The organism is Lunatimonas sp. (assembly GCF_020832325.1).
Classification (GTDB): domain Bacteria; phylum Bacteroidota; class Bacteroidia; order Cytophagales; family Cyclobacteriaceae; genus Lunatimonas.
Map to the genome: position 1 here is coordinate 1 of NZ_JAFIEU010000011.1, position 57,671 is coordinate 57,671.

46 protein-coding genes, 3 tRNA genes and 1 pseudogene (1 of these 50 running past the window's edge) are annotated in these 57,671 nt (G+C 47.2%); 21 read left to right on the plus strand and 29 right to left on the minus strand.

Going from position 1 to position 57,671, the window contains the following annotated elements:
- Both JJU34_RS03240 and JJU34_RS03245 read right to left on the minus strand, forming a co-directional pair.
- Nucleotides 1–377 (minus strand): annotated as a pseudogene (locus JJU34_RS03240) (hypothetical protein); the annotation flags it as partial.
- A 614-nt stretch (nt 378–991) separates the two neighbouring features.
- Nucleotides 992–1,076 (minus strand) — tRNA-Ser (locus tag JJU34_RS03245).
- 265 nt (nt 1,077–1,341) lie between these two features.
- Here JJU34_RS03245 and JJU34_RS03250 point away from each other — a divergent pair.
- Entirely contained in the window at nt 1,342–2,874 is a 1,533-nt protein-coding gene (locus JJU34_RS03250) for a DUF4394 domain-containing protein (RefSeq protein WP_228690894.1), read from the plus strand.
- 75 nt (nt 2,875–2,949) lie between these two features.
- On the opposite strand, the gene JJU34_RS03255 is transcribed toward JJU34_RS03250, so the two are convergent.
- The 5 genes from JJU34_RS03255 to mltG form a co-directional block, all read right to left on the minus strand.
- Nucleotides 2,950–4,149, minus strand: a complete 1,200-nt coding sequence (locus JJU34_RS03255) for an acetate kinase (RefSeq protein ID WP_228690895.1) — start codon at nt 4,147–4,149, stop codon at nt 2,950–2,952.
- A 27-nt stretch (nt 4,150–4,176) separates the two neighbouring features.
- Nucleotides 4,177–6,273 (minus strand): phosphate acetyltransferase, encoded by a 2,097-nt coding sequence (gene pta / locus JJU34_RS03260; RefSeq protein WP_228690896.1) that lies wholly within the window; start codon nt 6,271–6,273, stop codon nt 4,177–4,179.
- Between the two features lie 117 nt (nt 6,274–6,390).
- Complete coding sequence (locus tag JJU34_RS03265; RefSeq protein WP_228690897.1) at nt 6,391–7,332, minus strand: YihY/virulence factor BrkB family protein; 942 nt, start codon at nt 7,330–7,332, stop codon at nt 6,391–6,393.
- A 10-nt stretch (nt 7,333–7,342) separates the two neighbouring features.
- The gene (locus JJU34_RS03270) at nt 7,343–7,762 is read right to left on the minus strand and encodes a thioesterase family protein (protein ID WP_228690898.1); all 420 of its coding nucleotides are present in this window, start codon (nt 7,760–7,762) and stop codon (nt 7,343–7,345) included.
- A 7-nt stretch (nt 7,763–7,769) separates the two neighbouring features.
- Entirely contained in the window at nt 7,770–8,816 is a 1,047-nt protein-coding gene (mltG, locus tag JJU34_RS03275) for an endolytic transglycosylase MltG (protein ID WP_228690899.1), read from the minus strand.
- A gap of 338 nt (nt 8,817–9,154) precedes the next feature.
- On the opposite strand from mltG, the gene JJU34_RS03280 reads away from it, so the two are divergent.
- From JJU34_RS03280 to JJU34_RS03295, 4 genes are all read left to right on the plus strand, one after another.
- Nucleotides 9,155–9,784 carry an L-threonylcarbamoyladenylate synthase gene (locus JJU34_RS03280; RefSeq protein ID WP_228690900.1) on the plus strand — a complete coding sequence of 210 codons (630 nt, stop codon included), beginning with the start codon at nt 9,155–9,157 and terminating at the stop codon, nt 9,782–9,784.
- Nucleotides 9,785–9,837: 53 nt separating this feature from the next.
- Nucleotides 9,838–10,473, plus strand: coding sequence for a WbqC family protein (locus tag JJU34_RS03285; protein WP_228690901.1), 636 nt, complete (start codon nt 9,838–9,840; stop codon nt 10,471–10,473).
- A gap of 73 nt (nt 10,474–10,546) precedes the next feature.
- Nucleotides 10,547–13,075 (plus strand): ATP-dependent Clp protease ATP-binding subunit, encoded by a 2,529-nt coding sequence (locus JJU34_RS03290; protein WP_228690902.1) that lies wholly within the window; start codon nt 10,547–10,549, stop codon nt 13,073–13,075.
- Nucleotides 13,076–13,327: 252 nt separating this feature from the next.
- Nucleotides 13,328–14,251, plus strand: coding sequence for a hypothetical protein (locus JJU34_RS03295; RefSeq protein ID WP_228690903.1), 924 nt, complete (start codon nt 13,328–13,330; stop codon nt 14,249–14,251).
- Nucleotides 14,252–14,262: 11 nt separating this feature from the next.
- Here JJU34_RS03295 and JJU34_RS03300 read toward each other — a convergent pair whose 3' ends face one another.
- From JJU34_RS03300 to JJU34_RS03310, 3 genes are all read right to left on the minus strand, one after another.
- On the minus strand, nt 14,263–15,828 hold the full coding sequence (locus tag JJU34_RS03300) for a SulP family inorganic anion transporter (protein WP_228690904.1): 1,566 nt from the start codon (nt 15,826–15,828) through the stop codon (nt 14,263–14,265).
- A 225-nt stretch (nt 15,829–16,053) separates the two neighbouring features.
- Nucleotides 16,054–17,397, minus strand: a complete 1,344-nt coding sequence (purB, locus tag JJU34_RS03305) for an adenylosuccinate lyase (RefSeq protein WP_228690905.1) — start codon at nt 17,395–17,397, stop codon at nt 16,054–16,056.
- A 221-nt stretch (nt 17,398–17,618) separates the two neighbouring features.
- A complete protein-coding gene (locus JJU34_RS03310) occupies nt 17,619–18,341 on the minus strand; it encodes a DUF4397 domain-containing protein (RefSeq protein WP_228690906.1) in 723 nt (240 codons plus the stop codon).
- Between the two features lie 230 nt (nt 18,342–18,571).
- On the opposite strand from JJU34_RS03310, the gene JJU34_RS03315 reads away from it, so the two are divergent.
- Nucleotides 18,572–19,672: a ferredoxin--NADP reductase gene (locus JJU34_RS03315; protein ID WP_228690907.1), complete on the plus strand. Its 1,101-nt coding sequence runs from the start codon at nt 18,572–18,574 to the stop codon at nt 19,670–19,672.
- Nucleotides 19,673–19,681: 9 nt separating this feature from the next.
- On the plus strand, nt 19,682–20,179 hold the full coding sequence (locus JJU34_RS03320; protein WP_228690908.1) for a hypothetical protein: 498 nt from the start codon (nt 19,682–19,684) through the stop codon (nt 20,177–20,179).
- An 18-nt stretch (nt 20,180–20,197) separates the two neighbouring features.
- Here the strand turns inward: JJU34_RS03320 and JJU34_RS03325 are convergent, their stop codons facing one another.
- The 8 genes from JJU34_RS03325 to JJU34_RS03360 form a co-directional block, all read right to left on the minus strand.
- Nucleotides 20,198–21,112: a DUF4097 family beta strand repeat-containing protein gene (locus JJU34_RS03325; protein WP_228690909.1), complete on the minus strand. Its 915-nt coding sequence runs from the start codon at nt 21,110–21,112 to the stop codon at nt 20,198–20,200.
- Nucleotides 21,113–21,181: 69 nt separating this feature from the next.
- Nucleotides 21,182–22,207, minus strand: coding sequence for a PorT family protein (locus JJU34_RS03330; protein WP_228690910.1), 1,026 nt, complete (start codon nt 22,205–22,207; stop codon nt 21,182–21,184).
- A gap of 87 nt (nt 22,208–22,294) precedes the next feature.
- Nucleotides 22,295–23,056, minus strand: a complete 762-nt coding sequence (locus JJU34_RS03335; RefSeq protein ID WP_228690911.1) for a hypothetical protein — start codon at nt 23,054–23,056, stop codon at nt 22,295–22,297.
- Nucleotides 23,028–23,591: an RNA polymerase sigma factor gene (locus JJU34_RS03340; protein WP_228690912.1), complete on the minus strand. Its 564-nt coding sequence runs from the start codon at nt 23,589–23,591 to the stop codon at nt 23,028–23,030. Before JJU34_RS03340 ends, JJU34_RS03335 begins: the two co-directional genes overlap by 29 nt.
- Nucleotides 23,592–23,690: 99 nt before the next feature.
- On the minus strand, nt 23,691–24,158 hold the full coding sequence (locus tag JJU34_RS03345; RefSeq protein ID WP_228690913.1) for a carboxypeptidase regulatory-like domain-containing protein: 468 nt from the start codon (nt 24,156–24,158) through the stop codon (nt 23,691–23,693).
- A gap of 21 nt (nt 24,159–24,179) precedes the next feature.
- Nucleotides 24,180–25,580, minus strand: coding sequence for an MBL fold metallo-hydrolase (locus tag JJU34_RS03350; RefSeq protein WP_228690914.1), 1,401 nt, complete (start codon nt 25,578–25,580; stop codon nt 24,180–24,182).
- Between the two features lie 153 nt (nt 25,581–25,733).
- Entirely contained in the window at nt 25,734–27,629 is a 1,896-nt protein-coding gene (locus tag JJU34_RS03355; protein WP_228690915.1) for a PspC domain-containing protein, read from the minus strand.
- A 27-nt stretch (nt 27,630–27,656) separates the two neighbouring features.
- Nucleotides 27,657–28,013, minus strand: a complete 357-nt coding sequence (locus JJU34_RS03360) for a PadR family transcriptional regulator (protein ID WP_228690916.1) — start codon at nt 28,011–28,013, stop codon at nt 27,657–27,659.
- A 426-nt stretch (nt 28,014–28,439) separates the two neighbouring features.
- On the opposite strand from JJU34_RS03360, the gene JJU34_RS03365 reads away from it, so the two are divergent.
- Together JJU34_RS03365 and JJU34_RS03370 are read left to right on the plus strand one after the other, a co-directional pair.
- Nucleotides 28,440–29,564 carry a PorV/PorQ family protein gene (locus tag JJU34_RS03365; RefSeq protein WP_228690917.1) on the plus strand — a complete coding sequence of 375 codons (1,125 nt, stop codon included), beginning with the start codon at nt 28,440–28,442 and terminating at the stop codon, nt 29,562–29,564.
- Entirely contained in the window at nt 29,561–34,591 is a 5,031-nt protein-coding gene (locus JJU34_RS03370; RefSeq protein ID WP_228690918.1) for a C25 family cysteine peptidase, read from the plus strand. Before JJU34_RS03365 ends, JJU34_RS03370 begins: the two co-directional genes overlap by 4 nt.
- Before the next feature lie 122 nt (nt 34,592–34,713).
- Here JJU34_RS03370 and JJU34_RS03375 read toward each other — a convergent pair whose 3' ends face one another.
- Nucleotides 34,714–35,634, minus strand: coding sequence for a Nif3-like dinuclear metal center hexameric protein (locus JJU34_RS03375; protein WP_228690919.1), 921 nt, complete (start codon nt 35,632–35,634; stop codon nt 34,714–34,716).
- Nucleotides 35,635–35,705: 71 nt separating this feature from the next.
- Nucleotides 35,706–36,233 (minus strand): DinB family protein, encoded by a 528-nt coding sequence (locus tag JJU34_RS03380; RefSeq protein ID WP_228690920.1) that lies wholly within the window; start codon nt 36,231–36,233, stop codon nt 35,706–35,708.
- A 395-nt stretch (nt 36,234–36,628) separates the two neighbouring features.
- Here JJU34_RS03380 and JJU34_RS03385 point away from each other — a divergent pair, with 395 nt between their 5' ends.
- Nucleotides 36,629–37,546: a sugar phosphate isomerase/epimerase gene (locus tag JJU34_RS03385; protein WP_228690921.1), complete on the plus strand. Its 918-nt coding sequence runs from the start codon at nt 36,629–36,631 to the stop codon at nt 37,544–37,546.
- 13 nt (nt 37,547–37,559) lie between these two features.
- Here JJU34_RS03385 and JJU34_RS03390 read toward each other — a convergent pair whose 3' ends face one another.
- From JJU34_RS03390 to JJU34_RS03400, 3 genes are read right to left on the minus strand one after another with little or no spacing between them, the layout of a single operon-like run.
- Entirely contained in the window at nt 37,560–38,477 is a 918-nt protein-coding gene (locus JJU34_RS03390) for a hypothetical protein (protein ID WP_228690922.1), read from the minus strand.
- A 60-nt stretch (nt 38,478–38,537) separates the two neighbouring features.
- Nucleotides 38,538–39,956, minus strand: coding sequence for an SLC13 family permease (locus tag JJU34_RS03395; RefSeq protein ID WP_228690923.1), 1,419 nt, complete (start codon nt 39,954–39,956; stop codon nt 38,538–38,540).
- 5 nt (nt 39,957–39,961) lie between these two features.
- Complete coding sequence (locus JJU34_RS03400; protein ID WP_228690924.1) at nt 39,962–41,629, minus strand: prolyl oligopeptidase family serine peptidase; 1,668 nt, start codon at nt 41,627–41,629, stop codon at nt 39,962–39,964.
- 153 nt (nt 41,630–41,782) lie between these two features.
- Here JJU34_RS03400 and JJU34_RS03405 point away from each other — a divergent pair, with 153 nt between their 5' ends.
- From JJU34_RS03405 to JJU34_RS03425, 5 genes are all read left to right on the plus strand, one after another.
- Nucleotides 41,783–42,154 (plus strand): cyanoglobin, encoded by a 372-nt coding sequence (locus JJU34_RS03405; protein WP_228690925.1) that lies wholly within the window; start codon nt 41,783–41,785, stop codon nt 42,152–42,154.
- A 167-nt stretch (nt 42,155–42,321) separates the two neighbouring features.
- Complete coding sequence (locus tag JJU34_RS21660; RefSeq protein ID WP_301005310.1) at nt 42,322–42,984, plus strand: hypothetical protein; 663 nt, start codon at nt 42,322–42,324, stop codon at nt 42,982–42,984.
- 107 nt (nt 42,985–43,091) lie between these two features.
- Nucleotides 43,092–43,667 carry a TlpA disulfide reductase family protein gene (locus JJU34_RS03415; RefSeq protein ID WP_228690926.1) on the plus strand — a complete coding sequence of 192 codons (576 nt, stop codon included), beginning with the start codon at nt 43,092–43,094 and terminating at the stop codon, nt 43,665–43,667.
- A 355-nt stretch (nt 43,668–44,022) separates the two neighbouring features.
- Nucleotides 44,023–44,796, plus strand: a complete 774-nt coding sequence (locus JJU34_RS03420) for a hypothetical protein (protein WP_228690927.1) — start codon at nt 44,023–44,025, stop codon at nt 44,794–44,796.
- 130 nt (nt 44,797–44,926) lie between these two features.
- Entirely contained in the window at nt 44,927–46,240 is a 1,314-nt protein-coding gene (locus JJU34_RS03425; RefSeq protein WP_228690928.1) for a hypothetical protein, read from the plus strand.
- A gap of 1 nt (nt 46,241) precedes the next feature.
- Here the strand turns inward: JJU34_RS03425 and JJU34_RS03430 are convergent, their stop codons facing one another.
- Nucleotides 46,242–46,490, minus strand: coding sequence for a VF530 family protein (locus JJU34_RS03430; RefSeq protein ID WP_228690929.1), 249 nt, complete (start codon nt 46,488–46,490; stop codon nt 46,242–46,244).
- Nucleotides 46,491–46,637: 147 nt separating this feature from the next.
- Here JJU34_RS03430 and JJU34_RS03435 point away from each other — a divergent pair, with 147 nt between their 5' ends.
- Entirely contained in the window at nt 46,638–47,144 is a 507-nt protein-coding gene (locus JJU34_RS03435) for an N-acetyltransferase (protein ID WP_228690930.1), read from the plus strand.
- On the opposite strand, the gene JJU34_RS03440 is transcribed toward JJU34_RS03435, so the two are convergent.
- Nucleotides 47,141–47,572 carry a response regulator gene (locus JJU34_RS03440; protein ID WP_228690931.1) on the minus strand — a complete coding sequence of 144 codons (432 nt, stop codon included), beginning with the start codon at nt 47,570–47,572 and terminating at the stop codon, nt 47,141–47,143. The genes JJU34_RS03435 and JJU34_RS03440 overlap by 4 nt on opposite strands.
- Before the next feature lie 639 nt (nt 47,573–48,211).
- Between JJU34_RS03440 and JJU34_RS03445 the strand changes: the two genes are divergently transcribed.
- Nucleotides 48,212–49,573: an NTP transferase domain-containing protein gene (locus JJU34_RS03445; RefSeq protein WP_228690932.1), complete on the plus strand. Its 1,362-nt coding sequence runs from the start codon at nt 48,212–48,214 to the stop codon at nt 49,571–49,573.
- On the opposite strand, the gene JJU34_RS03450 is transcribed toward JJU34_RS03445, so the two are convergent.
- Both JJU34_RS03450 and JJU34_RS03455 read right to left on the minus strand, forming a co-directional pair.
- Complete coding sequence (locus tag JJU34_RS03450; RefSeq protein ID WP_228690933.1) at nt 49,479–50,462, minus strand: MATE family efflux transporter; 984 nt, start codon at nt 50,460–50,462, stop codon at nt 49,479–49,481. The genes JJU34_RS03445 and JJU34_RS03450 overlap by 95 nt on opposite strands.
- A gap of 92 nt (nt 50,463–50,554) precedes the next feature.
- The gene (locus tag JJU34_RS03455) at nt 50,555–52,009 is read right to left on the minus strand and encodes a DUF294 nucleotidyltransferase-like domain-containing protein (RefSeq protein WP_228690934.1); all 1,455 of its coding nucleotides are present in this window, start codon (nt 52,007–52,009) and stop codon (nt 50,555–50,557) included.
- 235 nt (nt 52,010–52,244) lie between these two features.
- On the opposite strand from JJU34_RS03455, the gene JJU34_RS03460 reads away from it, so the two are divergent.
- From JJU34_RS03460 to JJU34_RS03475, 4 genes are all read left to right on the plus strand, one after another.
- Nucleotides 52,245–52,321: transfer RNA gene (locus tag JJU34_RS03460), tRNA-Arg, on the plus strand.
- Between the two features lie 77 nt (nt 52,322–52,398).
- Nucleotides 52,399–52,471, plus strand: a tRNA-Lys gene (locus JJU34_RS03465).
- A gap of 512 nt (nt 52,472–52,983) precedes the next feature.
- On the plus strand, nt 52,984–55,122 hold the full coding sequence (locus JJU34_RS03470) for an ATP-binding protein (RefSeq protein WP_228690935.1): 2,139 nt from the start codon (nt 52,984–52,986) through the stop codon (nt 55,120–55,122).
- 274 nt (nt 55,123–55,396) lie between these two features.
- On the plus strand, nt 55,397–56,056 hold the full coding sequence (locus JJU34_RS03475) for an MCP four helix bundle domain-containing protein (RefSeq protein ID WP_228690936.1): 660 nt from the start codon (nt 55,397–55,399) through the stop codon (nt 56,054–56,056).
- Here JJU34_RS03475 and JJU34_RS03480 read toward each other — a convergent pair.
- Nucleotides 56,047–57,546, minus strand: a complete 1,500-nt coding sequence (locus JJU34_RS03480) for a sodium:solute symporter (RefSeq protein ID WP_228690937.1) — start codon at nt 57,544–57,546, stop codon at nt 56,047–56,049. The two genes, JJU34_RS03475 and JJU34_RS03480, sit on opposite strands and share 10 nt — an antisense overlap.
- 27 nt (nt 57,547–57,573) lie before the next feature.
- Nucleotides 57,574–57,671, minus strand: the 3' end of a protein-coding gene (locus tag JJU34_RS03485; RefSeq protein ID WP_228690938.1) for a dihydrodipicolinate synthase family protein. It continues 823 nt past the right edge of the window; 98 of the gene's 921 nt are visible here — the last part of the coding sequence; its start codon lies beyond the right edge, outside the window; it ends in the stop codon at nt 57,574–57,576.

Below are 57,671 nucleotides of genomic sequence, written 5' to 3' on the forward strand. Positions count from 1 at the left end.
GGTATGCCCAATTGCCGGTTCTGACCGTTGTCCTTGGGTATCTCTACCCTGCGAACAGGATTGGGGCGGTACTCGCCCCGCAATATGGTTGTTATTAGTTCATCCTTATGGGAAACAAGATAGTCCTTAAGAGATTCGACTTCCATCTTGTCAACTCCGCCAACCCCTTTATTGCGCTTAACTTGTAAATAAGCTCTGTTAAGGTTCGATGGTGATAGGATGTACTCCAACATACCATATCCTAATTGGTTATAATCCGTGAGCTTGTTTTCAGTTATCCACATGAAAGTCTGCCCTCCCACATTACCTTCGGATGCCGTCCTATTCTTTTGCGGGCAGGTCTTTTCTTCAAAGATATTCTGCTCTCTATCCTTCATGCGGTAACATTCATTCAGTTCTCACTACTTAAAGTTCAGCCCTTCCCAAATATAGTCGGTATCTGGTACTATGGCCTCGGCTGACTTCTCATGGCTAGCTTTACTCCGTGCTTCTTACTCCGTTTCCGCACGTCCATGAGACCTCCCGTGGTAAGACAACTCACTTTCACTCCATGTCCCCGCCTCATTTACACTCCAAGGTCCGTGTAATCTTTGGACTTCGACTTGTTTAGCAGTCTCATCCCATTGGATATGCCTGATGTGGTTCGTGTTCCTCGGGGCAGAGTTTTGCCGCCTGCTTCCTTCAGATTCCACCTCACGATGGACACCCTTGCTATTGGCTAGTGGTTGGCGATTACAAACCCCCACAGTGGACTTTCACCACCTAGTTAGTTACCATGCACGGCACACTAAAAATAGCCAGGCAACTTGCCCGGCTATTTCTGTGCAGAGGAGGAGGGATTGACTACATCGATCCCGTTTTGGGGGAGTTGCAAAAGAAAAGCCTACTTACTCCGTTCGTTTGGACTTTTTTGCTTTTTACGAAGCTCAAGCGAGCTTGGCTTCATAAAAAGCAAAAAGCCCTTCCGCTATGCGGAAAGGCTTTTCTTTTGCAGAGGAGGAGGGATTCGAACCCCCGGAACCTCTCGGTTCAACGGTTTTCAAGACCGCCGCGATCGACCACTCTGCCACTCCTCTATTATTCCAGTCGAATTTCCCCAAAAGCTTTTTACTCCTTTTGGGAATGCAAAGGTAATCCCATTCTTTGATTTTTCAAATGAAGGCCACTGTATTTTTTTTGATCTCAACTGGTTTTCATCCACTACAATCCAGCTCTTTGATTTTCAGAGATAAAGAAAACCTGTTACTGACTCCAACAAAAAAAATCTGAGTTTTCTGCCACTACCGAAATCCAAACGTGCAACACAGATCGTACATGCCCCAAACCAAACAAATTTCTATCATGATTACAAACCACTTTTCAAAAAACCTCTTGGGCGTACTTGCCCTAGCTGCGAGCCTAAGCCTAGCGGCCTGCAACGACGAGATGATGCCAACTGTAGAAAACCCCGATGGGGAAATGGGGATCGCACCTGACCGTATGTTTACTGCTCTTACCAACGACAACCGCATCGTTCAGTACCATGCCCGAAACCTGACCGATCCCATGGATATCCGTAGCATTACCGGACTGCCCAACGGCGAGATGATCATCAGCATAGACTACCGACCCGCCACCGGCCAGCTCTATGCACTCGGCAGCAGCAGCCGACTCTACCTAATCAACGAAAATTCCGGCATGGCCACACCACTCGGGGAAGGCCCCTTCTCCCCAACCATTATGGGCGAAAACGCCTCCATCGACTTTAACCCCACCGTGGACCGCATCCGATTGGTTACCGCCTCGGGTCAAAATCTGCGCCTTCATCCCGAACTGGGAACTGTCGTGGCCACCGACGGTAACATCAGCGGTGGCAACAACCCCCAAATCGGTGCCGTGGCCTATACCAATAGCATGGCAGGTGCTTCCTCCACCCTACTCTACGATATTGACTTCGCCACTGACAAGCTCTACATCCAGAATCCCCCAAATGACGGTGGCTTGGAAGAAGTAGGTGATCTAGGGATTGACTTTATGGGCATGGGCAATTTTGACATCAGCCCGGACAATGCTGCGGCGCTGGCCGTCACCCAGCATGAAGATGAATCCAGACTCTACACCATCAACCTCTCCTCCGGAAAGGCCGAATGGGTGGGGAAATTCGCCCTCCCGGTGGTAGGCATCGCTTTCAAGACCAACCCAGTGGCCTACGCAACCACCGCAGACAACAAACTACACCGTTTTGATCCCACCTCCCCATCCATAAATACAGTGGACATTACCGGATTAATGGACGGCGAGTGGATTGCGGGACTTGATTTTAGACCAGCTAACGGAGCGCTATACGCCATCAGTAGTGAAAGTAGGTTGCTGACGGTAAATACCGCCAATGGTTCTGTAATGGAAATTGGAAGCGGACTCTATCCAAGTCTGATGGGAGACAGCTTTGGTTTTGATTTCAACCCCACCGTGGACCGCATCCGACTGGTTAGCAACACCGGCCAAAACCTAAGACTTCACCCGGATCTCGGTACAGTAGTGGCTACAGACGGAGACCTTAACCCTGGTACCCCAAGGGTAAACGGCGCCGCCTACACCAACAACTTTGCAGGAGCCTCCAGCACCCTACTCTATGTGATCGACTCGGAAACCAACATGCTGTATACGCAGGACCCGCCAAACGACGGAGTACTGGTACCTGTAGGTGCATTGGGATTGGATATAAACGAAGACAATGGATTTGACATTGGAGGAGATTCTAACACTGGCTTTGCCCTGCTAAAAGTAGGCAATGCAACAGCCGTGTACACGATTAACCTCTCTACCGGCATGGCCACCAAGGTCGCTGACTTCGCTATCGAGCCTACAGCGATGGCTATAGGGTTAGGGTTTTAACAACCGCTAAACCAGTAAGAATCCGCATGGCCCATGGACACCGCATTGGAGCCATGCGGATTGTTTAGAAGGTCCCTATCCTTCCTGTACCAACGCATGGGTTTGAAGTCCAATTTCCAACTCCTCGTTTGTGGGAACCACCAGCACCTTTACCGGGGAAGAACCTTCCTGGATCTCTCTTAATCCACTACCCTGCCGGTTTTTTGACTGGTCTAGGCGAATACCCAAGTAATCCATGTCTGCACAGACGGCCTCCCGCATGTCGGGATCGTTTTCGCCTACCCCGGCCGTAAAAATCAACGCGTCTAGTCCATTGAGCGCTGCACAGTAAGCCCCCACGTATTTCTTAATGCGATAGGCATACAGTTCGTACGCGAGGCGGGCATCCTCTTCTCCTGCTGCTATGGCTTTTTTCACATCCCGCATATCGCTATAGCCACACAGACCCAAAAGCCCACTTTTCTTGTTGAACACCTCGTTCACCTCCTTGACGGAAAAACCCCTTTCCCGGATTAAATGAAAAATAACGGAGGGATCAATATCTCCGCACCGGGTACCCATCACCAAGCCCCCCATAGGACCTAGCCCCATGCTATGATCCATAGAAATGCCGCCGGCAATTGCGGTAATGCTGCATCCATTGCCCAAGTGGACAGTTATGAGCTTAGCATCGGGTTTACCCAACACAGCCTGTGCCCTTTTGGCTACGTACTGATGGGAGGTACCGTGAAAGCCATATGCACGAATTCCCTGATCGGAATAGAGATCCTGAGGAATCGCATAACGATAGGCTCTGGGCGGCATCGATTGATGAAAGGCCGTATCAAAAACTGCTACTTGTTTTGCCTCTGGAAATAATTCCTCTGCCACCTCTATTCCCAAAAGGTTTGGTGGGTTATGCAGGGGCGCTAGGGAAATCAGTTCCTGTATTTTGGACTTTACCGCTTCGGTGACCAGGGTGGTAGCAGCAAATTCCTCTCCCCCGTGTACTACCCGATGGCCAATGGCGGAAACCTCTTCCAAGCCTGCTACCACCCCGGCATCCCTATCGATCAGCATACCCGTGACCTTCAGCAAGGCAGATTTATGGTCCGGAATGGGTACCTCTACCCGAAATACCAATTCCTGACCATCCCGATGCACGGTATGGGTAAGCGAAGAATTCGCCAACCCTATTCGATCTACCAACCCCACGCAGAGGGGGTATTCGGAAGGCATATCAAAAAGTTGGTATTTGAGCGAGGAGCTCCCTGAATTAATTACAAGTATCTTCATCCTGTTTGTTCTTTATACCGAAAAGCCCTATTCCTGTGCTTGAATGGCAGTAATAACCACCGTATTGAACACATCGTCTACCGTACAGCCTCGGCTTAGGTCGTTTACCGGTTTGTTCAATCCCTGCAAAATCGGGCCTATCGCCATGGCTCCGGACTCCCGCTGTACAGCTTTGTAGGTGTTGTTGCCTGTATTTAGGTCTGGAAAAATGAGCACCGACGCATTGCCCGCCACCTCGGAGTCCGGCATCTTTTGCTTTCCAGTTGCTGGATCCACTGCGGCGTCGTACTGAATGGGCCCTTCAATCTGAATCTCAGGATGCGAAGCTTTCACAATTGCCGTAGCCCTCCGTACCGTCTCCACGTCGTCCCCTGTTCCGGAAGCCCCAGAAGAATAGGAAAGCATGGCCACCCGGGGCTCTATGCCAAACTTCTTGCTGGTATCCACCGAAGAAATGGCGATTTCTGATAGCTCCTCGGCAGAGGGGTTGATATTGATCGCACAATCTCCAAAAACGGTGACCCGGTCGGGTAAACACATAAAAAAGACCGAAGAAACCAGTGAAATGCCTGGCTTGGTTTTGATAATTTGCAGGGCAGGACGGATCGTGTGGGCGGTGGTATGAATCGCACCGGATACCATTCCGTCAGCGTGCCCTTTGTACACCATCATGGTCCCGTAATAGGCCACATCACTCATGAGATCCCTGGCCACGCTGAGTGTCATGTTTTTTGCTTTTCGGAGCTCATACAGGGTATTCACATAATCCTCAAAGTACACCGCCTCCACCGGATTGATGATCTGGCAGTTATGCCTGTCCAAGCCCAACCCGAGTCGATTGATAGTCCCTAGGACTTCCTCGGGATCACCCAACAGCGTGATATTGACCACACCCTGTCGCACCAACCGGTCTGCGGCTTTTAGAATGCGCTCGTCCTTGCCCTCGGGCAAGACTATGTGCCGCTTACGCTGCTTCGCCCGGTTCACTAACTGGTATTGAAACATTCGGGGAGTAACCCCTGTCGGCTTAAAGGTGGCTATCTCCCGCTCTAGGCGCTCTACATCTATGTATTTCCGGAAGGTACTGACTGCATGGTGGATTTTTTCTACATCATCGGGCAGGATGCGGGAGTGTATACCTGCTACTTTGGTGGCTGCATAAAATGACGGTTCCTTCACGGCCAAAATGGGCAGGGTATGCTCGGAACCCTCAATTAACCGCATTACAGATTCAGGAAGCTCAAACCCACCTGTCAGAACCACTCCGCCTATTTTGGGGTAATTTTTCGACAAATCTGCCTGCATGGTTGCCAAAACAATATCGGATCGGTCCCCGGGCGTTACGACGAGCACGTTACGTTTGATGTGCTGTAAGAAATTTGGCACTTGCATGGCTCCGAAGATGAAGTGATCGGCTCGGTTCGCCAAGTGGCGCTCGCCAAAAAGCACGTTGGCACCTAGGTAATTTTTCACTTCTTGCATGGTAGGGCTCTTAAGCTCTTGGATCTTGGGGATTACGGCCAGCAGTATCGAAGGATCTAGCTGGGCCTGAAGCGTGGTCTGGATTTCGTCCAGTGCCAGTTCATCTACTTTATTGACCACGATTGCGACCACCTTTACCTTTCGGTCGATAAAATTCCGCAGTGTGACCATGGCGGCACTTGATATCTGAGAAACGGATTTTTCATCCCCGGAAAGTACAATGACAACAGGGGTTCCCAGATTCTTTGCAATGGTGACGTTGGCATCAAACTCAAACGCTGTCCCTTCTCCTAGGAAGTCGCTCCCTTCAATCACGGTGAAATCATACTTGGCTTCTATGGCCTTTTGGCGACTGATAATCGTATCGATGATCTCATCCTGATGACCGGATTCGATCAAGAGGTCGGCTTCGTTTTTGGTATAAGCGTAAGAACTATCGTAATCTATCGGAAGTTTAAAATGTTGGATCAACGTGTCGATATGAGGGTCCCTTTTTAAATCTGGGTGATGATTCACGATGGGCTTAAAATACCCCACCCGTTGCGCTTTGGCGAGAAGCATATCTACCAAGCCCAATGCAATCACAGACTTCCCGCTGAATGGCTGGGTGGTGGCAATAAAAATACTTTTGTTAGGCTGCATGAATTACGTCGGTTTTAAAATCAAAGTTATTTTTTACACATCCCCTCCCGACCAACTACACATTCAAATTTACTGTATTTTGGCCAATCCCCCACAGTCAATCTTTGGATGAACGGACTAAATCCGGGGTATTCGTCGCTTTCGCCGGTTGGCCGCCTTATCCAAACTGACATTGATCTCAAATCCCACTAAGATGATGATGGAAGTTATCCAAAGCCAAAGCATCAGCGCGATCATCGTGCCTATAGAGCCATACAGCTTGTTGTAGCTAGCAAAATTGTTCAAGTAAAAGGTGAAGGCGTAAAAGCTCAGGTTAATTAGCAATGCTGCCACGATGGATCCGGTTGAAAAAAACCTCCACTTATCGTGTACAACCGGGGCAAATCGAAAGATGTAGGCCGTGGCAATCAAAAACAGTAACAACAACACCAAAAACTTCAAGGTGGACAGCGAGTAATAATACAGGGTATTATTGACAAACTCGTAGGTGGAAAGTCGATACAACATGCCACTGCCAATAATCATCACCAAGACGGCCACGCATATGCTCAGTACCAACACCATGATGATACTGACCGCAATGGCCCGGGTGTAAAAAAAACCACGGCTTTCCTTGGTCTTGTAGACGGCATTAAAGGCATTCATCAGCGAAATCACCCCGTTGGTGGCAAGATACAGTGCCAAAAAAAAGCCCAGTGACAAGAGGCTTTGCCTGGGTTTGCTCACGATATCCATGATAGTGGCCTCAGCCTCCTGGTAGAGGGAAATCGGCATAAACTCTTGGATAAAAAGCAGGATATTCTCGGTGGTAACCGCCGCTACGAAGAATTGCACGTACGGGATGACGTTTAGCAAAAATAGAATCAGAGGAAACAACGCAATGGTAAAGTTAAAAGCCATCGCACTCGCCCGCTCAAAAATCTCATCCTTCTGTAGCTGCCGAAGAAAAATCTTTCCTACATCGTATACGTTTTGGTCCGGATTACCAAAATGGACCGTGCGCAACTTGATAGCTTGCTGATGGAGTTTGACGGCGATATCGTGGAGTGGCTTTCTCAAGGTGGCTGATTCACGAGGATTCCTTTTCGAAATACGGACGCAGTAGATCCAATAGATCCTTGGGCGGCCTACAGGGCTTATGGTCGGCAGTTCGCAAAAAGGTAAGCAGGGTCTCCCCTTGGTTGATCAAACGCCCCGCCTCGTTGTACACGTCGTAATGAAAACGGATACGCATGCCCGGCATTTCCTTGATGTGGGTTTGTATGGTGAGCATCTCATCGTATCTCCCCGGCCAGAGGAATCGGGTGTGGTTTTCCAGCACAGGCATCATAATGCCTTCCTCCTCCATTTGGCTATAAGAGAAACCTATGTTTCGCATGGCCTCCACGCGGCCCACTTCGTAGTACATGGCGTAGTTTCCATAATACACATACCCCATTTGGTCTGTTTCTGCATACCGTACTCTCAGGCTTGTCTCTGATGAAAACATGGCTTTTTTACTTATATATCTTAGACCTGTTCAATGCATTTTGATACCTCCGCGCATTATTCATGTGGTCCCTTAGGTTGGTTGCAAAGGCATGATACCCAGAGAAATCATCTTTGGCACAGAAATACAGATACCCATGGCTTTCGGGATTAAGCACCGCATCAAGCGCCGAAATCTCGGGTAAGTTAATAGGGCCGGGAGGAAGACCTACATGTTTGTAGGTATTGTAGGGACTGTCTATCTCCTTGTGCACATTCAATACCCGCTTGATCTCAAAATCTCCCAACGCAAACACCAAGGTAGGGTCCGCCTGTAGAGCCATGTTTATCCGCAACCGGTTAATATATACCCCCGCAACCCTAGGCCTTTCATCGGCTTTTGCGGTTTCCGCTTGCACGATAGAAGCCAGTGTGGATACTTCCTTTTGACTCATCCCCAGGGTGGCGGCTTTTGCCTTTCTTTCGTCGGTCCAAAACCGCTCGTACTCCTTGTACATTCTATCAAACAACCCCTCCGGACTCACATTCCAAAAAACCTGATAGGTATTGGGAATAAAAATGGAAAGAATGGTTTCCTTTTCAAATCCATAACGCGAGATCAACACCGTATCCCGCAACAGGTCCAGAAAGTCCTCCTCCTCCATTTCCAGATTTCGGGTGATCTTTTCGGCCAGATCGGTATCCACTCGCACATTATTAAATGTAACGTTTACTGCGGTCTGCCTACCGGAACGTAGCAAGGTCACCAGCTCCCGGTTAGAGAGGCGTGGGGGGATTCGGTAATGCCCGGGCAGCACGCGTTCTTGGTACTTCATGACTTTGGCCACAAAACTGAAGGTTAGCAGATCCTGCACTATTCCCTGATTGACCAGTTCGTCCCGTACGGTCTCAAAATCCGATCCCGTGCGGATGTAAAAACTGACCGGGGTGTCAGCCTCCACCAGCGTGTTGGGAGAAAAAAAAGCCTGATAAAAATAAAAGGAAAGGGAGGCAAACAGCACAGAGAATGCCACAATCCCTACCATAATGTATTTACTTCTTTTTTCTGACACCATATGCTAATAGCCCGATATATTATGGATTTCCCTGTCGGTTATCGCTCCGCACAACTCTTGGGATACCCCGTGGATAGGGCACAAATATAACACGAAAAACCAACATTGAGCCCGGTGGCACAGGGGATGTGGTGGACGGGCCGCCAATTCGCCCTGCTGAACCTCCCAGATAAATGCTCCGCAAATCCGAACACAATCAGACAATTAGGCATAGAAATTGTATTTTCATAAGCGATCAAGGGTAGATGCTTTTATTTGACAAATAAAAATTCTACTTTTCGCTAATTATATAGTCCTTTTGCATTACCTGCGGAGAGACTGACAAACCGAGCCGATACATGCCTGCTGAATATATCAAACTTTATCCGGAGAACCCTGACCCCAGGCGGGTGAGAAAAATCGTCGAAACACTCGAAGCCGGTGGGGTAATCATCTACCCAACGGATACGGTATATGGCTTGGGTTGTGCCATTTTCAATCAAAAAGCTATACAGCGTGTAGCACAAATCAAGGGGGTAAAACCCGAAAAGCACGACTTCTCTTTTATCTGCTATGACTTGAGTGACATCTCCGAATATACTCGGGCCCTTGGAAACAAGGTATTTAAACTGATGAAAAAATCTCTACCAGGTCCCTTTACGTTTATTCTGGAGGCGAGCAACAAAGTCCCCAAGCTGCTGAACAACAAAAAGAAAACCGTGGGTATCCGTGTACCGGACCATGCCATCCCCCGCCTTTTGGTCAAAGAGCTCGGACAGCCCATTCTGACCACGTCCATCCGGGATGAAGACGACGTGATCGAATACAGCACGGATCCCGAATTGATTTATGAAAAATACAAAGACCTGGTAGATATCATCATCGACGGTGGGTATGGCAACAATGTAGCCTCTACCGTGGTGGATTGCACCAACGATGAAATAACCATCATCCGACAAGGATTGGGTGAAATAGACGAGTACCTTTAACTTGCCGTTTGGAGCTAGCGAACCGGAGGAAAGATCGCAAACAAAATAAAAGCATGAACATTGTCCACACCGATCTTTTTTACTTGCCAAATCTGGAATATTTTTGTTTAGTAAAAGATTTCGGAGAAATTCGTATCCACCTGGAAGACAGATACGTAAAACAAACATATCGAAACCGTTGTGAAATTCTTCTCGCAAATAAAGTTGAAAAATTAAGCGTCCCGGTGAAGGAAGGAAAAAAAAACAAGCCTTTCCGGACCATGGAGATCGATTACGCCCAAAAATGGCTGCATGTACATCTGCGGGGAATACAAAGTGCCTATGGAAAGGCGCCTTACTTTGAGTACCTTTACCCCGAGCTTGAGGCTGTTTTTAAAAAATATCACCGGTTCCTTTGGGAACTTAACTTGGATTTACTGACAATTTGTCTTAGATTTCTAAACGCTCGCGCCAAATTGGTAATGCACGATGTCTCACTGCCAGAAAACGGCGAAGTAGACCTTAGAGGGGCCTTGGACGCGAAAACGGAGGAGTTGGAGCGTGAATTTTACTGCATAGCACCTTATACGCAGGTCTTTGGCGTAGACTTTGTTCCTAACCTGAGCGTTATCGACTTGTTGTTTTGTCAAGGTCCCGAAGCGAAATACATACTGGACCGATCGATAAAAAAGAAATTGAACAATACATAAAAGTATTGTGTTTTTAAAACAAATTCGATAGTATTAAACAAAGAATTGAAAAGCTGATAAGATAAGGACATAAATGGAAGCAAAATTTTCAAACAGAGTCAAAGAGGTAATCTCCCTCAGTAGAGAGGAAGCATTGCGTCTAGGTCACGATTACATTGGCACGGAACACCTCCTGCTGGGTATGATTCGTGAAGGAGAAGGTGTAGCTGTTTCCATTCTTAAAAAACTGGGCGTAAACCTGGATGAGTTAAGAAACGCCGTGGAAAGAGCCGTGAAAGGCACTGCAAACAATACGGTTAAAAATCTAGCCAACATACCGTTGACACGGCAGTCTGAGAAAGTATTGAAGATTACCTACCTGGAAGCTAAGATTTTCAAAAGTCAGCTTATTGGAACGGAACATTTATTGCTTTCTATCCTTCGGGATGAAGACAATATAGCCACCCAAATACTTCAAAAATTTGATGCCAACTACGATTCAGTAAAAGAGATGTTGGAATTTCAAACCGATCAGTCTCCACGTTCTGGCACCGAAGCCGATGACTCAGATGACGAAGGATCCAAGTTATTCGGATCTTCCGGGGGATCTTCTTCTGGAGCAAAATCCGGAACAGCAGAAAAATCTCGGACACCAGTTCTCGACAATTTTGGCCGAGACCTAACCCGCATGGCGGAGGAGGACAAACTCGACCCCATCATTGGCCGTGAAAAGGAAATCGAGCGGGTAGCTCAGATACTTTCCAGAAGAAAGAAAAACAACCCCATTCTAATCGGTGAACCAGGTGTGGGTAAAACAGCCATTGCAGAAGGACTTGCCTTACGAATCATTCAAAAGAAAGTTTCCCGCGTGCTGTTTAACAAACGGGTAGTTACGTTGGATTTGGCGTCACTCGTGGCAGGTACCAAGTATCGGGGTCAATTTGAGGAGCGCATGAAGGCCGTGATGAACGAATTGGAAAAATCCCCCAACGTAATCCTATTTATCGACGAACTGCATACCATCGTAGGCGCAGGCGGGGCGAGTGGTTCCCTCGATGCGTCCAATATGTTCAAACCGGCATTGGCCCGGGGTGAAATTCAATGCATTGGAGCCACCACGCTAGACGAATACCGACAGTATATTGAAAAAGATGGTGCATTGGCGCGTCGTTTCCAAATGGTGATGGTAGATGCTACCTCGCCAGAGGAAACCGTCCAAATACTCCAAAACATCAAAGATAAGTACGAAGATCACCACAACGTGATCTATACCCCAGAAGCCATTCAGGCATGTGTGAATCTGTCAGACAGGTATATCTCGGACAGATTTCTTCCTGACAAAGCCATTGACATCTTGGACGAAGCCGGTGCACGGGTACACATCAATAACATCCACGTACCGGAAAATATCCTGAGCCTAGAGGAGGAAGTGGAAAAAATCAAGGTGGAGAAAAACCGCGTGGTAAAATCGCAGAAATACGAGGAAGCCGCCCAACTCCGGGACCGTGAGAAAAAGCTGCTAGAGCAACTGGAAAATGCCAAGGCAAAATGGGAAGAGGAGAGCAAAACCAAACGTTACGTCGTCGAAGAAGACAATGTGGCAGAGGTAATCGCCATGATGACTGGGATTCCTGCGAAAAGGATCGCCCAAAATGAGGGTGTAAAGCTCCTTAATATGGGCACCGAGCTCAAAAATAAAGTGGTAGGCCAGGAAAATGCAATCATAAAGCTTACCAAGGCTATTCAGCGAACGCGGGTCGGCCTAAAGGATCCCAAGAAGCCTATAGGATCCTTTATATTCCTAGGTCCAACCGGTGTAGGAAAGACCGAGTTAGCCAAAATGCTGGCCACCTACCTGTTTGCAAAAGACGATGCACTGATACGCATTGACATGTCTGAATACATGGAAAAATTCAGTGTGTCCCGTCTAGTAGGAGCACCTCCCGGCTATGTGGGTTATGAAGAAGGTGGACAACTCACCGAGAAAGTCCGTAGAAAGCCTTACTCTGTGGTGCTGCTCGACGAGATCGAAAAAGCCCACCCTGACGTGTTCAATATCCTTTTGCAGGTGTTGGATGACGGTATCCTAACCGACGGACTGGGGCGCAGGGTAGACTTCCGAAACACCATCATCATCATGACCTCTAATATAGGGGTAAGGGATCTGAAAGATTTCGGAGCAGGCATTGGATTTTCATCCAAGGCCAAAGAGGAAAACTTGGATGACGTCATGAAATCGACGATTCAGAGTGCGCTGAAAAAAGCCTTTAGTCCTGAATTTTTGAACAGACTGGATGACGTAGTTATCTTTAACAGTCTGAGCAAAGATCATATCCATCAGATTATTGACATTAACCTGGCCAAGCTATTTAAGCGCATTACAGACCTCGGATATGCCATTAAGCTGACGGACAAGGCAAAAGATTTCCTTTCAGAAAAAGGGTATGACAAGCAGTACGGAGCACGGCCGCTGAACCGCGCCATACAGAAATACCTAGAAGATGCGATCGCCGAAGAAATCTTAAAAGGTGAACTTTCGGAGGGAGATATCATCATGGCTGATTATTCCGGTGAAGGAGACGAATTGTCTATCAGCGTAGAACGAAAAGAAAAAGCCGACTAAAAAATCTGGCTAACACCATGGAAAGCGGAACTTAATGGTTCCGCTTTTTTTTTACAAACTAAATCGAGCCTGCTTACCGGACAGGCAGGCACCTAGCCGCACATAGAGCGATGCGCCGATGGCTATCGGGGAAAACAATTATAGACACATGAAATCGAGCATGACGTAACCGTCACACACTGGGATGCCCCGATAGCTATCGGGGCAAACATGCGAGATTCCATCTGACCATTAAAAATCAATTATAGACAGATGAAATTCTACATCGAGCTAATTTGGAAGCTGTTTTTTGCCTTGTCGATTTTTCCCTTTCTGCTTGCCGAAAAATTGCAAGAGAAGTACGAAGTACGTATCGACCCTCAGGTCGTTGATACGCTTTTTTCACAACCTATCGCCGTAGGAAAACTCGAAAACAAAGACATCGACGAAGCAAGCGGCCTCGCCGCCTCCTGGCAACACCCAAACCTATTATACACCCACAACGACAGTGGTGGCGAACCTCATCTTTATTTGATGGACTATCAGGGAAAAAACCGAGGCAAAATAAAACTCCAGGGAGTAAAAAACAGGGATTGGGAAGATATAGCCATCGGTCCAGGCCCAACAGCAAATAAATCCTACGTCTATGTGGGGGAAATCGGCGACAACCAAGGAAAATACCCACACATTAGCCTATTTCGGTTTCCAGAACCCACGGATATACAGAGCGAAATGGAGGTAACACCGGAAACCTTTCACCTGACTTACCCCGACGGCCCCAAGGATGCCGAAACCCTTATGATAGATCCGATCAGCGGGGATATCTTTATCTTGTCCAAACGAGATTCGAGCAATACGCTATATACCTTACCTGCCGACAAACTGCGGCATGATGGACAGCCACTGGAATTGGAAAAAATACGCAAACTCCCCATCACCATGTCAGTAGCCGGGGACATATCCAAAGACGGCCGCCACATCGCGATAAAAAATTACTGGGTGATCTACTACTGGCCGAGGTTGGAAAACGAAAGCATCGCGCAAGCCCTCGCCAAAGATCCCGTATTACTTCCCTATAAACCGGAACCGCAAGGGGAAGCCATTGCATTCCTACCTGACGGTTCCGGCTATTTTACACTGAGTGAAAAACGGATGAAAATTGATCCGGTACTCTACCGTTACAACCGACTACCCTAGTACCAAAACGTTTAGTGAAGTGATTTGGTGACTACCGATTGGATATCGATGGTTTCTACCTCAATACTTCGCTCCAACGCATTGGTTCTAAAGTTTTCGATCACCTCTAACACATCGTAGTCGATCACTTTGGAATTTGATCCATCAATGATGACCTTGGAATCGTTAGGGATTTTATTTAGAGCAGAAATCAATGCTCCTTTATTCAGGAAGCTTACTTCTTCAGAAAGGACGATGTGGTACACCTCCGAATCCAAATCCTTGGTTTCCTTATAGAAGTAGGCATTTTTGTAATTTCTCATTAGGATATACACTACCCCAATCGCCATGCCAATACCGATACCTTTTAGCAGGTCAAACAGGATGATGCCGAGTATAGTAGCAAAAAATGGTAAAAACTGATCCCAGCCGAGCTTATACATCGTCTTGAAGAGAGATATCTTTGCCAGTTTGTAGCCTACCAACAAAAGAATCGCAGCAAGACTCGCCAATGGAATCAGATTTAACAAATTGGGAATAATCAACACACTCAACAGCAATAGCAGTCCGTGAAAAACCGCCGACATCTTGGATTTGGCTCCGGAACTGACATTGGCAGAACTGCGCACAATTACGGCAGTTACCGGTAGCCCGCCGATCATCCCGTTCACCATGTTACCTACCCCCTGCGCAAACAACTCCCTATTAGGCGGCGAAATCCGCTTGTAAGGATCGATTTTATCCGCAGCCTCCAAGCTTAATAACGTCTCCAAACTGGCGATAATGCCTATTGTAATGGCCACCATCCACACCTCTGCATTCAGGAAACCACTGGGATTCAAAAACATCAACTGATCCACCAAACTACTGAATCCGGAGATTTCCGGTAATTTGACTTTGTCTTCCGTCGTGATGTAAAGCCCTTCTACGAAAAACTTAAAGAACTTATTCAGGCCGATACTGGCCAATACGGCTACCAATGCCCCGGGCAATAGCTTTAACACCTTGTTTTGTTGAATCATCGGCTTCTCCCAAAGCAACAGGATTCCTAAGGACATCAAAGCGACAATCAGAGATCCATATTCAATCACATTGGTCAATAGCAACTTCAGGGACAAAACTGCATCTAAGTCGTTAACGAAAGGTGCATACTCCAAGAGTGTGCTGGTATCCGCAACCCCAAAAGCATAGGGTATCTGCTTAATAATCAAAATAATCCCTATACCTGCAAGCATACCCTTAATCACCGAAGTGGGGAAGTAATAGCCTATCACACCCGCCTTGGCCACTCCTAACCCTACCTGTATAGCGCCGGCGAGGAACACCGCGGTCAAAAACAAATCAAAGGCGCCCAAGTCGGTAATTGCATTCAAAACAATCACGGTTAGGCCCGCTGCCGGACCGGATACGGAGGTGTGTGATCCAGACAAAAAGCCAACCACAATCCCCCCGACTATCCCGGCAATTACCCCGGAAAACAATGGAGCACCCGAAGACAGCGCGATTCCCAAACATAAAGGAAGCGCAACCAAAAACACTACCAAACCGGCTGGCAAATCCGAACCAAGATTGGCAAATAAACCCTTTCTATTAGGCATTATAATTTGAGTTAATCGTTGAATAGAATGATTAAGATATTAGTGACTATCCTTTCACACGCAAAAAGGATAATTTTATCCCAAAATTAAGTGGTTTTAACGCAATATACCTAACCAGCCAAATAAAAATAGCATGTTAGCGCATATCCCAAAATGACATTCGTAATTTGAAATAAACTAAAGCTAACGGTAATTCTACTGGCAACGTTGCGCCTTTCGTGTAATTTATTTTCCGGTGTAATTGAAAGGGCTGATTTTCAAAAGTTCAGCCTTCACCTCAGGCCCTATGGAAAGGGATTGAATAAACGCCTTAATGCGCTCCTCAGTGATGGGTGTATTGGTTCTCGTAAGGTCTTTCAGTGCCTCGTATGGCTTGGGGTACCCCTCCCTTCTCAACACCGTCTGTATTGCTTCTGCCACTACTGCCCAGTTATCTTCCAAGTCTGCATCCAAGGCTGATTGATTAAGCTCTAACTTGTCCAAACCCTTGATCAGCGATTGAAAGGATATGCTCATGTGTGCAAGCGGAACCCCAATCACGCGTAACACTGTGCTGTCCGTCAAATCCCGCTGCAGCCTGCTTATCGGCAACTTTGCCGAAAGGTGTTCAAGCAGCGCATTGGCAATGCCAAGATTTCCTTCTGCATTCTCAAAATCTATGGGGTTTACCTTATGTGGCATGGCGGAGGATCCTACTTCTCCTTCCTTGATCTTTTGCTTAAAATAATTCATGGCCACATATTGCCATACATCCTTCGAAAGGTCTAACAAAATGGTATTGATCCGCTTGAGGCCATCAAAAAATGCTGCCAGATGGTCGTAATGCTCGATCTGAGTGGTAGGATAACTGCGGTGCAAGCCTAGGTACGATGCAACAAAACTATCGGCAAATCCATGCCAGTCGTATTCCGGGTACGCTACGAAATGCGCGTTCATATTTCCCGTGGCACCACCAAATTTACCTGAAAACGGAACCTGAGAAATCAGCTCAAGCTGCTGCTCCAGCCGGCTTACAAACACGGTAATTTCCTTGCCCAACCGCGTGGGAGAGGCTGGCTGACCATGGGTCTTGGCCAACATGGGAATAGCCGACCACTCTGCCGCCCTTGCTTGAAGCGCCTCCAACACCGAATTCAACTCCACCAGGATCGTATCTCTCCACCCATCCCGCAGCATCATAGGGATCGCCGTATTATTGATATCTTGGGAGGTTAGCCCAAAATGAATAAATTCCAGATAGTTCCCCAACCCAAGACCTTCAAATTTCGACTTCAAAAAGTACTCAACAGCCTTCACATCGTGATTGGTCGTCTTTTCAATATCCTTGATATAATTTGCGTCGGTTTCGGAAAAATCAGCTGCCAACTTTCTCAACTGAGGGAACACAGCGTGATTCACCCCCTGTAATTGGGGTAGTGGCATTTCGCAGAGGGCAATAAAATATTCGATTTCAACCTTAACCCTGTACTTGATCAGGGCAAACTCCGAAAAATACCCTCTCAATGAGACGGTTTTGCTCCCATACCTTCCGTCGATAGACGAAATTGCAGTCAAATGATTTAGTTCCATGATTCAGCCGTTGCTTCCCGTAAGTTAACAGAACGCAAAAATACGCTTTTATTCCGAATTTACCGGCCAAATGTCGGGATTACACCTCCTGACTCCCTCTCATTCGGCTAGTAACGGCTGCCTGTCTGCAAAAAAAAGCAACCCTTGAAGGATTCTTTGCCATCCATCCAAAGGTTGCTTTGAAGCGGCAGTCTGCAAAAACCCCACTTGTCACCTAGTTACTAGTAATTCGGGTAATTTCTGAGCAGCTGAAGGCTAAGTCTGTTCTCCGTACCAGAGGTGTTTTCTTTGTAGCCTCGAAGCACCAGTGTATAAATTCTTCCAGCAAGGATCGAAATATCATTGGCCGAGACCAGTTCCTCTTCTCCGGATTCCGCGTCCAGAATTTTAAGTGCAAAACGCCCCGCATCTATGGCCTTGTACGCGCTAACTTCTCCAAACGCCTGGTCTTTCAGCACAGGTTCCACTGCCGTACCCACCCTAAGGTGTACCTCCGGTGAATCAGGGGATAGATGAGCCAGTCGAAGCAGCGCCTTACCCTGACCGGGATTCTCAAGCTGATCTTTGACAATTATCGGCTCAAACAAATCCTCGTGTTCCGCAATAAAAAAAGAATAAGCCTCACTGGCCTTCAGGGTGACGACCGTATCCAGCAAGCTGCTGGAAGCTCCAGGATTCCGAAAGGAAAAACTCCTTTGTCCCGTGTAAAAATTACCGTATTCGAAGTAATTGCCGTACCCAAAAGGGTTGGAATTGTACACTCGGTTATCGACGGTAATCGTAATGGGGTCGGTCTGCGGCGAACCGTGGTAAAAGGAAACAAACGCAATGGGAGTCGCCTCGGGCACAGACTGCTCGTCTAGACAAGAACTCGCACCAAAGGCCAAAAGTAGCCACGCTAATACCTTCAACCCATTTATTTTCAGGGTTTTCGAGCTATTCATAGATTCAATCATCGTTGGATTTAATTAGTTTTCAGCGCCAATACGTACAAACTCACGAAAACGCTACAACAAAAGCAGAAAAATATAAATTTTTACTAGAACCTTTGAATGTCTACCGTGGTTTACATGATGAAAAACTATTAATGAATGCCTGCGGAAATTCCTAATCCTGTAAATAACCCGTAGGTTTGTGTAAAAATTAGCGTTGATCACCCTAACATACAGAAGGAATGCTTTTCAATTTATTTTCTAAAAACCCCAAAAACAATACTGACTCCTCTCCCTACCTTACCCTGAAAGTAAGGGAAATCATAAAAGAAACCCCGGATGCTACCACCATCTATTTCGAGCAGCCGGAACCCCACCTAGATTACAAGCCGGGACAGTTCCTCACCGTGATCGTGGATATCAACGGAAAAGAAGAACGTAGGTCCTATAGCCTCAGCACGTCACCGTTCGTCGATCCCTTCCCGGGAATTACGGTAAAACGGCTAGCCGGAGGCCTGGTATCCAATTACCTAAATGACCAAATAAGGCCCGGAAAGAAAATCACTGTGATGAAGCCTCTGGGTAACTTTACTTGTGACTACCATTCCAAGCACCAAAGAACATACGGAATGATCGTAGCAGGAAGCGGAATCACGCCGGTGATGGGATTAGCCAAATCTATCCTGGTCAATGAACCCGAATCGAAAGTAAGTCTCCTGTACGGTAGTAGGTCCGAAGAACAAATTATCTTCAGGGACCGGTTAACAGCGCTCAGTCACCAATTTCCTGGGCGCTTGGAAATTATACACCAACTTAGCCGACCTGCGGACTCCTGGACCGGTAGAAAGGGAAGAATTGCTGGAGAGACAGTACGTACGTTTGCAGAAAGTCTACTGCGTGATCGCCCATCGGATGCACGTTTTTTTCTGTGCGGACCCAATGAGTTGATGGAAACTGCAACCAACGTACTACTGGCCTTGGGGGTAGATAAAGAATCCATCGTTTCGGAAAACTTCTACAAAGAACCTGAGGTTATAGAAGAATTGCACGCACAGGAAGCCGCCCCAATTCACAAGCAGGTCACCATTGTATTGGAAGGAGAAACTCATACCTACGAAGTAGCTCCTGGAAAAACGATCTTGGAAGCCGGTCTGGATGAGAACATTGACATGCCCTATTCTTGCCAAAGCGGGCTGTGTACTGCATGCAGAGGGCGTCTACTATCTGGAGAAGTCAGCATGACAGAAGACGCTGGCTTGAGCGAAAATGAAATCGCTCAGGGCTATATCTTATGCTGTTCATCCAAACCGAAGGCCGGTGACATAAAAATTAACATCGAATAAACATCGCTCATGAATTCCCCCAATCCATTGAAAAAAGAATTTAGGGTGCTGGAGCGAAACGTTCTGATACTGACGGCGGTACCACTCCCGCCGTTTGCCTTTGCCTATTTGTACACAACAGGTGGATCCATGAGTCTCGATCTACCGGAATTACCTACCTACTTAAGTTCTGGTATGTTGGGCGCCGCCATTGGATTGTTGGTGTGGCAAGTCCTTGCCTTTAACCAACAAGTACGTAGGATACGCATGCAAGAAACATCGATCCTCACTAGGTTACGGGCATATTCGACTGCCTCCATCCATCGGTTTTGGATGTTATTTGCTGTAGGCTTTCTCTCAGCCGTTGGGCTGCTGTTTTCGGAAAGGCCGGGCTTCACGATTACCTATGCCGTTTGTCTGCTCTTTGTATCGCTGGGAAAACCAACCCCCGACCGCATCGCAAAGGGACTTAGGCTGAAGGGAGAGGATAAAGAGCAGGTGTATGACATCAATCGCAGGGATCCGTAATCATACACCCCCCAGGACTTAATGGTTGATTCGAAGGGAACCTGAGCGCATAGCTCCCCGAATGGTGGTGGCTGATCCGTTATCTATCTGCAGGGATTTTGCGTTTGACACATTGCCAACTCGCAGCGAACCACTACTTGCACTGAGGTCAAAATTGAAGGCCTGCAAATCCGACACCGTCCCGACTTCAATATTTCCGGAGGAGCCTTGAAATTGTGTCTCCGATCCTAGACCTACCTTGCTGATCTTTACATTACCGGAAGATACTGTTACATTGCCCAGTTCACCGACCTGATCCAACCGGACATTGCCCGAAGAAATTTTCACGTGCACCAAGCCGGTAAGTGCCTTGCCTTTCAAGGATCCACTATTCGCACTGAGGCTGACATCCCCGGACACATCCGAGAGATCTGCCTCTCCAGACGTCAGGGTACAGGTCACGCCACCGTTTACTTGTTGTACCTCAATTTTGCCTGAATTCGCTTTTACAATTAGGCCACCCGAAATCTGCTGCGCTCGAATTATGCCGGAATTTACGGATAATTTAGTCTCTGCTGAGCGAACATTCCTGATAGACAGCAAGCCGGAGGAGTTTTTACCGTTAATGCGGATATCTTCCGGGCCTTCGATGTGAATAAAACGCTTCTCTTGAGAAGGATTCGGTTTTGCAGGGCTTTTATAAGAGATTTTAAGCGTGTTGCCCAAGGTTACCATAAAGAAATTCCGCGCACCGTCTTCGGCTTTGCCAAACAAAGCACTCAGACTAACATCCTCTTTACCTGGCACACCGGTGTACACAAGGTCCACTCCCCCGATATCCATCTCCATAACTTCAATCCCAGTAAAGGTTTTTTCGATCAATTCCTGCCCGAAAACCGGCACACCCAAGGCAAAAATCGCCCCCATAACAAACATTACAACTATCTTATTCATGTGTCTATAACTGTTTTTTAGCGGTCACCTACCTTGCTTATCTTTTGGACAAATACTTGTAACCTGAAGTTAAAACGTGATACCAAATGCCATAGGTCTAACCTCTGGACCCAGGCCTGGGTGAAACAATTGGCTAAAATCGTAGGTAGTAAAAAATGTTACACTACGAAAACCTACTTCACCGCGAATTCCCGCCCGGAAATTGTTCAGGTACGGCCCTGCTCCTTCTTTTATCTTTCTTCGGCCAGAGCCCTCCAGTTCCCGATAGACAAACTTACTCCTTCCGCCAAGCCGATAACCGGCATAGGGACCAATACCTACCCGAAGGCCCTCCCTACCCTTATCATACTTCTTGCCAAAATCGTATTTCAGCAGTGTCATGGCCGTTAGGTAAGACGCAGAGATTTTATTCTTAAATCCGTTCACATCGGGCCTCGGTAGAAAATCCACGCCAAATTCTGTAGCTCGCGGCTGAAATTGGGTATTGTTGAACTTAAAATTGTACCAGTGTACCCCAAGTCCAAAATCCAAATAAGCTCCTTGAGCGATTTTCTGACTAGCCATCCAATTTAGATTCACATTCCAGCTTCCCCAGCCCTTTACAGAATAAGGCGCTGAGGGCGATGGAATCGATCCTTCCTCAAAATACGTATTGATACCTAGGTCCGTGGTGAAATAGGTCCGAAATGCAGGATCTTTGCGAACTTTGGGATCAGACTCAAACTTCACCTTGGTTTTTGAACCCGATTCATCTACAATCAGCCGGTAACGCCCTACCGTCACCTCCGTTTCACCGGGTCCTTCATACACCCTGACAATTTCCTTTTTGCCGTCTCGGTACTTAATTTCTACCACCGTCTGATCACCCTCGGTCTCGGGCGGCGTGAGCTCCAACTCCCGGATGATCTGATTCACATCCATCTGTTGTAGCCGCTCAAAGTCTTTTGGGTTATCGATGACAAACACCAGCTTACCAGACCGGCCAAACTGAACAATGATACTATCACTCATCACTTTGTCCGTAGCCTCTCCCTGGAAAGCGAACAACTGCTGGTACAATACCATCAAAATAATCGCGATTAGATACTTTTTCATCTGTTTATAATTGTTTTTAATCGATTCTATTGTGTCCCTTACCAATGGTCAGGATGTCGGCCTTTGGAGGACTCGATTTCATGGAATTCATTTATCAGGTTTTTCTTTTCGATCCCTTTTTTGCGAAATCACCGATGCGAAAAAGTTATTTTTCACGTCTTGGAAGTCCGAAAAACCTTTATCCACCTTGGCCATAAGCCCGCCAAGTTTATCAAGCCCACCTTCTATCCCCTCGATGAGGTCCGGCTTATCCGTTACAAACGCGTGGCCATTGGAGACAATCCTAACTGTTATTTCGTTATTTTCCATTACTATCTCACTACGCTGATCCATCACCGACCCAAATTGCTCGGGCCATTCGGCTTGTACCTCGGCCAAAAGATCTATGGTTTGTGCAAGCTCAAAGGGTTCCACCAACTCAATACTTGAGACATCGGAACGGACATTCGTTTCTTTAGGCAATTCCGCTACCTGATTGGTAGCTTTCGGAACCCGTTGATTCACTGACGGTGCTTTGCTGGCGGCCAAGGAATTCTCAACCTCCCGCGGCCCCTGTTCAAAGTCCATCGTGATATCCGGTAATTCAAATAGCTGCTCGGTAAGGTGCGTGACCAGTGGTGGCTGAGACCCACCTTCTGATTGCAGTAATTCCCTAGCCACAAAAACAGACCCTAACACCAATGCGAGAGATGCCACGTATCGCAACCACACCAAACGCTTTGGCTTAGATTCCATCTTGGATGCCAAACGCTCCCAGGCCTCCACACTGGGCTTCACCTCGTAATTTGATAATTTCTGTCTAAACAGACTGTCCAATTGCTTATCGTCCATGACTTTTCTCCTTTTCATACGCTGCCTTGAGGCGATCGCGCAATGTAGCCCTCGCCCTACTCAATTGTGACTTTGAAGTACTCTCCGATATACCCAGTAGTTCCTGGATTTCCTTGTGCGAATATCCCTCTATTGCATACAAGTTGAAAACCATTCGATAGCCAAGTGGCAATTCATCGATCAACCTCAACAAATCCTCGCTCTCCAGATTTTCCGTTGATTCGATATATCCTCCGTTTTCGCCTTCATCTAGCGGCACCTCCAACTGAAGTGCCCGGTTGTTCCGGATATGCAACAGGGACTGGGTAACCATTATCTTCCGCATCCACCCCTCAAAGCTACCGGTCGCACGGTATTGAGGAAGGTGTTCAAAGATCTTCATGAATCCTTCGATCATAATATCCTCCGCCGACCCGGAATCTTTCACATACCGCCGGCACACTGCCAGAAATTTCCCGGAATATAACTCGTATAGCGTGCGTTGGGCTTTGCGATCTCCCCCAAGGCATTTTTTAATCAAGTCTGCTTCCGAGTAAATCTTTCTGACAAACATTACAGTGACGATTCTAACCCTATAGATACAGGTTCAGCCAAATAGGTTGCATGCATCCAAGCTTTTTTTTAGGAAATATACTGGAAAAAGCGTAACAGCTTAATATACAGCTCGATAATTGATTACTATTTCCAAAAAACTCCACTCTCCCACGTTTACTTCAACTGGATTGATATGGTTTTGCTGATCAAAAATATTGGCAAAATAGCCTTCTTCCTCTACCGTAAACACAGAATACCTCCCGGCTGGCAATTCGATGTGAAAGGATCCGTCGGATTCCGTCTCGACTTCCGCCACCTGCTCGGTTTGGATTGAACCAATCAAAAAATCCCCCAGACTTACCTGATCCAATGTGGTAAGGGCATGAATCCTTAGGATCCTTTTTGCGCCCCGTTTTGCCTGTGCCTCCCCGGGCGCCGCCGAACCATCCTCTGATACCTGTGGCATCAGGTTCCCCTCCACCCAGAACACCTGCCCACGCAAACCCTGAGTAATAGGCTTGATTGGCTTGCAGCTAGCTACCACCAGCAGCAATACCACCCCTAACCAAATCTGTGGCATTTTCATGTCTCCTGGGCGTTTAGTGTTTTATATACCGGAAAAAAGCTCAAACGACTCCATATACGTCGGAATGATGGGATTCCACTGACGCTGACTTCGTAGTAAATCTGCCAGTGCTTGTGTGGATTCTGCTTCTCCGTGTACCAAAAAGGTTACCTTCGGCTTGTGAATAAATCCCTCGCTCCACTCCAGCAGCTCCTTTTGGTCTGCATGTGCGGACAATCCCTCAATAAAATGTACCGAAGCCTTCACCGGAACATCCACACCGTATATCCTACAGGTCTTTTCCCCATCTAGCAGCTTCCTACCTCGCGTACCCTCTGGCTGGTACCCCACAAAAATCACGCTGTCATCTTCGTTCGGAAGACGGTTGTACAGGTGATGCAGTATCCTACCACCAGTGGCCATTCCGCTGGCTGAAATGATAATGGCATCACCTCGTAAATGATTTAATGTCATGGACGAATCCTGTGTTTTGTAGTAATGCAGGTTCTTGTGCAGAAATGGATTCGCATCTGATTCATCCAAAAAAGGACCCAAATGGTGGTAGTGCCCAAAATTCTTATACAATTGTGTCACATCAATGGCCATGGGGCTGTCCACGTAGATAGGGATATCCGGAATGGTTCCTAATTTTTGCATGCGGTGCAGCAGGTAGAGAATCATCTGTGTGCGCCCAACCGCAAAGGAAGGAATGACAGACACGCCCCCTTTCATATACGTCTCCTTGATAATTTTCGCCAACTGACCGCTCACTTTGGCATTTTCATTCACTCGATTCCCGTAGGTAGACTCCATAAACAGGACATCTCCAAACGGAATATCCGCTGGTGGATTCAGGATGGGATCGTGATAACGCCCCAGATCACCTGAAAAAACGATTTTCTTTTCTTGGTTTTCTCCTTTAATCTTAAGCTTAAGAATGGCCGCCCCCAGGATATGGCCGGCGTTGTATGCAGTTACCCGGAGCGATTCATGAAGGGAATATTCCTCCTCAAAACGGAGCGGTTGAAGCAATGGAAACACCCGCTCGGCGTCCTTCATACTGAAAAGCGGCTCAGGCTTTTCGTGTTTGGAATACCCCTTCTTTTGGGCATATGCAGCCTCTTCTTCCTGCAACTTGCCTGCATCCAGCAACAGGATCTTCACCAATTCCAAGGTGGGCTCCGTACAATAAATCGGACCGGAAAATCCTTCCTTTACCAACTTGGGCAAGTAACCGGAATGATCTATATGCGCATGGGTCAGAAGTACCATGTCAATACCAGCAGGATCCACAGGAAAAGGCTCCCAGTTTCGCAACCGGTAATCTTTCATCCCTTGAAACAACCCACAATCTACAAGCACCTTCAGAAATCCAATTTCCAACAAAAATCTTGAACCGGTCACGGTACCGGCACCTCCCAAAAACTTCACCCTTACGTTCATTTCTTTACCTTTTTATTGTAGGCTCCTGTCTAATCCCGGAAAAGGGAGGAGCTCTCACGATACGATTGACACCTATCGGAGGGCTGCTCTTACCCTAGCCGATGGCAGCTTTTCCAGTCACTTACATCAAATATACGGGTTATAGTTCAGAGCCTAAGGTTGCATGAAGTATTTATCCCGAAATTTAGCACGACTCAGGCTATCGGATTCAGACTGCCTCTGATCATTGGCACAGGTCAGGCAGAGCAAACCATCCTCGTTAAACACCCAATAATTCCTTCCATTAATATCCCTGTTTTTATAGCCATTTACACTAACGGTGTTGCGAAGAATAGGTATTAGTGTCCTGTCCATCACAAACGGATAATCATAGGGAATTAACAAGGTCTGCCGCAAGAATTGTCCCCGATATTTAGATAGGTCAGGAAATCCCAGTTGATTCCCGAAGGTCAAAACGCTATCTTCCAGCACGTATTCGTAGGTGACTTCCTCGGCATTTTCCATTGCTTCGATCTCCGTTCGCCCCTTGGACGTAAAGATTTGCTCCAGCAGTGCCGCATTTCCAGGATGGCCTTTCAGGGTCAAAGCAACACTCCCAACCCCACTGTCGGAAGTTGTGCGCCCAGTTGACTTGATAACCAAGGTCTCGTCAGGAAGTGGCACGCGGTGATCGAATTCCACACTAGCCTGTTCCTTGAACTGACTGATCAGCCTTGGAAACTGAAAGGCGCTGAAAAGGATGCTCAATACCCATACCCCAAATATCACCAAGCCAAACTTCGCATCAATCAGACTTCGCTTGACCAGTACACTAATCCCCAACAGCGTGATAACCAAACCAGGAACAATTACCACCACCGCGGTGGAAATCGCCAACCAAAGCGGAAAAACTTCAACAATGGCCTCTATAGGAACCCCGTCAAATACATATCCCCAGTCGTTGTCTGTCAGCACCTCGGTATAAATCCCCAAAAAAACCAGTGGAGTAACGGTAATCAACATACCTAAAAAGAAGATCAACAGTCCAAAAATCACCCGAACGAAGTCTAATAGAAATCTCCCAAAGGGTCCCAAAGCACGGCCCAGTCCATTTAATACATGGCCAATAATCCGAAATGGCAGGAGTATTACACGCTTTAGCGCGGACTCCTCCTTTTGCTCCTCCGGCTTGATGTTTTGCTGAATAGTGTTTTCAATATTAGATAGCGTTATAGCGCCCCCTTTCATTTCGATCCGCTCTGTGATGGACTTTGCCATAGGGGTTATGATCCAAAGAATCAGATAAAGTACTACTCCAGCTCCGCCCGCAAAGACCATGGCGACAAACGCCAACCGAATCCAGATCACGTCAATATTAAAATAAGCTGCCAAGCCACTACCCACACCTCCCAATACCCTATCATCGGGGTTTCGATAAAGCTTTTTTATGTTCTTATCCTCAGGTTTCTCGTAGGAAACAGGCAGGATCGCCCAAAGCAGCCCATATGCGACCACCGTCCACCAGCCCAAGGAAATGTGAAAATTGAAAGGATCGCCAAATAGCCCAAAAGGAAGCTTTCCAAACCGCACTCCTCCGCTAAACAGCAACAAAATGGCTACCAAACGGGTCCAGAGAGGGTCAATAGAGAAATAATGGGCAAAGCCCGCGCATACCCCACCTAGGATTTTACTGTTATGGAAACGCGTCAACTTTTTGTAGGCCTTGTTGGCCTGCTGATCGTTTGGCGTGATGTATTTGTAAAAATCGTTGTCTCCATCGGTCTGTTCTTCTGGGGCGTTTTCCTCCACCGCCTCAAAATCCGCAATCGTGCCCATCTTTTCGATCAAATTGCTTACGTCATCCGCAGTAATGACCTGCTTGTTGTTTTTTAGATTGCTAAGAAAAATCTCCGCAATTCGGCTTTCAATGTCGGTGATTATCTCGTGATTATCCTCGTAGTGTGAGAAATGCTCGTTAATGGCATCTAAATATTTCTTCAAGGTGGTGTACCCATCTTCCTCTATGTGAAACAGGATACCGCTTATATTTATACTAATAGTCTTCTTCATCGGAGTGAAAATTTTTTAATCCTAGGTTTACTTATCAGAGGTTTGGCTTTTGGAGGCATGAATGGCCAAAATAGAATTTACCGAAACATGCAGCTTTTCCCAGGTATCGGCCAGCGCTGCTAAAAAGCCCTCGCCGGCATCGGTAATAATATAGTACTTTCGCGGTGGCCCTGCGTCCGACTCGACCCACCGGTAGGTGACTAAACCGGCATTCTTGAGCCTGTTTAGCAGGGGGTATAAAGTCCCCTCCACAATGATAAGGTTTGCACCCTTTAGTTCCTCCATCAAGTCACTGGCATATACCTCGCCTCTTGAAATGATATGCAGGATGCAGCATTCCAATATTCCTTTCCTCATTTGGACCTGAGTGTTTGACACGTTCATAATTTCATCTTTTAATAGTTGCTTTCGGCGGCCATTTTCATGCGTATGAAATAGCAGGTCTAACTTGGCAATTAGACCAAATTCGGCCACCCACGCTCCATTATTCTATGAAAAACAGTACCAACTTTGCACGGAGTACTGTGTATTGCCGAATACATAAACATTACCCATTACCTGTCAATCCAAAAATACGCTTCCAAGGCCTATTTAGCACGGTTTTTTACCAGAGTTCCTCCAAAAAAAATATTTTTCGAACCATGTAGATACCCCGCTCAGAGTACCAGTGAGGACTTTTGTTGTATTGGCAATGAACACAATTATGTCCGAAATCGATCACTAGTTCAAATAATTGAAATTATTTCCCATAGAATATATATCAAAACCTAAATTCCTCTTATTTTGCATCTTGGGAAGTGAATTAATCAGATGATTATCAGGGGGTATTTTTGTGTATTGATTTTTGCCACATTAGTTTTTCAAACATATGGTCAGGGTATTGCCCCAAAATATTCCAATGAGTTTCTCAATATTGGCGTAGGCGCCCGTGCACTGGGCATGGGAGGTGCTCAAGCCGCGATCGTCCGCGACGTGACAGCAGCATATTGGAATCCGGCGGGTCTCATTGGCGTCCAACACGAGCAGGAATTTTCACTAATGCATGCAGAGTATTTTGCAGGCATTGCAAAGTATGACTACGCAGCATTTACCACCAACATACAGGAAGACAATCAAATCGCTCTATCCATCGTACGCTTTGGCGTGGACGACATACCAGACACACGTTTTCTATACGATGCCAATGGTGCATTGAATTACAATAATATCCAGTTTTTCAACGCAGCGGACTATGCGCTTATCCTTTCGTACGCAAGGGATATCAGCGACCGGTTTAAGCTGGGCGTAAACACTAAACTGATCCACCGAAACGTGGGCAAGTTTGCCAACGCCTGGGGTTTCGGCCTCGACGTAGGTGGGATCTACCTGCACAATTCTTGGCGCTTTGGCTTGATGCTACGGGATATCACTACTACCTTTAATGCGTGGTTTCACAATGCCGATTTAGTACGGGATATCTACAATCAGACCAACAACGAAATACCGGTCAACAGCATCGAACTGACGCTACCCCGAGCCATCTGGAGCGTTGGCAAGCACTTGGAAATCAATGACCTTTTGGACATGGTGGCGGTACTCGACCTGGACATGACCTTCGATGGAAGGAGGAATGCGATTTTGGCCACCGACCTGCTCAGTGTAGACCCGAAGTTGGGATTGGAGTTGAACTACAAGAAAACCGCATCCCTTCGACTGGGTGCAGGCAATATGCAGCGAGTGCGGGATTTTGACCAATCCACCTATACTTCCCTTCAACCAAGCTTTGGACTGGGTTTTTTGGTAAACAGCAAGGTGCAAGTGGACTATGCGCTAACCGACATTGGAAGTATTTCCGAAACACCCTTTTCACACGTTTTCAGCGTAAAAGTAAGCTTGAACCCACTGAAATCGAATTTTAGGCTAAATAAAGGTTGGGATACCGTCGTAGACAGATGAAGACGCTACCGTTCATAGTACTTTTATCCTTGTGGATCACGGGAGTCCATGGCCAAAACAATCAATGGATCAACTACGGCCTAGATTATTACAAGATTCCTACAGCCTCCAACGGCATCTACCGGCTGAGCTACACCACCCTGTCGGCTTCTGGAATAAATGTGAACACCCTGGACCCACGGGATATCCGGGTATACCACCGGGGACAGGAGGTGGCCATAGAGCTCGATGGTCAGGAGGATGGCCGATTCGATCCAAACGACTACATCCAGTTTTTCGGTCGAAAGAGCGACGGAACGCTGGACCGTCAGCTTTATACCAACCCAGATGACCTGCCAAACCCCTATTTCAATACCCACAACGACACCACCGCTTTCTTTCTGACTGTTACACCGGGAGTTAGGGGCAAAAGAATGCAAACCCGTAGCGTACCTGGAAACCAAATACCGCTGACATCCACCTACCTACGCGAAGATATCCTTGACTTTTCAGAAAATTACTTTCTGGGGAAAACCTACTTCCCCGGCGTACGGCTTTCCAAATACGACGAGGGCCAAGGTTGGACCAGCTCAAACATCGCTAGAGGAAACAACCGGGTGGTCAATTTAAACAACTTGGGAGCATTGGATCCTACCAATACGCCCTCGCTGGAAATAAGCCTGTTGGGACGATCCGAAACGATGCATCGCACCTCGGTGCAAGTAGGACCGTCCCTTGCGGCCCTGAGGCCCTTGGGTACTTACGAGTATGAAAATTTCGAAATCCTTCGGCGCACGGAACCCTTACAATTATCTGATTTTGGCTCAGAAGGCAATTTGGTAGTGCGCATAGCCTCCATGGGTGTAGACGGGCAGATAGATAACATTTCCATCAACTTCCTCAAAGTAACTGCGGGTGTCTCCATACCGTCCGGGGATTTTATGCAGCGACGCCTACATTTTAACCCCGTCGCTTCTCGAATTTCCATACCCGGAATTTCGAGAAATTACCTCGCCTACGAAGTATCGGACGTTTACAATGTGGTTCGGCATGAAGTCCGAAGAAGCGGTAACCTGTTGGAAACCGCAGCTGGCGTAGTCGGAAAACGAAACGCCCTGCACATCCAACAAACAGAAACCATCATCGAACCGAATGTGTTGGAACGCGTGCGGTTTCGAAACCTGCTGGGCCAATCGGCAGACTACCTGATCATTTCGCACGAGCGCCTCACCCGACCGGCCAGTTCATATGGAAATCCGGTGGAAGCCTACGCCGCCCACCGGGCAGGACCTGCAGGCGGCGGGTTTGACACCCTTACGGTAAATGTAGATCAATTGTACAATCAGTTTTCCTATGGCGAAAAGTCCCCATTGGCAATCCGCGAGTTTCTGAAAGCATATTTCCCCCTGCACCAACCCGAACACCTGCTATTAATTGGACGGGCATTTGGCATCTATAACACCCAACGGTCCGGCGGCGTAAACTACTTTTACAGGAACAATCCGGCCATCTTTTCCATTCAGGATCTGGTGCCTGTATTCGGATATCCCTATTCCGACAATCAATACGCATTGGGATTGGAACCTGGTTCGCCCCTGCGTCAGGATATCGCTGTAGGCCGCCTTCCTGCCAGAGTACCCGAAGATGTAGCCAATTACCTGGATAAGATCAAAGAAAAAGATGCTTTGGGTGTACAAGAACCCTGGCAAAAAAATTTGGTGCATCTAAGCGGGGGTCGGTCAGCGTTTGAACTGGACCGGTTCTTCAATTTCCTTTCCGGATTTAGAGCAGTAGCGGAAGATATTTACCTTGGAGGAAGTGTATTCACCTTTCGAAAACGCTCCAATGCGACCGTTGAACTCATCAACATTTCAGATCAAATCAACGAAGGTGTTTCCTTGGTGACTTTCTTCGGCCATGCTGCCCCCTCAAGTACCGATATTGACATTGGCTTTGCAGGGATTGATGAGATGGGTTACCGCAACAAAGGGAAATATCCCGTGCTGCTACTGAACGGGTGCGATGCAGGAAATGCCTTTGGCGCAGCCTATACCTTTGGCGAAGATTGGATCAATACACCGGATCGGGGAGCATCAAATTTTCTGGCGCATTCGGACATTGGCATTGACGTGTACCTGAGAAGGTATAGCGAATCCTTTTATGCCAAAGCCTTTGCCGACTCCTCCCTGATACACCAAAGCGTGGGAAAAGTCAAAATTGAATCAGACAAGCTCCTCTATGATCGATACGGCACCTCCGAAGTAAACCAGAGCCACGCCAACCAAATGATTATGCTGGGAGACCCTGCGGCCAGAATATTTCCCGCCAGTAAGGCGGATTACGCCCTGAATGCAGAAGAAGTCTGGCTAGACGGATTTAATGGGGACCCGTTAAGCTCCCTATTAGACTCCGTACAGCTTTCCATTGTGGTACGGAACCTGGGCATTGTAAACCTTGACTCCATCGAAATCAACGTGTCACGCCAACTGCCGGACGGAAGCTCAGTAATATACGATACACGTCATTTTGAGCCGATCTTCCGTAAGGACACGGTGTTTTTGAGCATAAGCAACACCGGAATCAATGCCTTTGGAGACAATTTGTTCACCATAGAAGTAAACAGAAGACGCCATATTCCGGAACTTACCTACGCCAACAACACGATCATGGTCAGTAAATACATCCCCATGAGTGGAACACTGAATTTATTCCCTATCGACTATGCGATCGTAAACAGCAGAAACTTGGAAATCATCGCCCAGATTCCGGGAAAATCGGTCGAAGAACGGAATATAGTGGTGCAACTGGATACCGCTGCAGACTTTTCCAGCGCATGGCGTCGGGAAACCCGCATCACCACTGCCGCCCTAGCTCGCTGGCAGGTAGACCTGTTCCAACAAATCCCTCCGAGAGACTCGCTGACCTACTACTGGCGTACCCGATTCTTAGAACCTAAACCCGGAGAAAATGCATCCTGGACGGCTGCCAGCTTTTCGTTCATCCGAAACGGACCCGAGGGCTGGACCCAGCGGGAACTCCCCCAATTTGAAGGTGCCCAACTGCAAAACATCGAAATTGATAAACTGAAGCGGGCCTGGAAATTTGAAGACAAACAACTGGCTGTCGACCTCTTTACCTTTGGTCCGGAAACGGAGGGCATGGACCCTACCAATATCCAATTGGTCATCAATGGGGTCTCCTATATATTAGACCAAGCCGGCAGGGTGTGTTTCCCCGGATCACTGGGGCTTTTGGCATTCCAGGACAAAACGTTGGAACCCTATCTTCCTGTCCCACTCACCACGGCGGAGATTCTTGACCCCAAAGCTTGTGGTAGATCTCCGCAGATTATCCAAAATATCCGAAACCAATGGATCACTGGAGCCGGACAGACGATGCTCCTTGATTATATCAACACCTTGGCGCAGGACGATTACGTGATCATTTTCTCCATCGGAAATGTCACTTTCTCAGATTGGTCGGAGGAGGTGATCATGAAGATGAAAGAAATCGGAGCCAATGAAGCGACTATTCGAAACCTCCGGACGGGGGATCCCTATATTCTCTTTGGCAGGAAGGGTATGAGACCCGGCGATGCCATTGAATTGGTGCCCAATGACGAGCGAGAGGAGCCCGCAAATGCACAGACCCTAAGTTTTGACACGGTGCTGAAGGGTTACTCGCCTTTTGCCACCATCATCTCACCCCTAATCGGGCCATCCTCCCATTGGGTGTCTTTCTTTAACAACGTATTGGAACGGGATTATTTCAACTCCACACTTTCTAAATTTGATTTGGTAGGCATCACCCCCGAGGGTGGCGAAATTACGCTATATCCAAACCTCCAAACCAGTCAGCTTGACCTAAATGGCATAGACCCTGCGGAATATCCTTACCTACGGCTTAAATTTGCGATGGAAGATCCGGATGCTGAACTTCCGGAGCACCTCGATAAGTGGCAGGTGAACTATACGGGGGTGCCGGAGGGCGTGCTGATACTAAAAACCCGCCAAGATCAAATCAACCTGTTCGAGGGGCAAGAGTCTGAAGTTTCGTTTGAGTTTGTAAACATATCCAAATTTGACTTCCCGGACTCACTTACCGTGGAATACACCTTTAACAACCTGGATCAACGGCGCATCGAACGGTTTAGCATGAAAATTCCCGCAGTGAAGGGCGGGCAAAGCCATACCTTTTCACTTCCTTTTGATTCTCGAGGAAAAGCCGGCAAAAACTCCGTTAACGTGTCTGTCAACCCGAGAATATTCATGGAGCAACGCTTCCGAAACAACCTCATGGACCTACCGGAGTATTTCTTGGTAGCCGGCGATGATCTCAACCCCATCCTGGATGTACATTTTGACGGGGTCTATATCATGGACGGAGACATCGTATCTCCCACTGTCGTGATTTCAACCTTGGTAAAAGATGAGAACCGCTTTTCGTTGAAAAAAGATACGGTTGGACTGGAACTTATGCTGCGAAGACCCTGTGAGGGCTGTGAATTTCAGCGCATCAGTTTTAGTAACCCCCAAGTTCGGTGGTTCGAAGCCACGGAAAACAGCGACTTCAAAATCGAATTTCAACCTGGTCCTTTGGAAGACGGCATTTACACCCTGCGGGTCAACGCCAGCGACGTGGCCGGCAATATGGCTGGAGAGCAACCCTACGAAGTATCCTTCGAAGTGATCAACGAAAGCCAGATCACCAATTTCTACCCCTACCCCAATCCGTTTAGCAGTAGTGTACGCTTTGTCTTTACCGTCACGGGCGCTGAGGTTCCGGATGAAATAAAAATTCAAATCATGACCGTAACCGGAAAAATCGTTCGCGAAATTTTCCAAGATGAACTCGGGCCCATCCGTATTGGCAATAACCTTTCGGAATTTGCCTGGGATGGCAAAGACGAATTTGGTGACCAACTGGCAAACGGGGTGTATATCTATCGGGTTTTGGTGCGAAAAAACGGGCAGTTTATGGAACACCGGGCCACTGCCGGTGACAAAGCCTTCAAGCGAGGCTATGGTAAAATGTACCTACTCCGCTAACTGACTCTCAGACAGCTTAAGGGTCCAACTACTGACAGGCTCCTGAACCCCTATCAGTGGATGGTTCCATCTGCCTGAAAGGACATCAAGCACTCACGCATAGATTTATCTATGGTGCATTTTCAATGAAACATAAACGGATCCCCTGAAGGCACGTGTGCCACCGGAATACCGGCGATTCGCTCGCCGATCCACTGAGCGGCATAGGCCATGCCTGCGTCTTCACTTACTTCGTGTCCCAGCACCACCAAGGAAGTATTGGCACCCAATGCCCTCCCATCTCTTACCCGCTCTACAGTCTCCCATTCGCGGGTTTCACCGCTGAGTATAAGATCGGGTTGATACTGCCGTATAGCAGCGATTTGCATCTTGCTATCCATAAATCCAAATGCCAAGTAAATAGATTGACAAGGCTGCTCCAGGTCGCCGATTACCCGCACTTGTTGGGCACGCATTCCTTTCTTGACATGCGCCACCAACGTTCCTAGAGGAATGGATTTCGGAAATTTAATCAGCCTAGGCCTATCTGGATTGTAGTACCTGTCCCAACCAAGCCGTATCAGATTGCCCAAGATGATTCCATCGGGTCTTGCCCGGTGCCAATAGTCGTGAAACCTCCATATGGCAATCTTGTACTCCTTCAGTAGGCGTACTTTCTCTTGGTAGACTGGATCGTCTTGAAGCCAATCTGTCGCATCTTGGTGATTGTAAAAGGGGGTTTCGTGTGCAATGATCAGATTCGCGCCGGCACTTGCTGTGGCGCGGATCACCTCGATGGTAGGGAACATGGTAGTCACAATCCCCGTGACCGGCTGATCACCGGAACCGGCAACCAGAACATCAACGGTCTTTGCAAAGGGAGCGTCGGGAATGTATCTAAGTATGTTGTCAATGACCTCTTGCACGGTACCTACCGGAGTTGCCAGCTGAAGAGGCATGGCCGCAGATAAGGGGGCGATCAATAATGCACCCACACCCTTTCCTGTTGAAGAAATAAATTCCCTTCGCCCGAGGATCTCTCTCGAGCCAATTCGCTTATTCATCGATTTAGGTTTAATAGGTTTGGTGGATTGAAAATCCAAAAAAATCCCCTAATTCCCAAACCTACCGGCAATTAGTTTATGGATTGTACCCATTTGACGGTCACGAGCAACTGCCCCACATGGCGCTGCAAGTGCTCCGCAGTGTGGACAAACAGCCCAATTTGAGTAGTAGGGATGCGCTGCCGGCCCAGGAACCTGGCGTCCGTTAGTTGGTTTTCATCTACCTGGCGAAGCACGTCCACCGCCGCCCCAACTTGCCACTCCAAATGGCGTATGTGGTCTGTTACCGTTTCGAAGCCCATACGGGTAGTCCCCTCCAGTTTTAGATAGGCGAGCTGTTCTTCCCGGAGGGGCTGTCCATTGGCATAGGTAAACAGGCGATCCACCACTCCGGCCATGTGCTGCATATGAAACCCCACGGAGGCCATACCGGCCGGTCGTTCCCAAAGCAGGCGGTCATCCACGTCCTGCAGGTACTTGTTAGCTTCCTCCACGGTCTGCAACAGAGCGTGGGCCACGGGTTGTAACAGGGGAGGTACCCCTTCTACAGGGCCGCGTTGCCATACTTCTAGATTTGGAGAGGTGGGTTTATTTTGCATGGTTAAATGGGTTTATCAGTTCCCGTAATGATCGCAATATACAATACAACTGCTGCGTTCAAAGGTCAGAAAGAGCACAAGGTATTTCGCAGTTGAAGACAATTACCCCTCTTTACCGAAAAATCCTCCCCAAAAATATAGCAAGCATTCCATTTATTCAACAAGCATCAAACCAATGGAACCAGCATCTATCAACGCTGCTTTTCAATTCGTTCGACTGGACCAATATAGATAACGGAAATTGAATCCTCCAGACAGTATATAACCCCACGCCTTCGAAAATCAACTACCAATCATAACTTCCATTGGATTAATTTTCCAAATATCCTTCACTTAACTGCGTCTATCGTTTATCTTTAGGGGGTAGAAGTTTAGTACTACTCGAACACAAGCCGATGAATCAACGACGCAATATCCTAAAAGGTCTCACCCTATTGCCTGCCATGACCGTATTACCTCAGGTGTCAAAAGCATCCCCAAAAAGAAAAAGCAACTTCCGGTACTGTCTGAACACCAGCACCATTCGGGGACAGAATCCAGGCATCGTCAAATACATCGAAATAGCCGCCAAAGCCGGATACGACGGGATAGAGCTCTGGGTAGAAGACATCAAAAAGTTCGTTGATGAACAGGGAGCACCTGCTCTTCGCAAGCTACTGGAAACCAATCGAATCACAGCGGAAAATGCCATTGGCTTTGCTCCATGGATGGCGATGGACGAGGCGCGAAGTGCAGCCGGGTTCCAGCAAATGGAAGAAGAAATGAACATGCTTGCAGCCATTGGTTGTAGGCGAATCGCTGCTCCGGCCATTGGAAACGACGGACCGATTGATCTGCTTGCCGCGGGTGAAAAATACAAGCGCCTGCTCGTGCTGGGCAGAAAAACCGGTGTTAGACCCCAATTGGAGTTTTGGGGGGCCTTCAAGCCCTTTCACCATTTGGGACAAACTCTGGCGGTTGCCGCTGCAGCGAATGACCCAGATGCTCGAATACTTGCAGATGTATACCACCTCTTCCGCGGAGGGTCAGGCTACGACGGCTTAAAATTACTCAACGGTCAAGCAATCGAGATCTTTCACATGAACGACTACGTGGATTCCATTCCACGGGAACAGCAGGAGGATAAAGACCGCGTCTACCCCGGTGACGGGGCGGCACCGATGAAGCAGATTTTGACAGATCTTCGTAATATGGGAGGAGAAAAGGTGCTTTCCCTGGAACTGTTTAATCGGACTTACTGGGAACAAGACCCGATGGAGGTGGCCAAAACCGGACTTGCCAAAATGAAAGCGGCAGTCAAATCAATAGGCTAAACTATTTTCTCTATTAAGGGCAGTTTGGGCCATACCCGTTGGGATCACCTGCCGGAATCCGTAGGTACCTTCTTCCGTTGAGTAAGGTATGCTCCTCTGCGTTGGTGGTGAGCTCAAACTCCCATGTGTCGCCATCGGTAAATTGCAGGAGTAGCTTTGCGCCGCCCTGATTGGTAGCCGTAACCTCCCAAGTACCCGAACCGTTTCGTTTTCCAGATGATCCTCCAGACACTCCGCCCACATCGATGGACACAGAGGATTGAGAGGAATACTGAAAATCTCCATTCGGACATAGGTCTATCCGTGTTCGGGCGCTACTCCCGCCGGATAACCCGCTGGAATAAGATTCCAGGTAATGTAAGCTGCTTTGTGTCAACCTTTCTCTCCATGCTCCGACCAGGCCAACATCCACGGTATTTACCGTCGTAAACTCAAAACTACGGGCAAGTGTCACCGCGATCTCTTTAAAGGAATCACCAAAGGCGGAAGCATTCGTGGCTGCTAGGATATTGACGCCAAAGCCATCGCGGTGAAAAATCGCCATGCCATAAGCCTTGGCGGCATCTCCCTCGATTACTCCCTCAAAAATAGCTCCGAATAAGTTGGTGCCAATTTCCTCCACTCGCCCAATGGGGTGAAGCGAAATCACGTCCCCCTCCTGTATGCCCTGCGACATCTCCAGCTCAAGGTCCTCCACCGACTCATAGGAGTTCAGAGACAGGTAGATAAACCCGGCAACATCCTCGGACACCAACACCAATCCATCCTCTACCTCCTGACCCATCCACCTTTCCGGTATGGTAAAGGATATCCCGTATTCCTCGAGATCGACCCGGCCGCTGAGCTGGGCTTGCACCGAAAAATACATCAAGAAAAGCAACAAAGTCATTGCGATTCGTTGCCGACAGAAGTGGGTTATTTTGGATTTCATGTAGGGGCTGCCAAAGTGGAAGCAAAGATACACATTAACGGTTAATGGGTCATTATTTGGCTAGATGTAAAACAAAACCCATACCATCACCGTGAGAAATGCCAAGATAGGCCCTACAAATAAAAAAAACACGCCCCCCAACCTAAAATCCTTTTGCTCCACCAATCCGGTGCTATAGGAAATGGCATTTGATGGTGTTGAGACTGGTAGCAAGAGTGCGCAGGAACAGCTGATGGCCACCATTACAGGCACTGCAATACCATAGGACCCTGGTAAAGATGCCCCTAGTGGCACCAGAATTGACGCCGCAGCCGTGTTACTCATCACATTGGACACCAATACGGCAATGATACAAAAGATAATGGTCACTCCTATGATATGGATGGGCAAGTCGTTTACCTTTTCCATGACAATATCTGCCAAACCCACTTTTACCAATCCTATCCCCAAGGCCAAGCCCCCCGCAACCAACATCAAGGTATCCCAAGGCAGGGTGCGCACTTGATCGGCATGAATCACTTGGGTCATGGTTAGCAACACAATGGGGATGGCAGAAGTAGCGGCCACCGGTATTCCATGAAAGGGCTCTGTCAACCACATACCAATGGTAATCAACAAAGTAAAAATTACCGCATACCGCTTAGCGGGATCCACCTTTCCTTCCCTTTTGGGCAATTTCCCCAGATCCAGCACCACAGCAGAAAAATCGTAGCGCTTGCACAAGAACTTCCAAAACAGCCAAACCAAGAAAAGTCCTGTAGGAAAACCAACCGCCATCCACTCAATAAACGTAAGTGAAATGCCTTTCTCCTGCAGCGCACCTACTGCGATCGCATTGGGCGTGCTGCCGATAATAGTCCCTATACCTCCTACTGAGGCAGACGCGGGAATCGCAGTGAGCAGGGCTTTGGAATAAGGTGAAGCTTTTCCTAATAGGTGTACAAGGGGTATGATTGAAGAAACCATCATCGCGGTAGTAGCGGTGTTAGACATGACCATACTGGCGAGTGCTGTCATCATCATCAGGCCAAGCAGCAGTCTTTCCGGTTTGCTACCAAACTTCTTCACGGTGAAGCGAAACAACTGCCGATCCAGCTCCACCATACTCATCCCTTCTGCGAGGAAAAACCCTCCCAAAAGCAACCATATCACGTTGGAGGTCCAAGTGTCCAAAAACAACTCAGGGGAAGCCGACTTTTCAATCACATAATCGGTGCTAAAACCAACCAACATCATGGCAATAATAAAAATCCCAACTGCGAAGGGTGGGATGGCCTCTGTCACCCACAATCCGATGGCCAATACAGTGATAAAAAAAACGTAATTGACTTCTACCCCGTACTCCAATTGACTAAAAAAGGAGGTAACCAGTAGTGCAATCACAAAATTCCCTAAAAATGTCGACGTGTTGAAAATCCAATTCAACCGAAGTCTCCTGTACCACTTGATCGCTGCGTACCTGGAATCGCTATCTGGCATACTCTCTATTTTAGGGTGATTACCTCTATGTTTCTTAATTCATCCCTTTCGCGATCTGCGAACTGCCAACGGGTGTCGAAGAAACCCTCCGCCAACACCTCGTCGGGATTACCTTTGTAAACTTTAAAATCCTTAAATCCAGGAAGCTTTTGATGCACCTCACTGACAAAGGTAAATCCAGCAGGCCTACTTCCCCCCCACCAGGGCAATCCGGAATTGACCACCACGTACCTATCATTATGAGGATAAATGTACAACAACCCATGATCTGTATCAGCAGGATCCAGATGCACGGGCAACTGGTTCTCCATGTTTCGAATAATGGAATTGGTTTCCTTGAAACCAAACAAAATCAGGTTGCTGGAAGCCAGATCACTGGTCCGCACCTCCTTATCAGCCAAAATCCGGGGGAAAAACATAACTCTCCCAAGAAATTCACCCCGATAGGCCGACCAATTTGCCGCTTCGTAGGCCTGTAGTCGTCGGCGTTCCAGCTCCTCCGCCGAAGGGTTGTCCGCAGTGCCGTAAACATAGATGTGACGATCCGCGAAGCCGGCAAATACGGGCCCAGATTGTCCCGGCCGTTTGATTATTCCGCCGGCCTGTACCAGGCTTCCCACTCTCCAGGCAGATCCGTCTTTGTAAAAGGTCAGTTCAGAATCGGGCAAAACCCTTAGCCCCCTGCCATCTATGGAGATATTTAGTGGGAGATCGGTGTCAATAGCCGGGTGATCCTTGAGGTGCAGGGTAAACTCCAATACAGCTTTGGTGTCAACCGAAATCTTTTGCCCGGACTGAATGGATGCCTCGATGGAGGCCAGACTACCTGGCACAAGTTGATTTAGCGCTACCCAGTAGGCCCGGTGATGGGTCAGGGTATGTGTAGTGAACGAGACGGTTTCAGGAAACGGATTCCGCTTGTACTGCGAAAACCACTCAAAAATACGCCCTCCGGCATAGGCATTCACCCAGCTGTCATGCTTCACCCCCTCGTATTCTTCGGATAGCACCAATATGCCTTTCCGCTGCATTTCCTCTACCATGGCTCTTGTCCCTTCGATGGGTACCACCGGATCAGCATCTCCGTGAAAAAAATGTACCGGCAGGTGAAGCGCATTTCCGAGCAGATCAGCGGTGCCAGTAGGTGGTGCAGGGCATACCGGTGCGATGGCCGCCCAGATATCCGGTCGCGTCAAGCCTAGCCAGAGAGTGCCGCCCCCTCCCATGGAGAGGCCGGTAAGGTATATCCTATCACTATCGATGTGAAATCGCTCTTTTACGTCCTCCAGTACCGCATATACATCCTGCTCTACTATTCCCTGATAGCCAGCTGTTCCGCGGGCAAAAGGTGCCGCTACGATATAATCTACATCGTCCCACTCCGGAAAATATCGGCTGGCCTCCACGTCGGTTTCACCCTCTCCATTGCTTTTTCCGAATACACGTCTTAAGGCCAAACGGTGGTTGGATCCCGCTCCATGAAGCATGATTACCAGCGGGTAGGCCACATCCTCCTGAAAATTTGAGGGCAGATAAAGTGCATACGGCTGTTCGGTGTCATCTGCCACACTGTGGAAGGTCAGCACTTGGGGCCCGGATTTTAGCTTTTGGGCCAGCCCATCCCAACTCGCCGCCATGAAAACCAAAACGAGAATACGTACACATGCTTTCATATCCGTTGCAAATTAGTCCCAATTTGATCCTGGTGTTTCAAATTTCGTGAATTTAAGTTTAAGTTGAAACCCTCTCCCGTAGTAAATTGGATATAGTCCATTTAAATGTGTCGCATGAGGGCGATTTTCAGGAGGGTTTCCTAATTTTGCCCCATGAACGGGGAAATCACGATTTTCGAAGCACTGGGTAAAGAAAAAATAAAAATGCTGGCAGCGAACTTTTACATGGAGGTTGAAAAAGTAGAACAGCTGCGGAACCTGTATCCGAAAGACCTAAAACCTGCGGAAGAAAGACTCTTCTGGTTTTTACTACATGTATTTGGCGGTCCTTCACCCTATCTGGAAAAACGGGGACACCCTATGCTACGAAAGCGCCACTTCCAATGGCCGATAGATGGAAACATGCGCAATATATGGCTTAGCTGCATGTTTCGGGCGATCGACTCCGTCCCCATGGAACAAGAAACCAAAGATGCGCTATTAGCCTATTTCGTGAACGCTGCGAACCATCTGGTAAATAGGTGACAAACTGGGTTTTTTTCCTAAAAAAACCATTGCTTTTTCTGCATTAATTACCGATATTTCCTTTCTATTTTTAAAAGATTTTCAATTTGTATATTCAATATCCCCATCCTATTACAGGGGTGGAACATAAACCAGGTATTCACAATACGGCAAACTTCTTTCAGCTTATGAAGAATTTCAATCCCATCTTAGTAGCTGCAATCCTGCTTTTAGGAATCTGCAATGGCTGTTCTCTCTTTGAAGGCCCAGAAGGTGCCCAAGGAGAACGAGGTGTTCAAGGGGAACAAGGGCCGGTAGGACCGCAGGGCGAACAAGGGCCGCAAGGAGAAACTGGACCTCAGGGTGAAGCGGGCCCACAGGGTCCGAGAGGTGCACAGGGTCCGCAGGGACAACCCGGACCTCAAGGACCTCAAGGCGAACAGGGACCACAAGGGCCTCAAGGTGAACCCGGTGCTTTCAATGCTACTATTTACACCTACCCTTCCCACAACTTCAATACGTCCGCAAGCAGATTCATTGACATTCCGGGAATCGGGTCCCAAGTCAGTAACCTAATGTTTTTTGTGTACCTAGTAGATGTTAATACCAATCTCTATTACCCCCTACCAGGACCAGGCGCAGCGGCAACTAGTATGTATAGGGTTTGGTGGCTCCAAATAGGCACCGCTGCCAGTGTCCGTATTAACCGCTACTCTGGACCGGGAGAATCCTACGGACAAATTCGCATACTAACCATTCCAATTACCCAAGCCCCTGGCGCAAGGCAGGCCTTACCCGAGATAGATTTCACCAATTTTGAGGAAGTAAAAAACTACTACGGCTTCCACTGAGCACTATCAACAGTTCTCTGTAACGGATATCACAGTCTCTCGCCAGAAACAGGCGTATACTTGTCGTTGAATCGAAAATTATCTTTTTAACGTAAAGAAACCGAGTAATGGATTGGAAAAAAGAAGCAAAAAGCTGGGGCATCGTCTTAGGTACTTTCGCACTCCTGTATTTCACAGGATTGATCACACCGATCATGGGCGGACTACAGTCCTTGATACTTAGTACAGGACTCAAAAAACCTAAAGTCACCCTAGAAAACAAGGAGCAGCAGTCATTCGATTTTTCGGGACAGTTTCTGGACACTGATGGAGACCGGGTAGGTCTCTCGCAGTACCGAGGCAAAACACTTTTCATCAACCTGTGGGCAACTTGGTGCCCTCCCTGTAGGGCAGAGATGCCCCACATTTCGGAGCTATATAAAAAAGTCAGTGGAGACGATGTGGCATTTCTGATGATCGCTTTGGACGACGACTTTGAGAAAAGTAAAAAGTTCGTTTCAGAGAAAGGCTATGCGTTCCCCATTGTTCACGCTGCCTATGGTCTAAACCCCTCGCTGACCAGTCAGGCTATTCCTACCACCTTGGTTGTCAGTCCCGAGGGGAAGGTTGTCTTTTACCAAGAGGGCATGAGTAATTTCGACACAAAGGAATTCAGAGATTTTCTCACGGGTAAATTCGAATAATTTTCGAATTCTACCTGATTGGTCCATCCACCGAGGCTAGCAAGGAGGTTTGGTCTATTCTGTGGGAACTAGAAGGTAATCCTACAAGCCCTTAGGGGCGGCGAGCCGTCCAAAGAGGAAATCGATGGGCTGAAAACATAAGAGAATCGCTTTAAACCCTGCCCCATTTTGTTTTGCCAAACCACTTGGTACAGTTTTTGAATTCGCATGGTGATACTGTCAATCTGCTAGGGAACACCCCCACCAATACGGGGTAAGGAGCAAAGCCAAGTAGCGTATTTTGCTCTGCCGAGACTAGCAAACCAGACCCTTGTGACGGGGCGAGGTGCGACTTTCAACATACTATGAAAATCCGATGAACAAACCATTTCTATTGTTTATTCCCCTGCTAGCACTTGGTATCTTTGCCTGTGAAACAGACGACGATCCAAGACCTATTGATTCCGAAAATAACCGGGCAGTTTTTATTCTAATTGACGAAGAAAGTATCGATAACGGCAATGAGCCCAATAATTTTTCAGCGCAAGACGTTAACGATCAGTTGGCCGATGTGGGCCTTCGTACCACCCTTCGGTATTTTGAAAGCAACGTGGGCAGAGAAATCACACTGTACACCGGGCAGGTGGGTGACGAAGGATGGTTCGCCCTAAAAACCATCCCAACCTCTTGGATTGAGGCAGGCCCTACCGACAATGGGCTAAGAAACTACTTGGCCCCCGGACCTGGCTTAGGGGCTTCGGTGCCCGATGATGACCGCGAGGTCCTATTGGATGAAGTGCCCAACGTAACACCACTCCGTGCTACTGGTTTGGCAATGCTGGTAGGTCAGACGGTATTTGCGGTAGTGTACGACAGTGATATCAGCATCAATTATTCCCCGCTCGAAGGTAACTTACAGGGTGCCAACCTGGGCGTAGTTGCCTTTGATGTATTGGAAGTCCGTGAACGTACAGATGGCTCGTCCTCTTCCCTGCCGAGGGTTACCATTCGGATACAAGATGCCGATCGGGTTAGAGAGTTACCGCTACATCTATTCGTGAATGCACCTGTACCCAGTTCCTCCTCTGAACCCATGGATATACGTCCTCCATCGAGTGTACCTGCGTTAGAATTTTCCGATCCGAATTAGCCTACCTTCCTCTGGCTTCGTAAATCGGTATATCTGAAGTACAAAACGCACAAAAAAAGTACCCTTGATATCCTAGGAATAGCCTTATTGCCTGAAAATCCGGTAATGTCTGTACTGTCATCACCTTCCTATGCATGTACTAACGCGAATTTCCAGATTTTTGATAACCCTTTCAAAATGGCTGTTGCTTATCGTCTTCCTCGCAACAGCCTATTATTTGACACCTTCACTTTGGAACCGGTGGGTAGTTTACCCACGCTTGGACCGGGAAATCGAGGCACTCAAACAGCAATACCGTCAACCTCCACAGATAATTTCCCTTCCTAGCTATCAGGGTGCATTGCATGCCCACACCTATTGGTCGCACGACAGCCGCGGTGTACTGGATGAAATTTTGCCGGCCGCAAAAGAGGCTAAGCTTGACTTCGTTTTTTTTTCCGATCACAAACGGCATGCGTTGGATTCTTTTCCCCGATCCATACGAGGTTTCCATGACGGGATCCTTTTTGAGCCGGGTACAGAGTCTAACCTCCTGATGGTCTCTCCACTTAGAGAGACTGTGTTGGACTGGGGAAGCCACCAAGATTCCCTGATTAAAGAGATTACCGAAAATGGCGGCCTAGTCCTGTACTTACATACCGAACAGGATCACGACTGGGGAAACCCCCATTATCAAGGGATGGAAATCTACAACATACACACTGACCTACTTGATGAGAAGGGCCTGTTCCCTTTTTTGCTAAACAGCGCCGTTAACGGAAGAAATCACAAACACTGGACCTATCGGGAAATATTTGACGAGCAGACCGATATCTTGGCTCTTTGGGACTCCCTGAACCAACACCGAAAGATTATCGGATACGGCGCCCCGGACGTACATAATAATCAAAGCCTTCGTGCCCGATACTTGGAAGATGGAAACGTAGAATGGGTAGGACCAAATGCCAAAACCATCCGTGTAGCGACTCCCGGTTGGAAAGAAAAATGGCTGCTGGGCGAGCCCGATTTGGCCGGTTGGTCATTCAAATGGGAGTTGGACACCTATTTTCACTCCTTTAAGTACGTACAAACCCATGTTTTCGCCCAAGAACTTAGCAGCCGCGCAATCAAGGAAGGCCTGGAGGCTGGTAACGCATTTGTATCCTTTGAAAGCCTACTGGAAGCAACAGGCTTTCAATACGTTGCTGTTGGAAAAGACCTGGGAATTGCAGGAATCATGGGAGATTCCATTCCCTTGGGCCAGGTTTCCCAGCTTAGAGCGGTTTCTCCTTACCCGGTACATTTTCAACTTGTTAAAAACGGTGAACTAATTGACAGCAGTGAAAGCAGTTACCAGTATGAACAGAGCATATCAGAACCAGGTAATTACCGTATAGTCTGCCGCATCACACTAAATGGAAACTCCGTGCCCTGGGTGTACACCAACCCACTATATGTCTATTGACCTAGTTTCGTTTACGTGTCTTAAGCGAGTACAAATAGAGGTCTTCGACCTTCTTTCTGGCCCATTCCGTCTTCCGAAGGAACTTTAGGCTGGATTGTATCGAGGGATCGTGCGTGAAGCAGCGTATCTGTATTCGTTGCCCCAGGCCCTCCCACCCGTATACCTCCAGAAGGTGCTCCACAATTGCCTTTAACGTGATACCATGCAGTGGATTATTGGCCTGCTCTTGGGGTGCTTTCGGATTTTCCATATCCAAAATTAACAAAAAATGCAGCGCTAAAGCCTACGCTCCGGCCCAAGGTGAAAAAATGCGCCAAATCCCCTCGTGAGCCACACCGATTACGTATTTTTGAGGCAAAGGTTGACCGATCATCATACAAAAATAACAGGTACGAAAATGCAGCGCATTCGAACAGCCACGTTGGCAGATATCCCCTCTATTCAGTCCATCGCACACAGGACCTGGCCGGTGACATTTGATAAGATCCTTTCTCCAGATCAAATTACGTATATGCTGGAGATGATGTATGGAAGGGAAACGCTCGCCGAACTAATCAAAGCAAAACAAACCATTTTTCTACTCGGCTTGGACGAGACCCAAACTCCCGTCGGCTTTGCTGCCTATGAATGTCGATGTAAAGGCAAAAAAAACACCAAAATCAACAAGTTATATGTACTCCCAAGCGCACAAGGCCTCGGCGTGGGTCGCGCACTTTGCAGCGAAATCAGCCTAAGGGCATTAGTAGCCGGCGACGAAAGCCTCACCCTAAATGTGAACAAATTCAACCAGCCTGCGATGGCATTCTACCAAAAAGCCGGTTTCCAAGTAGTCGCAGAGGAGACAATACCCATCGGCAAAGGCTATCTGATGGAAGACTTTGTGATGGAAAAACCCCTAATTTAATGTCGGGACGGCAGTCGGGCTAAATTCAACCAGAAATCCTCTACCAGCTCCATCACCCGATTCAAGTCGTTTTCTGAACTCGACTTGGTTACATAACTGCTAGCATAGTTTTGATAGGCCGCCAGTACATCCTCCGGTGCAGACGAAGTCGTCAACATGATTACCGGGATATGCCTAAGCGCATCATGAGATTTAATAAACCGCAACACTTCGTGCCCGCTTTTTTTGGGCAGATTGATATCCAACAAGATCAAGTCAGGTAGATTTCTTGGCGTAAGCTGAACCAGTTCCGAAAGGTATTCTACCGCAAGCTGACCATCTCGTTGATTTACCAACTTTACAGGAACCGACAAATTTTCCAACGCCTCAGAAACCATGAAGATATCTCCCTCATTATCCTCGACTAATAAAATATTAAGCTCATTCATCGTTCACCAAATATATGAATAATAAAGAGTATATACACTCAAAAAGCAACTAATATTATTAGTAAATCTAAATTTAAGCAAATTATTTAATAGAAAAACAATTCTCTTGAGGTTTTTAAAACGAAATATTAAGTTTCTCCTAAGGCGAACATTCCTAAAACCAAATATAAATCAGCAAGTTAAATTATCTCTCCAGTCTCACTCGCGCAGAAAAAAGTTCACCATTTAAAAAGGGCTTAAAAATCATCCCGTTATATGACATTTATCACCAATTGAAGGACGTCCCACGACCTATCTTTGCCGTATAATAAGGTGAAGACAAAAAAGAACAGATGCCCGAAAGGGTTTAAAACATAAAAAATGCCGAGCGGCGGTACACTCCGTCGGGAGGCGACTCAGGTAATTAAAGTTGGTTAGGTTTGTAGAGGAAAGGCTCCGGTCTATTGGCCGGGGCTTTTTTTTGTTTATTCATCTGGAAAAATATAGGAATATCCTTTTATCTTTACTTTTAGCGCACGAAATGTTAATCCAAAAAAGGTATGATCCGAATGGCTTTTTCTCTGATTTTGGTGATCTATTTTTTCGATCCAATTAGGAGACAGCAAGCTTTGAAGATTACTAGAAAAATCTGAAACTCCTATGCCTACCGCCCTAATTCTAACCGCTGGAAAAGGTACCAAAATATGGCCTTACGATACTTACCGCCCAAAATGCCTTCTGCCGATCGCCAACCAACCCCTCCTGGTGCACCAAGTAAACACACTGAAAGAATTGGGGATGACACGGATTATCGTTGCTACCCATAGAGATAGCCCAACCATTATGCAGCTCTTCATCAGAGACCCGACGGTGGAAGTACACCCGGTAGGTGAAACTAGCGGAACAGCGGAGAGCCTAGCGAAAGCCTTTCCCAAGGAGGAAGAAGAACCGGTCTTGGTTATCTATGGGGATTGCTGGATCGACAGGGTTGATCTGGCACAACTACTGGGGGTGGGAACAGCCGCCGCGTTGCTTACCAAACATGTAGAGCCCTCGCGCAACCACATCGGCGCTTGCATCCAAGACGGCTTTTTAAGCTATGTGGCTGCGCATTCCCGGGACAAAACCACCCACCACTTTTTGGCATTTTTGCTGCATGCTGACTATCTTCCTTTTATTTTGACCGCGCCATCCCGATTTCCTCAGGTAGACGTAGGCATGATGGCACCTAAAGAAAACTTTCTGGAAGCAGGCCTAATCCAAATGCTTGATGCGGGCGTTCCCGTTAAAGCGATGGAAGCCCAACGCTTTGCAATGGATATCGACAAACCTTGGCACTTGCTAGAGGCTAACCGGACGGTTGCCCGTCAGCGTTGCCGGGAGATTTTGACAAACACTTTACTCGATGGAGCAGTCATTGATCCCACTGCCAGCATACAAGGAAAGGTCCGGCTGGGAAAAAACTCCAAAATAGGCAGGCAGGTGATCGTCGAAGGCAACCTGTGGGTGGGCGACAATACCATCATAGACAACGGAGCCTTTATCCGCGGCGAGTCGGTCATCGGTGATCAGTGCGAGATCGGCTACGGCTGCTACATCGATACGGAAAGTGTCGTAGGAAACCGGTGCAAGGTACTGCATGGCGCAGAGCTCTCGGGTGTGATTTTCCCGAATGTATATTTATACCACTACATGGAAATTGCCGGTATGGTGGGAGAAAATTCAGACATCGGCGCGGGTACGGTTTGCGGATCTCTGCGCTTTGACGATGCCCTCAGCACGCAGCGAGTAAAAGGACGACGGGAATTCCTTACAAACCCAGATTGGGCAAATGCCTGTTATATTGGTGATCAGTGCCGAACAGGGGTCAATTCGATTTTGCTCCCAGGTGTTAAAATGGGAAGTGAAAGCATCCTTGGCCCGGGAGTCATCCTTTCGGAAGATCTGGAATCCGGTAAGCTGCTCCTTTTGAAACAGGAACTGCTGAAAAAAGACTGGAATACCGACAAATACGGATGGTAGCTACTAGAGCGCCCCTTCTCCTTTTTTCAAGTAGAAATAGGAAATAGCTGCTGCCCCGGTATCTGCCAAAGGAAAGGCATACCATACCCCTTCCAACCCAAAGGCCATTCAGAACAATAGCAAGTACGCTTACGGTGCCCTGTCTGGCGAGTGTCACCGAACCCAGAGAGGTTATTTCCCGCATGATCTGAAAATTAGGCTTCAGGTACTTGAATGAAATCTGCATGGAGGATTTCCCATACACGAAAAACCAAAGTGTATAACCCGCACTGGCCATATAAGATAGGGTAGTCGCCCATGCAGCCCCAGCTAGTCCCATATCTAGGACAACGATAAAAATGGGGTCTAGCACGATATTGTATACAGCGGGAACAATCAACGTGTACATGGCCACCTTTGGGTATCCCTCGGCACGAATTACATTATTGCTCATCATGGCCCAGGCCAAAAACGGAACCCCGTACAACGTGATGGTGAAAAATTCTTTGGCAGCAGTAAGCACGTCTCCCTTGCCCCCGAAAAGCTGTACGATCGGCTCTTGAAAATACATTCCAAACGCCACCACGAGCACTCCCAGGAATAACGTCATGCCCAGTTGATTCCCGAAGGTGCTATAGGCCTTTTCGGTGTTTCTATCTCCAAAAGCACGGGAAATGATAGAGGCACCCCCAACACCAATCGCCATTCCTATACTGGATATCAAGAACGAAATGGGCAACACGACCGTAATCGCCGCAATAGCCAGAGAACCCACAAATCGACCTACAAAAATAGTATCCACAATCCCGTAGATGGATAGAACCAATATCCCCACTGCAGCCGGAACCGCCTGTTGAAACAACAGCGAACCAATGGGATCTGACCCGAATTGCGTATTCCTTTCCTTCATACGAATACCTGACGAAGCAAACGATCGTCTTAGTTTGAACAGCGAAGCTAGTAAATTATGAGCGGGTAGGAAATCAAAATAGTCCCAACGGTTTAAAAGGACTTGGTAAATTCAATCTTAATTCTTAATTGAAGGTCTCCAATCACCTTGAAGATCTCCTTGATGGTCACCTGCTGTACCTTTGTTAGCCCGGAAATTTCAATGTAATTCTGCGGATCCCTTCCTTCTTTGATGATCTGTGCCGCCTGACACTCCAACCTCAACGCCATCAGGTAATAATAGGCATTATACCATTCCGTGTAGGTTTTGCCGTCGATGACTCCCTTCTCCTGGAGCAGCTTCAATCGCTTTCCCGTATTGGTCTCAAAGATCCCTTCACTAAGTGCATAGATCCGAATGGCCTCTACCATGGGACTCATTGCCCGCTTAATGTCAAACACCTCAGCTCTGCCTACTTTAAACGTCTTTATATTGTTAAACCAAGTGAGCTGAGGGTTAAACTGAAGCGCATTAAGCGTCATGTTGTAGAAAAAACGCTCAAGGGGGTTTTCTAGTTGCTCGGCCATAAACGCTTTCAGATCCTCCAATAGCGAAAACTCACCGTATAGTGGGCGACAATCGAAAAACAACGCGTACTTCATCACGGTCTCGGGAGAGGACTCCAAAAACCAACCCTCATAATTTTTCTTCCAATGCGACAGCGAATGGGTCCATTTGGGATTCTGGGCCATATAACCTCCCTGACAAAAGGCAAACCCAATAAAATCCAGTCGCAAGGAAAGCTCCTTGGCAAACCCCAAAAAATAGTCCCTCACGATTTCCCGCTGCAAGTTCCCCTTGTCTTCGTAAATGATGGCATTATCTTGGTCGGTTTTCAACGTCTGCTCCATCCTCCCCTCGCTACCTACCGTAAAAAAGACGAACTTCGCTGGAGGGGGACCGATTTCCTTGAGCACATTCTCGATCACCCGTATGATAATGGTGTCGGCTATGGTGGAAATGATTTGATTGACTATCTCTGCCCTTACTCCGCGTTGGATCAGCTTGAACACAATCTTTGGAACCTTTTCCCACTTCCTTTTTAACTCCTCTTTGTAGACTGCCTGCTTGACAGACTGAATAAACAGAAAGGGAGACTTGGACGGCTCAGTGAGAATTTTGTTTCTGCTGATTAGCCCCACGTAGCCGCCGGCATGTCGGACCAACAGGTAACGAGTCTTTGTTCTGAACATCAACAAGAGCGCTTCATAGACGTAGCTTTCATGATCTATAGCCACCAGGTTGCGGTCCATCACCTCACCTGCGGGGATCGCTGGAGGCAGATTCATGGCTAAGACGCGGTCACGAAGGGTGATGTCTGTGATAAACCCCGAGAGTTCTTGCGTGCCCTTACCTATAAATACACAACTAATTTTTTCCGAAGCCATGTGCCTGGCCACCTCGTGTACCGGCATTTCAGACGGAAATACCCGCAATTCGCGGAGACGCAATTCACTGATCTTCTTGGAATAAAAATCGTCTATTCCGGGTGAGGTACTATGGGACATGTGCAGGAAATAAAACATCAAATTAATCACTTACTGTCCAAAAATCAATTTAAAATATGCTTTTTTATTTAAAGTATTGGTATTTAAAAAATCTTATTTTACCTTTGCAACACCTTTCGAAAAAGGGGTTATTTTGGGTGCGAATATCTCTGATTTACCCCTAAAGCATCTACAAATACCGGCTGCTGTATAGAATTTTGAAAAGTAAAAAGCCTTTATTTGTTCAGAGAATCAGGGTCCTGTAGCTCAACTGGATAGAGCAACTGCCTTCTAAGCAGTAGGTTTCAGGTTCGAGTCCTGACAGGATCACCATAAAATGCCGGAACGCCGGCTATGTTAGGTAGTGAAAGGCACCAGAAACCGATCCCATCGGTTTTTCTATTTTATATGATTCCGTAGCTCAGCTGGTAGAGCATAACACTTTTAATGTTAGGGTCCTGGGTTCGAGCCCCAGCGGGATCACTTTAAGTTACGTCGGAGAGAACTGTTCTAAGTAGGGCAGTTCTTTCGTGTTTTACAGTAAACAACCAGGATATGGAAATAGGTACCGGTAAAAACACCAAAACCAAGAAATCCTACCTACTAGATAAACAAACGCAAATCCCTTTTTCTATATTAGCTTACTTAGCCTTTTTAAAGATTTTTTAGTAAATTTGAACAGAACAAAAAGCACACTATTAAGGAATTGCGGTGTGTTTCTACTTCAAAAAATACTTTATATAACCTTACCAAAAATTAGATTTATTTAATTTCATACAGATAATTGCCTGATAATTACAAATACACCTGTTCACACACCTGAATCAGTAGTATCGTAACTTACGATTTTTAAATGAAATGAAAGATATTCTTAATGATATCTTCATAAATCTGTAAAAAAAAAAACGAATGATCAGCCAAAACTCGCTAAATTGCAAGGACCTATTGCGAGTGATCAGTGCTGAAGAGGATTTTGCGCAAATTTCAAGTATCAAATGCTGATAGACAAATTAGACCAATTTTTTTTTCACCAAGAAGCAAAGCCTTCGGCTGCTTTGGCTGTTTTTTGTGGTCTAAGCATAGCCTTTTTGACCGTATTCCTACCCCCCTTTGCATACACCCAAACCGAAACTGCAACACAGCTTAGGCAGCAGTTGAAAGTCCTAGAGAAGGCTACTTCCACTGAAAAGGCTGACCTGCTAAATCGACTTTCGCAAGAGCTATATAACTATTATCCCGACTCCACACGCCATTATGCCTTTGCCGCATTGTCACTCAGTAAATCCATTGGCTATCAAATTGGGATCATTGATGCTTATAGAAACCTAGGTGGCTTTTACAATCGAGTCTCCAAATACGACAGTGCACGTTTCTATTTGGACATGGGACTTCTGGTGAACAAGGACGTGGACTACCCCAAAGGACAAGCAAACCTTTTGTCCACAAAAGCCCGCACCTTTGAAGACCTAGGATATTATTCCTCTTCGGTAGAATATTACCTACGGGCTTTACGAATCAAAGAAGAAAACGAGCTGACATCGGAACTACCAAGCACCCTAAACAATCTGGGCCTGCTTGCTTCAGTGATTGGAGAAAATGAAAGAGCTCTGGCTTTTTTTCAACGTGCGCTACAGATACGGGAGCAACTGGGACAAACCGAAAACCTTGAGTCCCTACTTACCAATATTGCATTGGTGTACAAAGGCCAAAAAAAATACGATGAAGCTTCTAAGCTGCTAGAGAATTTAAAGGAGGCTGCAGAAAAATCCAACAACAATTATCTTCTTTCTATTGTACATCATAATTTAGGTCAAATTGCTATTGCCGAAGAAGATTTCCCTGCAAGTATCGAGCACTTCAAGGTGTCGTTGGAATTGGACCGGGAAATGGAAGACTACGAGGGTATCAGTGCAGATTTGGTAGGTTTGGCACGGGCACATTTAGGCATGTCAAATACGAACCAAGCCTTTCCCTACCTGCAAGAAGCACTTTATATAGCTGAAAGTAACGATATCCGTCTCCGACAAGGTGAAATACACGAACTAATCAGCCAGGTATACGAGCTGCGCAACGAGGGCATGCAGGCCCTGCACCACTACAAACTATTCAAAGAATTCTATGTCTCGGCGTTTAATTCCGATTCCTTGAGAGTTCGTAAAGACTTGGAAGAACGATACAAACTCGAAAGAGAAGAAGCCGATTTCATGCAACAGCAACGAGAGCGGGAGTTAGCCAGAAATAACGAAACCGCTCGAGTAGTCAGAAACGGGATCATTGCGCTTTTGATCATGATGACTCTTGCGTTGGCCGTGTCGGTGCGATCCGTCAAAATCCACCGTAAAGCACGATTACAGGTAACCAAACAAAAGGACGAACTGGAAAGGCTATACCAAGAGACCACCGCACAAAAGGAAAAAATAGAGACCATTGCCAAAAACCTAGAAGAAGTAAATAAAACAAAGGATAAATTGTTTTCGATTGTTAGCCACGACCTCCGAAGTCCTATCAACTCGCTCAACAGCCTGATGCAATACACGCTGGATGAAAACCTCTCCCAGGATGAGTTTTTACAGGTCTCCCACAAACTTAAACACGAGGTGGAGCACGTGCATTTCACCCTGCTCAATCTACTACAATGGGCCAAAACCCAAATGAAAGGAATCACTACAGAGCCTTCTGAGATCCAGATTAACGATTTGATTACGGATAATTTGGATCTCTATCGACCGATTGCCCAAAGCAAATTGATCCACATTGACAACCAAATACCCCCTCAAACAACGTGTTGGGCCGATAAAGACCAGATCAATCTGGTCATCCGAAATCTGCTTAACAATGCCTTAAAATTCACCCATAAAGGCGGAAAAGTGACCATCATCAGAGAAGAAGACGCGCCCAATAGCTGGAGGTTTTCGGTAAAGGACACTGGCATAGGTATGGACACAGATACCCTTCAGAAGTTATTTAAGCCAAATTTTCAAAACAAACGATACGGCACCGCAGGAGAAAAAGGCACCGGCCTAGGACTCATACTCGTGAAGGATTTTTTGGAGAAAAATCGCGGAGAACTTTCTGTAGAAAGTAAGCTGGGTGTCGGAAGTACCTTTAGCTTTACCCTACCGAAAAGGAAATAAAGGGTTCTTTCATGGATATCATTCATTTCGTATAAATATTTTTATATATTGTCCACAGAATTAGCCGTCGGCTTATACTGCCTTGATTTGAGATAGGGCCTGTAGGAAAGGCATGGAACAAGCGAGACACGGGGACAAATCGTTATCGCTGAAAAACAATTATAGACACATGAAATCGAGCATGACGTAGCCGTCACACATTGGAATGCCCCGATAGCTATCGGGGCAAACATGCGAGATTCCATCTGACCTTTGAAAAACAAAAAATAAACACATGAAAGAAAGTGCATTTATTCGGTTTAAAATAAAAATGGCCATTGCGTTGAGTGCGGTCCTTTTTTTGATCTTTATCAAAAGTATCATTGACAAACAGAACGTCGCTGAACTGGAAGAGGCATTTATATCTGTGTATGACGACAGGCTAGTCGTTCAAGAACACATTTTTTCTATTACGGAGATGGTTTTTCGGATGCGACTGCTTGTGTCTGAGTGTGCATCGATGGAAGAATACTTGGCTGTAAAAGATGAAGTGATCGACTACCATAACCGAATATTGTCTGTAATCGAAGACTTTGAAACCACCAAATTGACTCCCAAAGAAGCTGAGTACTTGGCTGAATTCAAAGACCTGATTACCAATAAACTGGAAATCCAAACCTACTTTGACACCGACCAAACTGCAAACCATGATTTCGAAGTCTCTGTGGACCGCTTCAACGCGGATTTTGAAAGGGTCTTGACCGACCTGAGAGAGCTCTCAAACATCCAACTGGAAGAGGGTGCTAAACTGACCGTTAGGTCTTATGAAATCAAAGCCCGATCAGATATTTGGTTAAATTTTGAGTACGCCGTGTTGTTTATCCTCCTGGTGCTGATCGTTATCCTGGCATTTACCTCGAAATCGATCAAGAAAAAAAGCAAAACTCATTCCTGAACCTTGCTTTTTCTATGCGCCAATGCGGTTCCCAAAAATCCAACCAGGAAAATAACCACGGTTCCAAACACTATGGTGAGGTTGGCATGAAAAGGACTTCGAAACGATACCCAGCCGCTTCCATCGGAAATAAGTGGTGATAGGCTCATCCATCCGATAATCAGAACACCCAACGCCACGCCAATCGCTGCATATTTTTGTCGGATGTTCTTACCTACATAGGCGAGCAGAAACAGCCCCAAAATACCTCCACTGAAGATTGCCGAAAGAGCCCACCAAGCATCTAGGGCACTCGTCACGCCGTTAAAGGCAAGGGCCACCAGGATACTTAGTAATCCCATGATCAATGAGGCCACCACTAACGTGGTTACTTCTCCTTTTTCACTGACCTGAGGGTTCAGGTATTTTTTGACATGGTCTGTAAGGATCACAGTTGCCGAGCTGTTTACGCTGGTAGACACGGTACTCATCCCCGCGGCAAAAATTGAAGCTATCAGCAATCCGGTCATACCTTTTGGTAGACCGTTCACGATAAAATAAGGAAAAATCTTATCCGCATTTTCACTCGCAGAAAGATCCCCCGGAAGCATGTCTGGCACCGCCTGATAATAGGCAAACAACGCAGTACCGATAAAAAAAAACAGCAGGGAAACCGGCACATACAGCAAACTGCCCATGAGGGTGGACTTAACTGCCTCGGCTTCGTTTTTTGCACTCAAATAGCGCTGCACGTAATTTTGGTCGACGCCAAAATTCTGTACATTTATAAATAGACCATAAATAAGAATCAACCAAAACGTGGATTCGGAAAAGCTAAGCCGGAAACTCCCCAGACTGAATTTCTCCTGCGCCTTGGCAATTTCGAATACCTGACCCGGACCCTCTGGCATGGAAAATAGCAGGATACCCGCACAGGCAAGGGCACCGGTAATCAGGATGATCCCCTGAATGGCATCCGTCCAAATTACCGCCTCAAACCCGCCCATGATGGAATAAATAAGCACGCTAATGCCCGTAACCACGATAATGACAGGTATACTCCACCCAAACAGGGCATTCATGGGGAGTGCCAGCAGGTACATAATAGCTCCCATTCTGGCTAGCTGCGTCAGCAGGTAACAAATGGACGCATACACCCTGGCCCAAGATCCAAATTTCGTTTCCAGGAAATAGTACGCCGAGGGGCTTTTGATGCCCCGATACAAAGGCACGAAAAATTTTACTGCCAACCAGGCAGCAAAAGGAATGGACAAACTGAATACAAAGCCGTTCCAGTTGCTCAGGTATGCATTTCCCGGTAGTGCTAGGAAGCTGATACTACTGACAAAGGTGGCAAAAATAGACATGCCGATTGCCCAAGAGGGTAGTTTGCCACCTCCGGTAATGAAATCGTTTGCAGAACGCTTTTTGTAATAAAACGATGCCCCAAAGAGCACAATCGCAAGCATGTAAATCAAAAATACGGCTAAATCAATCAGTGGTAAATCCATTCCTATTCCCTGCTGTTTTTGTGTCGTTTATACTCCTTCTATGCTCTTCAAATTTAACTCGAGTTTTTCCATCTCTGCAGGCCCAAAGGCTGTGTGAGGCGCAGCCAGTACATTTTGGCAGAGTC

What these genes read in the sequence shown, in the direction of transcription:
- JJU34_RS03250 (WP_228690894.1), top strand. Translation starts at nt 1,342, where the DNA reads ATGATTACAAACCACTTTTCAAAAAACCTCTTGGGCGTACTTGCCCTA.
- JJU34_RS03255 (WP_228690895.1), bottom strand. Translation starts at nt 4,149, where the DNA reads ATGAAGATACTTGTAATTAATTCAGGGAGCTCCTCGCTCAAATACCAA.
- pta (WP_228690896.1), bottom strand. Translation starts at nt 6,273, where the DNA reads ATGCAGCCTAACAAAAGTATTTTTATTGCCACCACCCAGCCATTCAGC.
- JJU34_RS03270 (WP_228690898.1), bottom strand. Translation starts at nt 7,762, where the DNA reads ATGTTTTCATCAGAGACAAGCCTGAGAGTACGGTATGCAGAAACAGAC.
- mltG (WP_228690899.1), bottom strand. Translation starts at nt 8,816, where the DNA reads ATGGTGTCAGAAAAAAGAAGTAAATACATTATGGTAGGGATTGTGGCA.
- JJU34_RS03280 (WP_228690900.1), top strand. Translation starts at nt 9,155, where the DNA reads ATGCCTGCTGAATATATCAAACTTTATCCGGAGAACCCTGACCCCAGG.
- JJU34_RS03285 (WP_228690901.1), top strand. Translation starts at nt 9,838, where the DNA reads ATGAACATTGTCCACACCGATCTTTTTTACTTGCCAAATCTGGAATAT.
- JJU34_RS03290 (WP_228690902.1), top strand. Translation starts at nt 10,547, where the DNA reads ATGGAAGCAAAATTTTCAAACAGAGTCAAAGAGGTAATCTCCCTCAGT.
- JJU34_RS03295 (WP_228690903.1), top strand. Translation starts at nt 13,328, where the DNA reads ATGAAATTCTACATCGAGCTAATTTGGAAGCTGTTTTTTGCCTTGTCG.
- JJU34_RS03300 (WP_228690904.1), bottom strand. Translation starts at nt 15,828, where the DNA reads ATGCCTAATAGAAAGGGTTTATTTGCCAATCTTGGTTCGGATTTGCCA.
- purB (WP_228690905.1), bottom strand. Translation starts at nt 17,397, where the DNA reads ATGGAACTAAATCATTTGACTGCAATTTCGTCTATCGACGGAAGGTAT.
- JJU34_RS03310 (WP_228690906.1), bottom strand. Translation starts at nt 18,341, where the DNA reads ATGAATAGCTCGAAAACCCTGAAAATAAATGGGTTGAAGGTATTAGCG.
- JJU34_RS03315 (WP_228690907.1), top strand. Translation starts at nt 18,572, where the DNA reads ATGCTTTTCAATTTATTTTCTAAAAACCCCAAAAACAATACTGACTCC.
- JJU34_RS03320 (WP_228690908.1), top strand. Translation starts at nt 19,682, where the DNA reads ATGAATTCCCCCAATCCATTGAAAAAAGAATTTAGGGTGCTGGAGCGA.
- JJU34_RS03325 (WP_228690909.1), bottom strand. Translation starts at nt 21,112, where the DNA reads ATGAATAAGATAGTTGTAATGTTTGTTATGGGGGCGATTTTTGCCTTG.
- JJU34_RS03330 (WP_228690910.1), bottom strand. Translation starts at nt 22,207, where the DNA reads ATGAAAAAGTATCTAATCGCGATTATTTTGATGGTATTGTACCAGCAG.
- JJU34_RS03335 (WP_228690911.1), bottom strand. Translation starts at nt 23,056, where the DNA reads ATGAAAAGGAGAAAAGTCATGGACGATAAGCAATTGGACAGTCTGTTT.
- JJU34_RS03340 (WP_228690912.1), bottom strand. Translation starts at nt 23,591, where the DNA reads ATGTTTGTCAGAAAGATTTACTCGGAAGCAGACTTGATTAAAAAATGC.
- JJU34_RS03345 (WP_228690913.1), bottom strand. Translation starts at nt 24,158, where the DNA reads ATGAAAATGCCACAGATTTGGTTAGGGGTGGTATTGCTGCTGGTGGTA.
- JJU34_RS03350 (WP_228690914.1), bottom strand. Translation starts at nt 25,580, where the DNA reads ATGAACGTAAGGGTGAAGTTTTTGGGAGGTGCCGGTACCGTGACCGGT.
- JJU34_RS03355 (WP_228690915.1), bottom strand. Translation starts at nt 27,629, where the DNA reads ATGAAGAAGACTATTAGTATAAATATAAGCGGTATCCTGTTTCACATA.
- JJU34_RS03360 (WP_228690916.1), bottom strand. Translation starts at nt 28,013, where the DNA reads ATGAACGTGTCAAACACTCAGGTCCAAATGAGGAAAGGAATATTGGAA.
- JJU34_RS03365 (WP_228690917.1), top strand. Translation starts at nt 28,440, where the DNA reads ATGATTATCAGGGGGTATTTTTGTGTATTGATTTTTGCCACATTAGTT.
- JJU34_RS03370 (WP_228690918.1), top strand. Translation starts at nt 29,561, where the DNA reads ATGAAGACGCTACCGTTCATAGTACTTTTATCCTTGTGGATCACGGGA.
- JJU34_RS03375 (WP_228690919.1), bottom strand. Translation starts at nt 35,634, where the DNA reads ATGAATAAGCGAATTGGCTCGAGAGAGATCCTCGGGCGAAGGGAATTT.
- JJU34_RS03380 (WP_228690920.1), bottom strand. Translation starts at nt 36,233, where the DNA reads ATGCAAAATAAACCCACCTCTCCAAATCTAGAAGTATGGCAACGCGGC.
- JJU34_RS03385 (WP_228690921.1), top strand. Translation starts at nt 36,629, where the DNA reads ATGAATCAACGACGCAATATCCTAAAAGGTCTCACCCTATTGCCTGCC.
- JJU34_RS03390 (WP_228690922.1), bottom strand. Translation starts at nt 38,477, where the DNA reads ATGAAATCCAAAATAACCCACTTCTGTCGGCAACGAATCGCAATGACT.
- JJU34_RS03395 (WP_228690923.1), bottom strand. Translation starts at nt 39,956, where the DNA reads ATGCCAGATAGCGATTCCAGGTACGCAGCGATCAAGTGGTACAGGAGA.
- JJU34_RS03400 (WP_228690924.1), bottom strand. Translation starts at nt 41,629, where the DNA reads ATGAAAGCATGTGTACGTATTCTCGTTTTGGTTTTCATGGCGGCGAGT.
- JJU34_RS03405 (WP_228690925.1), top strand. Translation starts at nt 41,783, where the DNA reads ATGAACGGGGAAATCACGATTTTCGAAGCACTGGGTAAAGAAAAAATA.
- JJU34_RS21660 (WP_301005310.1), top strand. Translation starts at nt 42,322, where the DNA reads ATGAAGAATTTCAATCCCATCTTAGTAGCTGCAATCCTGCTTTTAGGA.
- JJU34_RS03415 (WP_228690926.1), top strand. Translation starts at nt 43,092, where the DNA reads ATGGATTGGAAAAAAGAAGCAAAAAGCTGGGGCATCGTCTTAGGTACT.
- JJU34_RS03420 (WP_228690927.1), top strand. Translation starts at nt 44,023, where the DNA reads ATGAACAAACCATTTCTATTGTTTATTCCCCTGCTAGCACTTGGTATC.
- JJU34_RS03425 (WP_228690928.1), top strand. Translation starts at nt 44,927, where the DNA reads ATGCATGTACTAACGCGAATTTCCAGATTTTTGATAACCCTTTCAAAA.
- JJU34_RS03430 (WP_228690929.1), bottom strand. Translation starts at nt 46,490, where the DNA reads ATGGAAAATCCGAAAGCACCCCAAGAGCAGGCCAATAATCCACTGCAT.
- JJU34_RS03435 (WP_228690930.1), top strand. Translation starts at nt 46,638, where the DNA reads ATGCAGCGCATTCGAACAGCCACGTTGGCAGATATCCCCTCTATTCAG.
- JJU34_RS03440 (WP_228690931.1), bottom strand. Translation starts at nt 47,572, where the DNA reads ATGAATGAGCTTAATATTTTATTAGTCGAGGATAATGAGGGAGATATC.
- JJU34_RS03445 (WP_228690932.1), top strand. Translation starts at nt 48,212, where the DNA reads ATGCCTACCGCCCTAATTCTAACCGCTGGAAAAGGTACCAAAATATGG.
- JJU34_RS03450 (WP_228690933.1), bottom strand. Translation starts at nt 50,462, where the DNA reads ATGAAGGAAAGGAATACGCAATTCGGGTCAGATCCCATTGGTTCGCTG.
- JJU34_RS03455 (WP_228690934.1), bottom strand. Translation starts at nt 52,009, where the DNA reads ATGTCCCATAGTACCTCACCCGGAATAGACGATTTTTATTCCAAGAAG.
- JJU34_RS03470 (WP_228690935.1), top strand. Translation starts at nt 52,984, where the DNA reads ATGCTGATAGACAAATTAGACCAATTTTTTTTTCACCAAGAAGCAAAG.
- JJU34_RS03475 (WP_228690936.1), top strand. Translation starts at nt 55,397, where the DNA reads ATGAAAGAAAGTGCATTTATTCGGTTTAAAATAAAAATGGCCATTGCG.
- JJU34_RS03480 (WP_228690937.1), bottom strand. Translation starts at nt 57,546, where the DNA reads ATGGATTTACCACTGATTGATTTAGCCGTATTTTTGATTTACATGCTT.